This is a genomic window from Streptomyces sp. NPDC046712 (assembly GCF_040645695.1).
In the GTDB taxonomy this organism is placed as follows: domain Bacteria; phylum Actinomycetota; class Actinomycetes; order Streptomycetales; family Streptomycetaceae; genus Streptomyces.
Genome location: NZ_JBEYYW010000014.1, coordinates 1 through 55830, shown reverse-complemented (window position 1 = coordinate 55830; position 55830 = coordinate 1). Strand labels below are relative to the sequence as shown.

At 71.3% G+C, this 55830-nt stretch carries 52 protein-coding genes and 1 pseudogene (1 of these 53 only partly in view); 27 read left to right on the top strand and 26 right to left on the bottom strand.

The genetic code is table 11. The annotated features are described in order from the left end of the window. Positions 1–7993, bottom strand: the 5' portion of a protein-coding gene (locus ABZ939_RS19605; protein WP_361856340.1) for a SpvB/TcaC N-terminal domain-containing protein. Its footprint begins 653 nt before the window's first position; the window shows 7993 of its 8646 coding nt (coding positions 1–7993); its start codon is at positions 7991–7993; the stop codon falls past the left edge of the window. Positions 7994–8326: 333 nt separating this feature from the next. Here ABZ939_RS19605 and ABZ939_RS19600 point away from each other — a divergent pair, with 333 nt between their 5' ends. From ABZ939_RS19600 to ABZ939_RS19590, 3 genes are all read left to right on the top strand, one after another. Further along, on the top strand, positions 8327–8548 hold the full coding sequence (locus tag ABZ939_RS19600; RefSeq protein WP_361856337.1) for a hypothetical protein: 222 nt from the start codon (positions 8327–8329) through the stop codon (positions 8546–8548). A gap of 280 nt (positions 8549–8828) precedes the next feature. Beyond that, positions 8829–10106: an extracellular solute-binding protein gene (locus ABZ939_RS19595; RefSeq protein WP_361856334.1), complete on the top strand. Its 1278-nt coding sequence runs from the start codon at positions 8829–8831 to the stop codon at positions 10104–10106. Between the two features lie 316 nt (positions 10107–10422). Then, positions 10423–10641: a hypothetical protein gene (locus tag ABZ939_RS19590; RefSeq protein WP_361856331.1), complete on the top strand. Its 219-nt coding sequence runs from the start codon at positions 10423–10425 to the stop codon at positions 10639–10641. A gap of 22 nt (positions 10642–10663) precedes the next feature. Here ABZ939_RS19590 and ABZ939_RS19585 read toward each other — a convergent pair whose 3' ends face one another. Continuing rightward, positions 10664–11887, bottom strand: coding sequence for a PP2C family protein-serine/threonine phosphatase (locus ABZ939_RS19585; RefSeq protein WP_361856328.1), 1224 nt, complete (start codon positions 11885–11887; stop codon positions 10664–10666). Between the two features lie 285 nt (positions 11888–12172). Between ABZ939_RS19585 and ABZ939_RS19580 the strand changes: the two genes are divergently transcribed. The 10 genes from ABZ939_RS19580 to ABZ939_RS19535 all read left to right on the top strand — a co-directional run bounded on the left by ABZ939_RS19580 (position 12173) and on the right by ABZ939_RS19535 (position 16388). Then, complete coding sequence (locus ABZ939_RS19580; RefSeq protein WP_361856325.1) at positions 12173–12436, top strand: GlsB/YeaQ/YmgE family stress response membrane protein; 264 nt, start codon at positions 12173–12175, stop codon at positions 12434–12436. An 88-nt stretch (positions 12437–12524) separates the two neighbouring features. Next, on the top strand, positions 12525–12833 hold the full coding sequence (gene gvpO, locus ABZ939_RS19575; protein WP_361856322.1) for a gas vesicle protein GvpO: 309 nt from the start codon (positions 12525–12527) through the stop codon (positions 12831–12833). A gap of 51 nt (positions 12834–12884) precedes the next feature. Beyond that, the gene (locus tag ABZ939_RS19570) at positions 12885–13325 is read left to right on the top strand and encodes a gas vesicle structural protein GvpA (RefSeq protein ID WP_361856319.1); all 441 of its coding nucleotides are present in this window, start codon (positions 12885–12887) and stop codon (positions 13323–13325) included. Beyond that, positions 13322–14041 (top strand): GvpL/GvpF family gas vesicle protein, encoded by a 720-nt coding sequence (locus ABZ939_RS19565; protein WP_361856316.1) that lies wholly within the window; start codon positions 13322–13324, stop codon positions 14039–14041. Before ABZ939_RS19570 ends, ABZ939_RS19565 begins: the two co-directional genes overlap by 4 nt. Before the next feature lie 5 nt (positions 14042–14046). Next, positions 14047–14304: a gas vesicle protein GvpG gene (locus ABZ939_RS19560; protein WP_361856313.1), complete on the top strand. Its 258-nt coding sequence runs from the start codon at positions 14047–14049 to the stop codon at positions 14302–14304. Next, positions 14301–14615 (top strand): gas vesicle protein, encoded by a 315-nt coding sequence (locus ABZ939_RS19555; protein ID WP_361856310.1) that lies wholly within the window; start codon positions 14301–14303, stop codon positions 14613–14615. The genes ABZ939_RS19560 and ABZ939_RS19555 overlap by 4 nt, the downstream gene beginning before the upstream one ends. Further along, positions 14612–15478: a GvpL/GvpF family gas vesicle protein gene (locus tag ABZ939_RS19550; RefSeq protein WP_361856307.1), complete on the top strand. Its 867-nt coding sequence runs from the start codon at positions 14612–14614 to the stop codon at positions 15476–15478. Before ABZ939_RS19555 ends, ABZ939_RS19550 begins: the two co-directional genes overlap by 4 nt. Then, the gene (locus tag ABZ939_RS19545; protein ID WP_361856304.1) at positions 15475–15699 is read left to right on the top strand and encodes a gas vesicle protein; all 225 of its coding nucleotides are present in this window, start codon (positions 15475–15477) and stop codon (positions 15697–15699) included. The genes ABZ939_RS19550 and ABZ939_RS19545 overlap by 4 nt, the downstream gene beginning before the upstream one ends. Beyond that, the gene (locus ABZ939_RS19540; protein WP_361856301.1) at positions 15696–15974 is read left to right on the top strand and encodes a gas vesicle protein K; all 279 of its coding nucleotides are present in this window, start codon (positions 15696–15698) and stop codon (positions 15972–15974) included. The genes ABZ939_RS19545 and ABZ939_RS19540 overlap by 4 nt, the downstream gene beginning before the upstream one ends. Before the next feature lie 39 nt (positions 15975–16013). Beyond that, positions 16014–16388, top strand: coding sequence for a hypothetical protein (locus ABZ939_RS19535; protein ID WP_361856298.1), 375 nt, complete (start codon positions 16014–16016; stop codon positions 16386–16388). A gap of 158 nt (positions 16389–16546) precedes the next feature. Here ABZ939_RS19535 and ABZ939_RS19530 read toward each other — a convergent pair whose 3' ends face one another. After that, positions 16547–16915, bottom strand: coding sequence for a PRC-barrel domain-containing protein (locus tag ABZ939_RS19530; protein WP_361856296.1), 369 nt, complete (start codon positions 16913–16915; stop codon positions 16547–16549). A gap of 300 nt (positions 16916–17215) precedes the next feature. On the opposite strand from ABZ939_RS19530, the gene ABZ939_RS19525 reads away from it, so the two are divergent. Both ABZ939_RS19525 and ABZ939_RS19520 read left to right on the top strand, forming a co-directional pair. Continuing rightward, positions 17216–17671, top strand: a complete 456-nt coding sequence (locus ABZ939_RS19525; RefSeq protein WP_361856293.1) for an SsgA family sporulation/cell division regulator — start codon at positions 17216–17218, stop codon at positions 17669–17671. A gap of 54 nt (positions 17672–17725) precedes the next feature. Further along, positions 17726–17983, top strand: coding sequence for a WhiB family transcriptional regulator (locus tag ABZ939_RS19520; protein WP_361856645.1), 258 nt, complete (start codon positions 17726–17728; stop codon positions 17981–17983). Between the two features lie 116 nt (positions 17984–18099). Here ABZ939_RS19520 and ABZ939_RS19515 read toward each other — a convergent pair whose 3' ends face one another. The 4 genes from ABZ939_RS19515 to ABZ939_RS19500 form a co-directional block, all read right to left on the bottom strand. After that, positions 18100–18531 carry an ATP-binding protein gene (locus ABZ939_RS19515; protein ID WP_361856290.1) on the bottom strand — a complete coding sequence of 144 codons (432 nt, stop codon included), beginning with the start codon at positions 18529–18531 and terminating at the stop codon, positions 18100–18102. A 142-nt stretch (positions 18532–18673) separates the two neighbouring features. Next, positions 18674–19522 carry a SigB/SigF/SigG family RNA polymerase sigma factor gene (locus tag ABZ939_RS19510; RefSeq protein WP_361856288.1) on the bottom strand — a complete coding sequence of 283 codons (849 nt, stop codon included), beginning with the start codon at positions 19520–19522 and terminating at the stop codon, positions 18674–18676. A 152-nt stretch (positions 19523–19674) separates the two neighbouring features. Continuing rightward, on the bottom strand, positions 19675–20118 hold the full coding sequence (locus tag ABZ939_RS19505; RefSeq protein ID WP_361856285.1) for an ATP-binding protein: 444 nt from the start codon (positions 20116–20118) through the stop codon (positions 19675–19677). A 99-nt stretch (positions 20119–20217) separates the two neighbouring features. Beyond that, the gene (locus ABZ939_RS19500; RefSeq protein WP_361856282.1) at positions 20218–21417 is read right to left on the bottom strand and encodes a GAF domain-containing SpoIIE family protein phosphatase; all 1200 of its coding nucleotides are present in this window, start codon (positions 21415–21417) and stop codon (positions 20218–20220) included. Positions 21418–21509: 92 nt separating this feature from the next. On the opposite strand from ABZ939_RS19500, the gene ABZ939_RS19495 reads away from it, so the two are divergent. Further along, on the top strand, positions 21510–22016 hold the full coding sequence (locus tag ABZ939_RS19495) for a MarR family transcriptional regulator (protein WP_361856280.1): 507 nt from the start codon (positions 21510–21512) through the stop codon (positions 22014–22016). Between the two features lie 179 nt (positions 22017–22195). Here ABZ939_RS19495 and ABZ939_RS19490 read toward each other — a convergent pair whose 3' ends face one another. From ABZ939_RS19490 to ABZ939_RS19445, 10 genes are all read right to left on the bottom strand, one after another. Continuing rightward, a complete protein-coding gene (locus ABZ939_RS19490; protein WP_361856278.1) occupies positions 22196–23395 on the bottom strand; it encodes a PP2C family protein-serine/threonine phosphatase in 1200 nt (399 codons plus the stop codon). Between the two features lie 39 nt (positions 23396–23434). Beyond that, complete coding sequence (locus tag ABZ939_RS19485) at positions 23435–23803, bottom strand: STAS domain-containing protein (RefSeq protein ID WP_361856275.1); 369 nt, start codon at positions 23801–23803, stop codon at positions 23435–23437. Between the two features lie 57 nt (positions 23804–23860). Further along, positions 23861–26419, bottom strand: a complete 2559-nt coding sequence (locus ABZ939_RS19480; protein ID WP_361856272.1) for a SpoIIE family protein phosphatase — start codon at positions 26417–26419, stop codon at positions 23861–23863. A gap of 90 nt (positions 26420–26509) precedes the next feature. Further along, positions 26510–30256: a HAMP domain-containing protein gene (locus ABZ939_RS19475; RefSeq protein ID WP_361856270.1), complete on the bottom strand. Its 3747-nt coding sequence runs from the start codon at positions 30254–30256 to the stop codon at positions 26510–26512. Between the two features lie 357 nt (positions 30257–30613). Next, the gene (locus ABZ939_RS19470; protein ID WP_361856268.1) at positions 30614–31567 is read right to left on the bottom strand and encodes an aldo/keto reductase; all 954 of its coding nucleotides are present in this window, start codon (positions 31565–31567) and stop codon (positions 30614–30616) included. 79 nt (positions 31568–31646) lie between these two features. Beyond that, complete coding sequence (locus tag ABZ939_RS19465) at positions 31647–32207, bottom strand: DUF6328 family protein (RefSeq protein WP_361856265.1); 561 nt, start codon at positions 32205–32207, stop codon at positions 31647–31649. Between the two features lie 59 nt (positions 32208–32266). After that, the gene (locus tag ABZ939_RS19460) at positions 32267–32830 is read right to left on the bottom strand and encodes a VanZ family protein (RefSeq protein WP_361856262.1); all 564 of its coding nucleotides are present in this window, start codon (positions 32828–32830) and stop codon (positions 32267–32269) included. Between the two features lie 66 nt (positions 32831–32896). Continuing rightward, complete coding sequence (locus tag ABZ939_RS19455; RefSeq protein ID WP_361856259.1) at positions 32897–33580, bottom strand: DUF4230 domain-containing protein; 684 nt, start codon at positions 33578–33580, stop codon at positions 32897–32899. Between the two features lie 170 nt (positions 33581–33750). Continuing rightward, positions 33751–34203, bottom strand: coding sequence for a hypothetical protein (locus ABZ939_RS19450; RefSeq protein WP_361856256.1), 453 nt, complete (start codon positions 34201–34203; stop codon positions 33751–33753). A 185-nt stretch (positions 34204–34388) separates the two neighbouring features. Then, the gene (locus ABZ939_RS19445) at positions 34389–35018 is read right to left on the bottom strand and encodes a hypothetical protein (protein ID WP_361856254.1); all 630 of its coding nucleotides are present in this window, start codon (positions 35016–35018) and stop codon (positions 34389–34391) included. A 243-nt stretch (positions 35019–35261) separates the two neighbouring features. On the opposite strand from ABZ939_RS19445, the gene ABZ939_RS19440 reads away from it, so the two are divergent. From ABZ939_RS19440 to ABZ939_RS19430, 3 genes are all read left to right on the top strand, one after another. Beyond that, positions 35262–35615 carry a YkvA family protein gene (locus tag ABZ939_RS19440; RefSeq protein ID WP_361856251.1) on the top strand — a complete coding sequence of 118 codons (354 nt, stop codon included), beginning with the start codon at positions 35262–35264 and terminating at the stop codon, positions 35613–35615. Positions 35616–35709: 94 nt separating this feature from the next. Next, a complete protein-coding gene (locus ABZ939_RS19435; protein WP_361856249.1) occupies positions 35710–36633 on the top strand; it encodes a class I SAM-dependent methyltransferase in 924 nt (307 codons plus the stop codon). Then, the gene (locus ABZ939_RS19430; RefSeq protein ID WP_361856246.1) at positions 36630–37628 is read left to right on the top strand and encodes a polysaccharide deacetylase family protein; all 999 of its coding nucleotides are present in this window, start codon (positions 36630–36632) and stop codon (positions 37626–37628) included. The genes ABZ939_RS19435 and ABZ939_RS19430 overlap by 4 nt, the downstream gene beginning before the upstream one ends. Here ABZ939_RS19430 and ABZ939_RS19425 read toward each other — a convergent pair. After that, a complete protein-coding gene (locus ABZ939_RS19425) occupies positions 37594–38310 on the bottom strand; it encodes a low molecular weight phosphatase family protein (protein ID WP_361856243.1) in 717 nt (238 codons plus the stop codon). The two genes, ABZ939_RS19430 and ABZ939_RS19425, sit on opposite strands and share 35 nt — an antisense overlap. A gap of 34 nt (positions 38311–38344) precedes the next feature. Beyond that, positions 38345–39793, bottom strand: coding sequence for a polysaccharide biosynthesis tyrosine autokinase (locus ABZ939_RS19420; protein ID WP_361856240.1), 1449 nt, complete (start codon positions 39791–39793; stop codon positions 38345–38347). A 258-nt stretch (positions 39794–40051) separates the two neighbouring features. Here ABZ939_RS19420 and ABZ939_RS19415 point away from each other — a divergent pair, with 258 nt between their 5' ends. From ABZ939_RS19415 to ABZ939_RS19390, 6 genes are read left to right on the top strand one after another with little or no spacing between them, the layout of a single operon-like run. Beyond that, complete coding sequence (locus tag ABZ939_RS19415; RefSeq protein WP_361856237.1) at positions 40052–40909, top strand: glycosyltransferase; 858 nt, start codon at positions 40052–40054, stop codon at positions 40907–40909. Beyond that, positions 40906–42231, top strand: coding sequence for a hypothetical protein (locus ABZ939_RS19410; RefSeq protein ID WP_361856235.1), 1326 nt, complete (start codon positions 40906–40908; stop codon positions 42229–42231). The genes ABZ939_RS19415 and ABZ939_RS19410 overlap by 4 nt, the downstream gene beginning before the upstream one ends. A gap of 9 nt (positions 42232–42240) precedes the next feature. Further along, complete coding sequence (gene gmd / locus ABZ939_RS19405; RefSeq protein ID WP_361856232.1) at positions 42241–43296, top strand: GDP-mannose 4,6-dehydratase; 1056 nt, start codon at positions 42241–42243, stop codon at positions 43294–43296. After that, positions 43293–44360: a hypothetical protein gene (locus tag ABZ939_RS19400; RefSeq protein ID WP_361856229.1), complete on the top strand. Its 1068-nt coding sequence runs from the start codon at positions 43293–43295 to the stop codon at positions 44358–44360. Before gmd ends, ABZ939_RS19400 begins: the two co-directional genes overlap by 4 nt. Continuing rightward, on the top strand, positions 44357–45913 hold the full coding sequence (locus ABZ939_RS19395) for an oligosaccharide flippase family protein (RefSeq protein WP_361856226.1): 1557 nt from the start codon (positions 44357–44359) through the stop codon (positions 45911–45913). The genes ABZ939_RS19400 and ABZ939_RS19395 overlap by 4 nt, the downstream gene beginning before the upstream one ends. Next, the gene (locus ABZ939_RS19390) at positions 45876–46916 is read left to right on the top strand and encodes a hypothetical protein (protein ID WP_361856223.1); all 1041 of its coding nucleotides are present in this window, start codon (positions 45876–45878) and stop codon (positions 46914–46916) included. The genes ABZ939_RS19395 and ABZ939_RS19390 overlap by 38 nt, the downstream gene beginning before the upstream one ends. 44 nt (positions 46917–46960) lie before the next feature. Here ABZ939_RS19390 and ABZ939_RS19385 read toward each other — a convergent pair whose 3' ends face one another. The 6 genes from ABZ939_RS19385 to ABZ939_RS19360 all read right to left on the bottom strand — a co-directional run bounded on the left by ABZ939_RS19385 (position 46961) and on the right by ABZ939_RS19360 (position 53291). Then, a complete protein-coding gene (locus tag ABZ939_RS19385) occupies positions 46961–47917 on the bottom strand; it encodes an LCP family protein (protein ID WP_361856220.1) in 957 nt (318 codons plus the stop codon). Between the two features lie 91 nt (positions 47918–48008). Further along, positions 48009–49148 carry a glycosyltransferase family 4 protein gene (locus ABZ939_RS19380; RefSeq protein WP_361856217.1) on the bottom strand — a complete coding sequence of 380 codons (1140 nt, stop codon included), beginning with the start codon at positions 49146–49148 and terminating at the stop codon, positions 48009–48011. Beyond that, the gene (locus tag ABZ939_RS19375) at positions 49145–50290 is read right to left on the bottom strand and encodes a glycosyltransferase family 4 protein (RefSeq protein WP_361856214.1); all 1146 of its coding nucleotides are present in this window, start codon (positions 50288–50290) and stop codon (positions 49145–49147) included. The genes ABZ939_RS19380 and ABZ939_RS19375 overlap by 4 nt, the downstream gene beginning before the upstream one ends. Next, on the bottom strand, positions 50287–51051 hold the full coding sequence (locus ABZ939_RS19370) for a WecB/TagA/CpsF family glycosyltransferase (protein ID WP_361856211.1): 765 nt from the start codon (positions 51049–51051) through the stop codon (positions 50287–50289). Before ABZ939_RS19370 ends, ABZ939_RS19375 begins: the two co-directional genes overlap by 4 nt. Positions 51052–51053: 2 nt before the next feature. Next, on the bottom strand, positions 51054–52100 hold the full coding sequence (locus ABZ939_RS19365) for an MraY family glycosyltransferase (protein WP_361856209.1): 1047 nt from the start codon (positions 52098–52100) through the stop codon (positions 51054–51056). 12 nt (positions 52101–52112) lie between these two features. Further along, a complete protein-coding gene (locus tag ABZ939_RS19360; protein WP_361856206.1) occupies positions 52113–53291 on the bottom strand; it encodes an NAD-dependent epimerase/dehydratase family protein in 1179 nt (392 codons plus the stop codon). 167 nt (positions 53292–53458) lie between these two features. On the opposite strand from ABZ939_RS19360, the gene ABZ939_RS19355 reads away from it, so the two are divergent. Next, positions 53459–54721, top strand: a complete 1263-nt coding sequence (locus tag ABZ939_RS19355; protein WP_361856203.1) for a nucleotide sugar dehydrogenase — start codon at positions 53459–53461, stop codon at positions 54719–54721. A 110-nt stretch (positions 54722–54831) separates the two neighbouring features. Beyond that, on the top strand, positions 54832–55665 hold the full coding sequence (locus ABZ939_RS19350; protein ID WP_361856200.1) for a class I SAM-dependent methyltransferase: 834 nt from the start codon (positions 54832–54834) through the stop codon (positions 55663–55665). A 56-nt stretch (positions 55666–55721) separates the two neighbouring features. Here ABZ939_RS19350 and ABZ939_RS19345 read toward each other — a convergent pair. Beyond that, a pseudogene (locus tag ABZ939_RS19345) lies at positions 55722–55830 on the bottom strand (GDP-L-fucose synthase); the annotation flags it as partial.

The window sequence follows — 55830 nt, the reverse complement described above, 5'->3', positions numbered from 1 at the left end:
CGTGGTGGAGCGTGTACTTCTCCTGCAGGTGCCGGCCCAGGTTGAACGGCTCGCCCGGCTGGCGGCCGTCGTCATCGGTGAAGCGGAGAGGGTTCTGGTACGCGTAGCCGTACAGCTGCAGGTTCGACGGCTGGTGGACCCCGGCGTTCGCGCCGCCGTCCAGGTATGCGCCCAGCGCGGGGTCGGTGGACTCCCACATCCCGCCGCGCGGATCGTAGTAGCGCGCTCCGTGGTAGGTGTAACCGGTCTCCGGGTCGAGTTCCTTGCCGGTGAACCCGTACGGGTTCTTCTCGCCGGGGCGTTCGTCGACCCAGGTCTCACCGGACGGGAAGTAGTCCAGGTGCTCGGCGAGCCGGCCGGAGCCGTCCGTGCCGAAGGACGCCGACCCCAGGCGGTCGCCGTGGGAGAAGAACTGGTCCTTCTCGTAGGCGTTGCCGGGCTTCGAGGTCTTGGTGGCGATGCGCGTGCCGCCGGCGTACACGTGCTTGAACTCGGTCTGGTTGCGCGCCGTGTAGAACTGGTTCGGGTAGAGGGTGGTCTGGGCTCCGTCCTTGACCACCCGGTTGCCCTGGTCGTCGTAGGTGAAGCGGACCGACGGCGGCTTGCCGGGTTGGTTGCAGGAGGACGGGTCCTGTGCCTGGTCCTGGTTCTTGGCCGTGTCGTGGACGCAGGCCAGCCGGTTCTCCTCGTCCCAGATCTGCTGACGGCGCGGCTTGCCGGGCGCGGACGACACGCTGTCGGTCAGGTTGCCGTTGGCGTCGTAGGTGAGGCTCGCCCGGCCGATCACGGACGGGGCGTGCGGGCGGTCGGCCGCGTACGTGTAGGCCTGGGTGTACGTGGTGTTCTTCTGGACCTGCTCGTGGCCGTTGCCCACGCGGATGCCGTGGTGCTGGTCCTTGGCGGTGATGTTGCCGACCGTGTCGTACGAGGTGGAGTAGGTGTAGCGATCGGTCTTGTTCGCCATGAACTGAAAGGAGCCCGCGGCGCCGGTGAGCCGGTTCAGGTTGTCGTAGGTGTAGGTCTGCTCCGTGGGGCCGCCCAGCTTCGGGGTTTCGGCCGGGAGTTGGGTGACGTTCTTCTGACTGGTGAGGTTGCCGTTGGCGTCGTACTCGTAGGCGAGGTTCTGGAACGCGGACCCGGTCGGCAGGGTGGACGTGAGGGTGGCCATGCGGCGGTCCTCGGCACCGTAGGTGAAGGTGGTGCGGGTGCCGTTGCCCAGTTCCAGTGCCGCGCGGTCGCCGAACTTGTCGTACGCGAGCGAGCGGACGTACGTGTAGTCGAATCCATTCTTGGTTCCGACGGCGGCGCTGACCTGGCCGCCGCTGTCGTAGGTGTAGGACAGCCGCTCACCGTCGGGGTAGGTGAGGGACAGCATGCGGTTGAAGCTGTCGTAGTGGTAGCCGGTGGTGAAGGTACGGACGTGCGGGCCGGGGCCGGGCAGGGTGCGGGTCTCCTCGGTGACCTCGCCGAGCGGGCCGTACCTCCGCGTCACCTCGCCGCCCGCGTCCTCGATCCTGGTGACCCGGCCGGCGGCGTTGTGCTCCGCGCCCGGCGCGCCGTAGGTGTAGCGGACGTCGTTGCCGGTGAAGACCGGGTGGCGGATTTCGGTCACGCGGTCGAAGTCGTAGGTGTAGGTGATGGCCTGGTTCTTGGCCGTCAGGTTGGCGGTCTGCTGCCGGATCACGTTGCCGGCCGGGTCGTAGCCGGTGACGGTCCGGCCTGCGTCCGGTGAGTCGACGACGGTGCGGCGGCCCAGGTTGTCGTAGGCGGAGGTGGTGACGTTGTCGTGGTCGTCGGTGACCTTGACGATCTCGCCCAGCGGGTCGTAGGCGTAGCTGGTCCAGATCGGCGCGTCGCCGGTCTTGGCGCCGGGCTCGCGGACGGCGGTCTGCTGTTCCCGCACGTCGCTGTAGGCAGTGGTCCTGTTGCCCTTGGCGTCGGTGGACACGGTTTCGAACTGCACGGTGCCCGCGCGGTCCTTGCCGAAGCCGTACGCCACCGACGTGGAGGTCCCGTCCGGCAGCGTGGTGCGCAGCGTGCGGTCGAGGACGTCGTAGGTGAGGGTGGTGGGGCGGACGGTGTCGACGGCGGTGTTGAAGACGGTCCCGGCGTCACCCTTGGGTTCGGTGACGGGGTAGCGCTGCTCGACCGTGCGGCCCAGTGCGTCGAAGACGACACGGCCGGAGACCGTCATCACGTCCTCGCCGCCGACCGTCGCGTCCTTCTTCGTCTGGACCACGCGGCCGAGGCCGTCGGTGAAGGTGACGGTGTCGATCGTGTCGTCCTTCACCGTCCCCGCGGCGTCCCGGTCCAGATGGCGGGTCACCGCGTACGGGACCGGCGCGTCGGGGTGGTAGGTGAAGGCGATCGTCGGCCGCCCGGCGCCGTGGTCGTGCGGGCCGGTCACGGCGGTGAGGCGGCCCAGCGCGTCGTACTCCGACACCGTCCGCCGACCGTTGATGTCCGTTGACTCGGTCTGCTGACCGAAGCGCAGGTCGTACGCGGCGGTGGAGCGGTAGCCGAAGCTGTCCTCGATCGCCGTGGCCTGCGTGCCGGTCGGCACGTCGTACTCGTAGGTGCGCTGGTAGCGCTGGCCCCGGTGGTTCTCGGGCGAGGTGATCGACCTGAGTGTGCCGTCGGCGTTGTACGCGAGGTCGGTGACGGCTTCGGTGCCGCCCTCCAGGTGCGCGGTGTGCCGGGTCACGTCGCCCGTGGTGCAGTTCACCTCGGCGTCACGTGAGCGCATGAGCTTGCCGCCGCCGCGGACCTCCACCGACTGCCCGACGCCCACGATGTGGGTGTCGGTGCACGCGGTGTAGCTCGTCCTGGTCTCGACGTCGTCGGCGGCGCCGGGCTCGCCGTAGTCCACCTTGCGCACCAGGTTGCCGAGGGCGTCGTAGCTCATCTCGGTGGACGTGGTCTTGCCCGGTGTCGCCCCGCCCTCGCCGTCGTACCAGCGTGCCTCGGTCCGCTCCAGCTGCGGGAAGACCGATGCGGAGAACACCTCCCGCAGGGTGTACGTGTTGAGGGTCTCGGTGAACAGGGCCCCGGAGGCGTCGGTGACCGCCTCGCGCTTGAGCAGGCCGCGGGTCACGTGTCCGCGGGTGTCGAACTCGCGGACGGTGTTCCGGTACGGCTTGTCGGCCTCGCCCAGCTGGGTGCTGGTGACGGTGCCGTAGCCGAGGAACTCGCGCTCCAGGCGGTCGTACTTCCCGCCCTTGTACGAGAAGGAGAACGCCTGGGTGTCGGGGCCGTCGCCGGGCAGGTCGTCGTGGACCCGCGTGCCGGCCAGCAGCCAGCGGGAGCCGGGCTGGTCGTAGGTGTTGCCGTCGCGTGTGTAGCTGAGGTCGATGCGCGAACCCAGCGGCCGGGTCACGTTCTTGAGCAGGTTGGTGCGGCCGGTGCGGTTGGCGGCGACGACCAACTCGTCGTCCTTGTCGGAGGCGAGGTGGTCGGCCAGGCCGTCGCCGTCGATGTCGCGGATCATCTGCTCGGCGCGCGAGGCGCCGGTGGACACGTTGACGCCCGGGTTGATGATCAGGCAGCCGACCACGAAGCAGATGGGGACGGTGAAGTAGACGCCGCCGCCGAGCTGGGCGTTGGAGTCGGCGTTGATCCCGTCCAGGCTGCCGTGGAAGGGGACGGGCTCGGCGAAGCCGGAGCCGGTGTTGAGCGCGACCCGCACCGGGTTCCCGGCGAAGACCCGGTCGACGCGGCCGTCTCCGTTGACGTCCGCCAGCGAGCTCTTCGTCGAGGACGACTGCTGCTGGAAGGAGGCACCGCCGCCGAATCCGTAGAAGTCGGTGTTGAAGCCGATGTTCAGGCCGGCGGTGGAGCCGTGGCCCTCGTTGAGCTTGCCGCCGGGCCACGGTTCGGGCGCGGCGAAGCGGTAGCCCAGGTTGAGGGCGACGCGACCGTCCTCGTACGCCCGGTCCGGCAGGCTGTCGCCATTGATGTCGAGCAGGTCGTACGAGGCGTCGGCGCGGTTGGTGCCGAGGTTGCCGCCGATGCCGAGAGGGGGCATGTCGTTGCCGGCGGAGGAGGTGTCGGCCGTGACCCAGCCGGGCGGGGCGGCCTGGCCGCGGCCGGTGGCGATGGTGCGCGCCGCGCTGCCCGCGCTCGCGTTGCCACTGCGGGTGTCGGACGCGCGCACGGCTCCGCCGGGGACGGACCCGCGTGTGGTGCCGAGCACGCCGGTCGGGTCGGTGTACTGCACTCCGCCCGCGCCGACCACGTCGGGGAACCCGTCTCCGTTCATGTCGAGGTAGTCGAGCTCACCGCTGGAGGTGCCCAGGGCGACGCTGCCGCCCACGCTGCCGACGCCGCCGCCGAGCGAGCCGGTCAGCGAGATCTGCTTCGAGTGCGACATACGGGGAACGGCGTGCGCGGAGGCCAGGGACTCGGCGGTGGGCAGGCCGATGGTCCGGCCGCCGAACCGTGAGCTGGAGGCGGAGGAGGCCGCCGCCCAGGAGTGCTCGCCGGCTCCCCAGCGGCCGTGCTCGCCGTCCGGGGCGAAGGGCACGACGTCGGGCGCGGTGATCTTCGGGTTCTTCTCGAACGCCTCGCGGTCCCGGGCCGGGTCCACGTCGGAGGGCAGGTGTTCCTTGGCCTTCTCCGCGGTGAGGTCGTCCTGCTTGATCGGCTGTCCGGCGCGGTCCCTGTTGCCGTTGTAGCCGATGTACGACCAGCCGCGGTACAGGCGCCCGAAGACGTCTTCGACGGAGGGGGCGTGCACGGTGGCGGGCACGGGCGAGCCGCCGTCGATCGCGACCTCGGCGCTCTGGATCTTCGTGGCGAGGTCGGGCGTGGCCGCCGTGATGTCGACGTAGAGCGCTTCGCCCGCGGGGGCGGTCACCTCGACCGACGGCTTGTCGCCGACGTCGAAGACCTTCTTCGCGAGGAGCGCGCCGTGCTTCTTGACCGTGAGTACCAGCCGGCCCGTGGTGCCCTCGGCGGCCGTCACGTGGGCGGTGGCGGTGAAGGTGCCGCCGGGGGATGTGATCGGCTGCTGGACGCCGGCCGGCCCTGTGGGCACGTGGGTGTCGATGTCGTACGGGGGCCGGAACTGGAGCGGCTGGGCGTCGTCGCCGGCCGCCGGGGTCACCCCCTCGGCCTCGGTGTAGCGGGCGAGCGGCGCCCACTCCAGGGCGGTGACGTCGATCGGTGAGTCGGAGACGATCCGCCAGGACAGCTTCTGGCCCTTGGTGACGCGGATCGTGGCGTCGGCCGGGAAGGTTCCGGTCTCGGCGGCGCCGATGGTCTTCTCCACCACCGGTGTCCCCGCCTGGCTGATCCGGACGGTGACGTCGTCGGTGGTCGCCGCCTTCTTGCGCACGTCACCGGTCAGGTGCACCGTGCCGTCCACCGGCGCCTCGACGCTCCCGGCCCGGCCGGCGAGGGTGAAGTCCTTCGAAGCGGTGTAGGAGTGGAGCGGCAGGCCGTTGGCGTCGCTCGCCTCGAACCCGGTGTACGTGATCGACGGGTCCCAGGCGACCTTGTCGCCCGCGCCGTCGAAGACGGAACCGATACGGAAGTACAGCCGTTCGCCGCGCTTGACCTCGATGGCGTCCACGCCCTGCGGGGTGTACGCGGTGTCGTCTCCGGCCTGGATGCGCCGCGCCCACAGTTCGCCGTCCTCGTGCTGCACGGCGACGCGCACACCGTCCGGCTGGGAGAACTCCACCTGCTCGTCGGTCTTCTCGAGCGTCACTGTCCCGGTGACGCGCACCGTGCCGTCGTAGGGAGCGGTCCACCTGCGCACCGTGTCCACCAGCGGGGACGAGTCGATGCGCCGTTCACGCTCGGCCGTGTAGTCCGGCAGCAGCCGACCGGTGTCGACCTGGCCCGCCCCGATCGGCACGGGGGTCTGCGATGCCGGTCCGTACTCCACCGTGCCGTCCGTGCCGACGCGGCCGAAGCGCACGGACGAGCCGTCGACCAGGTCCACCACGCCGTCGGCGTTGACATCGCTGAAGTAGCGCCGGGTGGTGGAGACGGTGTCGACGTAGTCCAGCTGTGCCGCAACGCCCATGTACCCCTCCACACCCACGGTGAGGGAGTTGGCGGACTGGCTCATGATGCCCGGCAGGTTGCGCAGCGCGGTGGTGGTGTCGGCGAACCTGGGCTCGCCGCCCGGCCGGGAGAGGTTCTTGCGGAAGACGAAGCCGCCACCCTGTTTGAACACCTTGTCCGGCAGGGTGTCGCCGTCCACGTCCACCAGGGAGAGCAGCCCCTCGTCGCCGGACCTGCTGTAGCCCGCCTTGATGCCGACCGAGCCGTTCTTGGAGGGCTTCGCGCCGTAGCCGACGTACAGGTGGCCGCCGACGCTCTTCGAGGTGTTGCCGTTCAGTGCGCCGGCCTCGCCGGCCCCCCGCTTCACGCTGTCGACCGCGCCGTTGCGGACGTTGTCGTCCGGCGAGGTCCAGTTCACCTTGGCGAAGGCCTCGTAGGCGCCCTTCGCGTCGCGGATGTCGTCGAAGTACTCGAACGCGTGCCGGTTGAACTCCTTGCCGTCCGCGCCGAGCTGGGTGACCGACTTGAGCAGTGTCTTGCGGAACGCGCCTGTGGTGTAGGCGAGTTCGTAGGAACGGACCGGCTTGTCCTGGAAGCGCACCTCGATCCGGCGCAGCAGGTCGGCCGTCACCCGCTTGAACCCGCCTCGGGCGTCGATCGACACGTCGGGCCGCCGGGCCTCGCCCAGCTCCCTGTCCCGTACGAACGTCACCGTGTAGGGCCCGTCGGTGTCCCCGCGCCCGGTGTACGAGATCCGCTGCACGTACAGGGCACGCCCGGCGACGGTACCGCCCGCCACGCCCGCGTCCCGGACCAGCGCGTACTGGTAGCGCACCGTGTTGCCGTGCGGATCGCGCACCTCGCGCAGGGCCCAGGAGAAGACGTTGCCCGCGTCGTCGGCGAGCGTGGCGCCCTCGCCTCCGTACAGGTAGCGCACCCCGGACTTGTCGGTCACCTCCCAGCCGTAGGTCGCCGGAGAGTCTCCCGTGCGCACGATCCGGTCGAAGCCGCCCTCGATCCGTGCGTGGAAGACCTTCTCGCCGGTGCTCCGGGGTGCGGGCGTCCCGCGGTGGGCCATGGGCGTCAGCTGCTCGCCGCCCATCAGATAGGTCTCGGTCTCCCGGGCCGGGTCGTAGCGCGGCACACCCCAGCGGGTGTCGACGGAGATGGACGGGACGGAGAGGTCCCAGCCCGTGCCCAGCCAGCCCTCGGCGGCCGAGGAGGCGTACTCCACCGACAACGACGGTGCCAGGCCGGCGCGTCCGGGCGGCAGTTCGAGCGGGTACGAAAGCCGGGCGTCACCCTGGGAGTTGGCGCCCGGCGCCGCCATCTGGTTCACGCCGGTGACCGGGGAGGCGGCCTGGATGTTCTGGATCTGGTTCGGGTCCGACGAGACCTGGTCGGGGCCCTCGGGGGCGGTGACCACCGCGTTCACCATGTCGGTGAAGTGATCCGTGCGCGAGACGACGACCTGCTTGTCCTCGTCGACCGCGATCCGCTCCAGCGCCCGCCAGCAGGTGCCGGTCTCGTCGAAGTAGAAGGTCCGGATGTCGCCCGGGGTGTGCCCTGCCCGCTTCAGCGCCTCGGAGTCGTACGGCAGGGAGACGGTGATGCCGGTGTCGAAGGTGTGCGGGGTGGGGGTGAACCGGTAGCCCGCCGGCCCCTTGGTGACGTTCTCCATGCCCGCGCCGATGCCCGGCAGGGCGGTCTCGTCCAGCGGCTCGATCCCGACCTTGGTCGGTTCGGACACCGCATCGGGGGCGAGCGTCACCTCGGCGCCGTCCCGCGCGACGCTCTTGGTCACCCCCGTGTCCGGGTTGACCCACGCCGTCGACGGGCGCGCGGCCGGGTCCTTGGTACGGGCCGCCGTCCCCGGCACGCAGCCACCGAGCGCCGGCACGACCGCGGCCACCGGCACCGCGCGGGGCGAGGTCATCTCACTGGCCGAGACCAGCGACACCGGCAACGCGAGTGCCAGCACCAGCGCCGGCCCCCGCCTGCGGGCCCATGAGGCCCGCGGAATTCTCCACGCCCAGCGATGTCTCCGTACCCCACCGGTCATCGTTCCAGCCCCGACCCTTCACACGCCACGACACACGACACAGGACATGAACTGCGACAGCCCGCAGAGCAGCCACATCCTCCCCACGGAATGACCACGAAAACAGCCGCAAATCAGCCAGCACGTAAAGGAGTTATGGACCTCGCGCTTCCGTCGCTCGCATGGCGCGCCCGGGTCCCGCGGCCCACCCTCTTCCCCTGCGCGATCACACCGCGCTTCTTGACACCCCGGACTGCGCCCTGGGTTGCCTGCATGCTCCCGACAGCCATCGGGGCAGAGGCCGACAGCCTCCAGGAACAAGCGTGGTCCCCGATCGCCCAGACCGTGCACGCCACCGCCCTCACGGCCGTGGTGCTGGCCGCCCTTCCCTACCTCTCGGGAACGTTCTCCGGCGGCGCCGCCCCCCTGGGGCTGGTGGGCTTGGGTCTGCTGGTCCTCTACATCGTCATGCCGATCCGGGCGCTCGTCGCATGACGACGTGCGGAGCGGGTCGCGGCCTTCAGGATCAGGAACAGAGGGGCCTCCGAGTTCGCGAGGAAAGCACATCCATCCGTCAATGCTCCTCACCGGAGTCGCTCTGGACATCGTGGAGGGTTCTACGCGCGTCCGAATAAGCGCGGCTATATCGGAAGACACCATTCGGAATCTTCCCAGTTGGAGCTATGACCACAACCGTTCGACAGGGGGCGAAATACACCGCGGACCAGGAGAGAATTTCGGACGCACTGTCCAAAAGCAGCAAGAGGAAAGATCCATGCGACCAAGACCCTTCGGCATGACCGCCTCCGTGGCCGCGCTCGGACTGCTGGGCTCCCTCGTGACCGCCTGCGGCTCCTCCGGGAGCGACGGAACCACGTTGCGCCTGGTGGCCCCCGAGTACGGCACCAGCCCTGCGACCAGCTCCAGGGCGTACTGGGACAAGCTGACCGCCGCCTTCACCGCCGCCCATCCCGGCAAGAAGGTCGAAGTGACGCTCTACCCGTGGGCCGACGTCGACCGCGAGGTCACCCGCATGGTCCAGGATGACAACGCCCCGGACGTGGCTCTGATGGGCGCGTACTCCGACTTCGCCGCGCAGGGACGCCTTTACGCCGCCAGTGAGGTGATGTCGATCAGGGCGGAGGCGAACTTCCTGCCGCCACTCGCGGAGGCGGGCTCGGTCGACGGCACCCTCTACGGCTTGCCCTTCGTGGCCAGCAGCCGGCTGCTCTTCTACAACGAGGAGCTGTTCGACGAGGCCGGAGCGGAGCCGCCGAAGACCTGGTCGGAGCTGAAGGACGCGGCCGAGGCGCTGAAGAAGGAGGGCGTGCTCTACCCGTACGCCCTGCCGCTCGGCCCCGAGGAGGCGCACGCCGAAGCCTTGATCTGGGAACTGAGCAACGGCGGTGGGTACACCGACAGCACCGGCAGGTACAGCATCGCGTCCGAGAAGAACACACAGACGTTCCGCTGGATCAAGGACAACCTGGTCGTGCCGGCCCTGACCGGCCCGGTCCCGCCGGCCGAGCTCAATCGACAGGACGCGTTCGCCGCCTTCCTGCGCGGCGACGTCGGTATGGTCAACGGCTATCCCTCGCTCCTTCACGAGGCGAAGGCGAAGGGCATGAAGGTCGGCACGCTGCGCATGCCGGTGTCGGACACACTGGGCGACGCGGAGACCCCGCCGGCGGCGGGCGTCGCCGACTGGATGATGGCTTTCAAGCACGACGGCAATCGCGAACTGGTGGGCTCGTTCCTCAACTTCGTCTACGAGGACAAGAACCTCAGCGAGTTCGCCGGGCGCTACCATCTGCTGCCGTCGACGGTGTCCGCCACCCAGGCATCACAGGATGCGGCGGCGGACCCCAGCGCCGAGCAGTTCCTCGCCGCATTGCGCAGTGCCCAGCTCTACCCGGTCGACGAACCGTCCTGGCTGCAGGTGAGCAATACCATCAAGGAGAACATCGGCAAGGCCGTCGCTCCCTCCGCCGACCCGAAGACCGTACTGGACAGCATCGCCCAGCAGGCCCGGGACGAAGCGCAGCCGAGGTAGCGGTCTCCGGGGTCTGCGGGGACCATTTCCTCCCCCGCCGCCGGCTGTCCCCTCCGGCCCGTTCGAATTCACCACCTTCTTTCGCTGCCCGCCCGCGCCCCCCTTCCGGAAGCGGCAACCGGGCCGTACGGCGTCGACCGGACGCCTGTCTCGTCGCTCGCGAAGCACCCACAAGGTGCGCGGGGCGACGACCATTCCCATCCCGGCGCAATGGTGTCCTCTCCTCGCAGAATCTTCACGTCCGCGGCGCGCATCCCTCGACGTTCGGGGAAGCCGAACCGAAAGAGGATAACTGGGACACCGAGGAGGTAAGGCCGTGACCGCCGTCGCCATACTGTTGATGCCCACGCTGGCGCTGCTGCTCTACGCGATGGACCGGCTCGAGGACCGGCTGACGGGCGGGGGCCCGGCTCAGGTGCCGTCGAAGCAGGCCCGACACGCCCGGCCCCGGCATCTGCGTCTCGTGCCGGACTCTCCCCCGCCCGCAGAGCCTGCGCACGGCGACCGCCCGGACACGGCGGCGGACGCGGCCTGAGGCCTCACGTCCGGCCCGAGGCCTACCCGCGTGCGGAGCGGACGTCGTGGCCCGGCCTCGTGCCTCCCGTGCCACGGCTGCTCGGGTGCCATTCGACGAGCAGGATGGTGGCGTCGTCGCGCAGCTTGTGGTCCTGATGCTGCCGCAGGCCCTGGACCAGGCGCCGGAGGGCCTCGGGGGCGGGATCACCCGCCGCGGTGGCGCGGATGACGGTGTCGGCCAGGCGCTCCTCGCCGTACAGATCCCCCTCGGGCGAGCGGGCCTCGGTGACGCCGTCGCTGTAGAGGAGGATCCGGTCACCCGGCTGGAGGCGTTCGGAGTGTTCGGTGGGCGGTGATTCGATCACGAATCCCCACCCGAGCGGCAGGCCGGGCTCCCGGGCCAGTACCTGTGGGAGCACTCTTCCCTGGCGGATCAGCAAGGGCGGCGGATGACCGCAGTTGATCCAGGTCAACCGGCCGTCGGAGGTGTCCAGATGGGCGACGACGGCGGTCATGAGCCGGTCGGTGAACCACTCGTTCAGGATCCGGTCGATCGAGGTGACGATGTCGGTCAGCGATCCGCCGGAGCGGCGGGTCGCCCGGCAGGCGGCGAGCCCGGCGGCACTGGCTCCGCCCGAGGCGAGGTCGTGGCCCATGGAGTCGATGACGGTCAAGTGCAGGCCGCTGTCGTCCAGGGTGTGGTCGAAGGTGTCGCCGCCGATGTCGTACGCGGGCTCCAGCACCGCCGAGGAGGTCACCTCCGCCGTGCCGATGGTCCGCGGCGGCAGGAAGGCCCACAGCAGTTCGGCCTGCACCGTCATCGCCCGCATGCGCTCCGCCTCGACCAGCAGGTCGCTGTGGGAAGACTTCGACACCACGAGCAGAGCCGCCACTCCGGCGAGCGTCTCGCTGCGCCTGAGCAGAGCGCCGTCCAGCGAGGGCGCCGTCACCATCAGGACGCCGAGGCGCTCGATTCCGTCGATCATCGGCAGCCAGGCGGTGCTGCCGTCCCTCGACCGCTGTACCTGCTGCGTACGGTAGGCCAGGCCCGCCAGTGACGTGTCGACATCGAGCATGCCCTGCCGCGCGGCACCGGGCTGGGGCAGTGCGACAAGCCGCATCTGCTGCAGGTCCGCCACGTACATGGCTGTTCCCTGGAGCCCCATGCGCCGGCCCGCGTCGTCGACGAGGCTCGCGAGCTCCCGCCCGGACAGCAGGTGGGAGCGGGCCAGCAGATCGGCCAGGACATCCTCGTACGTCGACACTCGACCTCCGCGGCTCCTCAGGGCGTGTTACGGGGCGGCGGCAGGGACGGCCCGCGCCCCTGGAGTGGCTCCAGGCTACGCAGGCCCTCCGGTGATCGCCTCCTCACGGGGCCGGGCGCCACGCAGGGTGACTCCCAGGCGCGTTCCGAGTTGCGGGGACCGGAGTGCTGTGCTGACGCGGGCCCTGTTCCTGTGCACGGCGCGTGCGTCCCGCCGAAGCGGGCAGGCGAGGACCTACCCGTCCGGCACGGACGTACGGACGAAGGACAGAGGGAGAGTCTCACCGTGGAAATCTCCGGAATCATCAGCGCGTTGCTCATCGGAGTGATCATCGGGCTCCTGGGCCGACTCGTTCTGCCGGGGCGGCAGCACATCGGACTGCTGTGGACCATCGTCGTCGGCATCCTGGCGGCCTTCCTGGGGACGCTGATCGCCCGCGCGATGGGCCTCGCGGACACCGACGGCGTGGACTGGATCCAGTGGGCGGTGCAGATCGCCCTGGCGGCGCTCGGCGTGGCCGCGCTCTCCAGGGCGAAGGGTCTGCGCTGACGCGCCCGGTCGGTCCTCGCGCCGAATCAGGTTGTTCCGCAAGGAGTTTGAGGCCCCATCGGGCGGACATACGCCCCAGGAGGATGACATGACCGACACATCCGAGAACGGTACGGAGAGGACCGATCAGAGGCAGCCGCTCCACGCCGCCGGGGTGATCCGGGCGGCGAAGGAACAGCTGACGGAGTTGCTGTCGCAGCCGGCCGAGGCGGTCAGCGCCTGCGAGCGCCACGAGAACGGTGGCTGGCGGCTGTCGGTCGAGGTCCTCGAACTGCCCCGGGTCCCGGACACCATGAGCTTGCTGGCCTCGTACGAGGTGGAGGTCGACGACCACGGCGCGCTCATCGGCTACCGGCGCACCCGGCGTTACGAGAGGGGTCGTGTGGACCGCCGCTGACCGAGCGGTGTCCCGGCCTCCGTCCCCGAGACGAGAAGGAATCGGAAAACCATGACCGTCGTTCCTGCCCAACCCGCCCCCGCCGCCTCCGGAGGCGGCTCCAGCGGCCTGTACGACGTCCTCGAACTGGTACTGGACCGCGGCCTGGTGATCGACGCGTTCGTGCGGGTCTCCCTGGTCGGCATCGAGATCCTGAAGATCGACATACGTGTCGTCGTCGCCAGTGTGGACACCTACCTGAGGTTCGCCGAGGCCTGCAACCGACTCGACCTGGAAGCCGGACCGCGCAAGAACCCCGGCCTGCCCGAACTCCTCGACGAGGCAACCGAGTCCGGAGCACGCCGAAAGACGAAGGGCGCCCTGAGCGGCGCCGCCCAGAGCATCTCCGACGCCTTCCACCAGGTGCGCGGCGACGACGCCGAGGCGAAGGAGGAGCCGGCCCCGAGCAAGTCCCGGAGGCGTACCAGCACCCGCGGGGAGGAGAAGGAATGAGCACCTACGTGTACGGCATCACCCGCGCCGAACAGCAGCTGCCCGACGGCGCCGAGGGCATCGGCGAGCCACCGATGCCGGTGAGGACCGTCCGAAGCGGCGACCTGGTGGCGCTGGTGAGCGACGCACCGATGGAACTGAAGCCCAAGCGGCGTGACCTGCTGGCCCACCAGAGGGTGGTGATCGGCGCCGCGCACGGAGGGCCCGTGCTGCCGCTCCGGTTCGGCGGGGTCTCCCCCGACGACGACACCGTCGCGTCGATCCTCGAGGAGCACCACGACCTCTATCTGGAGCGCCTCGCCGCACTCGAGGGCAAGGACGAGTTCAACGTGAAGGCCTCCCACCACGAGGAGGCCGTGCTGTCCGCCGTATTGGCCGACGATCCCGCGCTGATGGCACGGCACGCCGCCAACCGCGCGGCGGGAGGCGGCGATCACGCGGCGAAGCTGGCGTTCGGCGAGCTGGTGGCCCGAGCGGTCGCCGAGCGGGAGAAGGTCGACGCGGCGCTCGTGAGGGAGACTCTCACCCCCCGCGCGGCCGGAACCCGACAGGGCCCGGAGGGCACCGGATGGCTGGCCAACCTGTCGTTCCTGGTGGAACGGGAGCGACGGGACGAGTTCCTGGAGGCCGTCCGGCGGCTGCACGAGGAGCACGAACACCTGCAGGTGCAGGTGACGGGCCCCCTGCCGGCGTACAGCTTCACCGTGACGGACTGAGCGCCATGGGTCTGCTCAAGGAGGTGCTGCTGCTGCCCGCCGCGCCGGTCCGGGGCACCGCATGGGTGCTCAGGCAGGTCGTCGCCGAGGCGGAGCGGCAGTACTACGACCCGGCCGTGATCCAGCGGGAGCTGGCGCGGCTGGTCGCCGTGTACGAGGCGGGCGGGATGGACGAGACGGAGTTCGACCGTCGGGAGGACGAACTGCTGGCCAGGCTGGAGAGCGCCGGCAGGGCCGGTGGTGGGCAGGGGGCGGGGTCATGACGGCGCCCTCCGGCCTCCCCCGCCCCTATGACGACCACTCTGGGGCCAACCTCGCCGACATCCTCGAACGCGTCCTCGACAAGGGCGTCGTCATCGCCGGGGACATCCGAGTCAACCTCCTCGACATCGAGCTGCTCACCATCAAGCTGCGCCTCGTCGTCGCCTCCGTCGAGCGGGCGAAGGAGATGGGGATCGACTGGTGGGAGCAGGATCCGGCGCTCTCCTCCCGGGCCCGGCAGGGTGAGCTGGGCCGCGAGAACGAGGAGCTGCGCCGCCGAGTAGCCGAGTTGGAAGCCAGGACGGAGACATGATCCCGGAACCCCTGCTGTACGTGTACGCCGTCGTCGCCTCCTCCCCCGCGCTGTCTCCGCTTCCCGTGCCGGACGAGCCACCCGACCCGCCGCTCGGCGCGAGGCTGACGCTGGTCGAGCACCGGGGGCTCACCGCCGTCGTCGAGCCCGTCGACGCGGGCGAGTTCGACGAGGGCCCACTGCGGGAGCACCTGGAGGATCTCGACTGGGTGGCGTCGGTCGCCCGCGCCCACCACCGCGTGGTGGGTGCGGTCGGGCGCCGCACCACGACCGTTCCGATGCGGCTCGCGACGGTCTGCCGTGGCGAGCCGGGGGTACGCCGACTGCTGGACACCGGTCACGACCCGCTCCGCGCGAGCCTCGACCGGATCGCCGGCATGGAGGAATGGGGCGTCAAGCTGTACGTGGACGACGACACGGACCCGTCGGGCCGGGGCGACGCGACAGGCCCGACCGACGGGGCCGACTCGGCGGGCTCAGCGGTCTCGTCGGAGTCATCGGGCTCGGTGCGTGCCGCCCGCTCGGCGGGGCGGGACTATCTGCGCCGACGCCTGGACGACCAACGGACCCGCCAGTACCGCGCCGCGCGCGTGTCCGACACCGCGGACCGCCTCCACGCTCTGCTCGCGTCCCGTGCGAGCGACGCCGTACTGCATCCGCCGCAACACGCGCGGCTCGCCCACGCACCCGGCCGGAACGTGCTCAATGCCGCGTATCTCGTCCCGGTCGAGGGAGGACAGGACTTCCTCGACGCCCTCCCGGCGCGTGACGTCCTTCCCGACGGCGTACGCGTGGACGTGACGGGGCCCTGGGTGCCGTACTCGTTCACCCAGAACGCCCCTGAACCGGGAACGACCCGATGACGGGCCTCGATCCGGCGACGGGCCTCGATCCGGTGGCGATCCGCGGCGAGGAGATCGCCCTCGTCGACGTCCTGGACCGGCTCCTGGCCGGCGGTGTGGTCCTGGCCGGAGACATCACCCTCCGCATCGCGGATGTCGATCTCGTACGCATCGACCTCAAGGCGCTCGTCAGCTCCGTCGGCGACGCCGTGCCGTCCCCGTGGGAGCAGGTGTCGCCGTGACCTCACCGCGCCCTCGGCGGGTCGAACTCGACCCCGACACGGTCGAACGCGACCTGGCACGCCTGGTGTTGACCGTCATCGAGCTGTTGCGCGAACTGATGGAGCGCCAGGCGCTGCGCCGGGTCGAGGTCGGCGACCTCACCGAGGAGCAGGAAGAGCGGCTGGGTCTGACCCTCATGCTCCTCGAAGACCGGATGGGCGTGCTCCGGGACCGGTTCGGCCTGGAACCAGAGGATCTCAACCTAGACCTGGGCCCTCTGGGCAAACTGCTGTGAACGGGGTTTGCCACGCCGGAACGGGAACAGACGAGAACCATGAGTGCTTCCGAGAAGACCAACAACAGCAATGCCCGTACCAGCGGCTCGAACACCTCCGGCAGCCGGGGGCGAACCACCCGTGGATCCGGCAACGCGGTGAAGGCCGTGTCGGACGCCAAGGACGAGACCACCGCCACGCTGACCGCGCTTCCGGCCCCGATGGCGGAGAAGACACTCGCCGCCGCCCAGGCGGTACGCGGGGTCGTGGGTCCCGGCGGCTGGCTCTGGACCACCCTGCGCGCCCGCAAGGGCGTCGCCGGCGGGACCGTGGCCAGTACGGCCGCGCTCGTCACCGGGGCGTACGCCCTGGGACGGCGAGCGGGCCTGCGCCGCCGTGGCCCGATCTCGCGGCTCACCGGCGGCAGGATCTGAGCAGCGGGACCCCGTGACCGTACGGGGGACGACACCGGCGGGCACCCTCCCCCAGCGGGGCGGGTGCCCGCCGTTCCGCGTGCCCCCACCCAGGTCCGGGTGCCCAACCGAAGGAGGGCCCGAACTCGTCGAGTTCGGGCCCTCCTTCGCACGAGGATTCAGACGATACGGCCTCCGAAGGGGCCACCCGGTCCGTAGTACGTGCCCAGCTCCTGGCGGTAGGCGGGGTCGTCGAGGTGCTTGTCGCGGTGGAACTCGGGAGCGCCCTTGATCTGCTCCTTGGTGCGGTCGACGAAGATCTTCTGCTCGTCCACGTCGATCCGAACCACGGTGCCGGCCGGAAGGAGGACCTCCTTGCCGAAGATCCAGACCCCGGTGTCCACGACCAGATAGGCGTCATCGACCTCGTCGGAGTGCTTGTCCACCTTCCCGATGCTGCCGTCGATCGCCTCGACCTTGTAGCCGGTCAATTCGGCGCCGGCCAGATGACCCGCGGTCGACTTGTAGCTCCACACGTGCTCAGTCACGCGAAAACAACTCCTCCGGTAGGCAAGGGCGGTCGGCGGATTACCGCCGCCCTCCTTTTCCGTGTGTCTTTCGCAGCGGGGTGCCTTCCCCGCCTGAACTCCGCCTGCCCCGACCCTGGCAAGGCATTCGCCCGATCTCACGGCGGGCATCCTGCTCGGGATGCACCCGAACCTTTCAGCCGAAGAGGAGCTTTCACGCCCCTCTCACAGAGAGAATGCGTGAAATCCATGTCCGGGGTTACGAGCGGGGAGTACGGCGCCGCTCGGGCAGCGGCGCGATTCCCGACGGAAATGGTGACGATGTCTGAATCCAGCCGGCACGAGACCACCCAGCCGCCCCCGGTACCTCCGGTGCGGTCGTGGCACACCACCGCCCGTCAGGCCCTTGGAGAGATCGGCCTGCCCGTCGAGGCCACGTTCCACTACGACCCCGACGACCCCTGGGCAGTACGCATCACCTTCCGGCTTCCGCTGAGCAGGGTCGTCGACTGGACCTTCTCCCGGGACCTGTTGCGCTCCGGGGCCCGTGTCCTGAGCGGCGAGGGCGACGTCCGGCTGTGGCCGCTGCGCTGCGGCGGCAGAGAAGGACGCGTCCGCATGCGGCTGGGCCCCGCCGAGGCGTTCGCCCTGGTCGACGTCGACCGCGCGGGTCTGCGGAGGTGGCTGGATGAGACGTATGGCGCCGTACCCGAGGGAGGGGAGGCCGCGCGGATCGACTGGGCGGCCGAGACCTCTCAGCTCTTCGCGCGGCCGTAGAGCCGGATTCCCGCGCGACGGACAGACGAACGCATGTGACTGGAGGAACTGATGCTGGACAGCTGGCGTGCACGAGCGGCCTGCCAGGATGTCGACCCGGACCTCTTCTTCCCGGTGGGGACAGGCGCACCGGCGCTGATACAGGCCGAGGAGGCCAAGGAGATCTGCCGGCGCTGCCCCGTGCGCGAGGAATGCCTGCGCTGGGCCATGGACGATTCCCGCCAGGTGACGGGCGTGTGGGGCGGCCTGCGCGAGGACGAGCGGCAGGCGCTGAAGCGAAGGTCGCGCCGCCGGGCGAACAAGGCGAAATGAGCCGCGCACGACGCGCGGTGGCACGGCACGCCGTGACGGGCGTCGCGCCGCGGGCAGGTCGGCCAAGTGGAAGACGCGCCGGTGGCACGCCGTGACGGGCATCGCGCCGGCGCAGGTCAGCCGAGTGGAAGACGCGCCCTGACCCATTTGCCCTCGGGCGGCACGACCTGGGTCTCAACCGCGGCGCAGAGCGCCAGCACGATCTCCATGCCGTGCTGCCCGAGCCGGTCGGGGTTGCGGGGGCGGGCGACCGGGACGACGGGATCGGTGTCGTACACCGATATCTCCAGCACCCCCTCGTGCAGGGCGAGCTCAAGGCGGCAGGGCCCGGGTGCGTACTTCACCACGTTGGTGACGAGTTCGCTGACGACGAGCCGGGCGGCTTCGACGCCCTCCTGCGGCCAGGGCCTGCAAGGTTGCATGTGACGCACGAGGAACGCGGTGGTGAAGTCCCGGGCCTCCCCGACAGCGCCCTGGGCGCTGCCGAGTTCCACGACGGCCCGCCGGGCCTCCACCTCGCACACCCCGGTCGGGCTGGCCTCTCTCACGTCGATTCCCCGTTCGCCTTCCTCGGCCTGGTCCGGATTCTCCCCTCGCTCCGCTTCTCGTCGCAGCACGGAACGGCCTCACCAGAAGGGGGTTGGTGAGGCCGTTCCGCTGGGTGGGCAACCCGTCCGCGTCGATCCCTTTCTACGTCTGGTCGAGCATGCCCTTGCGCAGGCGTGCCAGATTGCGGGAGAGCAGGCGCGAGACGTGCATCTGGGAGATGCCGAGCTCCTTGCCGATCTCCGACTGCGTCAGCTCCTCGACGAACCGCAGATGCAGGATCCGCCGGCTGCGGTCGTCGAGTTCGACGATCAGCGGCGCGAGTGTGTGGAAGTCCTCGAAGAGCTCGAGCGCCGGGTCCTCGATTCCGATGAAGTCGGCGAGCGCCGCGGCATCGTCGTCGCCGTCCGGCGCGACGGCGGCGTCGAGCGACGCGGAGTTGTACCCGTTGGAGGCGATCCGCGCCTCGATCACCTCGTCCTCGGAGAGGTTCATCAGCGTGGACAGTTCCGCCACGCTCGGGGCGCGTCCGAGGCGGGAGCTCAGCTCCTCGGTCGCCTTGGCCAGCTCCACCCGGGCTTCCTGCAACCGGCGCGGTACATGGACCGCCCAGGAGGTGTCACGGAAGAAGCGCTTGATCTCGCCGACGATGTAGGGGATGGCGAAGCTGGTGAACTCCACCTCGCGGGCGAGGTCGAACCGGTCGATGGCCTTGATCAGACCGATGGTGCCGACCTGGACGATGTCCTCCATCTCGTCGCCGCGAGTCACCCGGAACCGGCCGGCCGCGTAGCGGACGAGTGACATGTTCATCTCGATCAGCGTGTTACGCGCGTACTGGTACTCGTGTGTCCCCTCCTCCATCACCGCCAGCTTTTCGAAGAAGACCTTCGACAGCTCGCGCGCGTCCTTCGGAGCGACCTTGCGGGGAGATTCGAGTACGGGAAGGTCCTCCGTACCCGTCTCGGCACCAGCCCTCGTCTCCGTCGTCACCGCAGTCGGCACTCTGATGACCTTCTCTCGTCCGTCGGTAGCCGTTACCCCCGTGAGAACCTCGCTTACCCCCACATCCGCGGGGCATGTCAGGAAAAGCTCGGCGCAACGAAGAATCTCGGACCGAGCCGGTCCGGGACCGCCGAATCCGATCACGCGAGCGAAAGACGGGCCCGGACGCGTTTCCCTGACCTCTGCGGCTCCACACTCACGCTCTCGCAGACCGCCATCACGATCTCGAGACCGTGCTGTCCGATACGCAGGGGGTCGTGGGGCCGGGGTACTGGGGCGGCGTCGAGCCGGTCGACCACCGAGATGTCCAGCGCGTTCTCGAACCATTCGAGAAGCACCCGACAGGGGCCCGGCGCGTGCCGCACCGCGTTGGTCACCAGTTCGCTGACCACCAGGCGGGCCAGGTCGACGCGCTCCTGGGGCACCGGATCGCCTCCCGCGGCCGGCGCGGCGGTGAGGAAGTCGGCCGTGAAATCGCGGGCCGACGCGATCATCCTGTCCCCCATGTCGGCGCCGTCGTAGAACACGCTCGCCGACAGCGGCGGCCGACGCACCGCGCTTCTTCTGGTGATCACCTCACCCATCGCCCTTCCCTTCTCGCGTGACGGTCGCCCTTCCCGCCTATTCCGTCGGATTTCCCCCGTGCGCCCGTCCCACACCGCGCACAGCCGAGAAGTACGGTGCTATTCGTCCTCGTGCGCCGCGGCCGGCCGCGCGGCGGCCCGGCCTCCGTGCCAGTCCAGACAGAGGACCAGGAGGTCCTCCGGTGTCGGACCGCCGTAGGACCGCAGGGTACGGACGACCTCCCGGGGGGTGTCCGCGCCGGTCATGCCGCGTGTGCCCTCGATCGCCCGGCGCATCGCTCGGTCGAACGCGCGGTCGCCTCCGCCCTCGGTGGGCTCGGCGCGGTCACAGGCGACGAAGACGAGCCGGTCGCCCGGGAGGATCCGCAGCCGCTGGGCCGCGTAGACGGTGTCCTCGAACATGCCCAGCGGAAGCTGGCGCTCGAGGTCGAACCGCTCGGGGGCGGCGCCGCGGGTTCGCCATACGGTGGGCGAGCCCGCGTCGACGACCTGCATCGCGCCGGTGTGGCGGGCGAAGCTCATCAGCAGGGCGGAGAGGGTTCTCTCGCCTCCGTACTGGCCGTAGAGCGCCTGGTCCGTCAGGCTCGCCTGGCCGACGACGTCGAGTCCGGCCCTGCGGGCGTTGCGGATCGCGTTCAGGGCGAGGTTGCTGACGAGGACGGCCTGGGTGTCGGGGCCGGTGCCGTTGGCGACGACGAGGGTGAGTTCCTCCTCCGTCACGGACCAGTCGAGAACGTGTCCGCCGGAGGCGTAGGCAGGCTCCCAGTACGCGTGCAGGTCGAACTCCTCGCCCACGCAGGCGCGCCCGGGCAGCAGGTCCCACTGCATCTCACCGGGGACGCTGAGGGCGCGCGCCCTGCGCGTCCGCCGGTACACGTCGGTGAGACGGTCGGCCACGCGCAGCGCGTGTCCGAGCATCTCGGCTATGGCCGCGAGGTCCTCGGTCGTCTCCCGCGTGAGCCGGTCGGAGGGCAGGCCGACCACAAGAACGCCACAACGATCGCCGCGAACCGACACAGGAAGGAACGCGGTCGCCGTGGGGCCGTCTCCCCCGGAAAGATATGGTTGCTGTGTGGAGAAGGCGCGCCCCGCGGGACCGGATTCCACGCTCATGGGCTGCGGCCCCGCCGGAGCCTGCACGGGCTCGACCGGGCGGAGCTCCGTGAGTCCGTAGTCGACGAGCAGAAGGTCGGCGGAGAATGCGCCGAACTGCTGTGCCAGATCGATACGGAGGGAGTCCAGGAGGTGGTGCGCCGGCGCTTCACGCAGACCGCGTTCCACCGTCGAGCGTCGATCCACCGAACCGTACCGCCTTCTGGAGAGATGTGGACGACCGGCGCGTCGCGAGACCGACGCCCGCGGCCCCGGACGCCTGAGGAGTGTCAGTAGCCATGGACACGAACCCCGCCCCGTCTCAGCGGGAGCCGCAAGAGACGACGGAGGCAGCGCGGGAGCTCATCGAGCTCCTGGAGGTGATGTGGGAACGCGGCAGGGACATGGTGTCGTCGACGCCCGTGTCCGCCTCTCAGCTCCGCGTGCTGTACAGCCTCGACCGCGAGGAGGGCATCAACCTTCGCGCCCTGGGCGAGCTGCTCGGTTCGGCACCGCCTTCGGTGAGCCGCATGTGCGACCGGCTGGAGGCCCTGGGGTTCGTGCAGCGACTTCCCAGCCCGGTCAGCCGACGCCAGCTCGAACTGCACCTGACCGGCCGGGGCAAGGCGTACCTGCGGGACCTGCGGGACCAGCGTGAGAACGCCCTGCTGGCCGTCATCAACGCCATGACACCGACGACCCGGAAGGCACTGCTGCGCGGACTGACCGGATTCCAGGAGGCGTTGGAGAAGGAGAGTCCCTCGCAGCGCCGCGGCGGTCCGCTGGGGAACGCCCAGTCCGCTTGACCACCGCGCACCGCGGTCGTCGCCCGGTCACGTACCCCTTGTCCCACTTGTCCCCTTCTGGTCGCCGACAACGCGCTCACCCCCGAGCGCGAGCCAGGTGTGTTGCCTCAAGGATACATTTGTCATGCGGCAACTCTTGACCTGCCGGGGGCTGGGAACGCCGACGGGCGGAGGGCGCGTCAGGAGTGGGATCCTCCCGCCGTGGCGCCGTCCGGATCCTTCTCCGGCCCCCGCCAGTCGAGACAGACGACCAGCGCGTCGTCCTCCAGTGGCGCGCCCCCGTGGTACTCCGCGAGCTGACGCAGGACCGCGCCCGGGACCTGGGCGGGAGGCAGCAGCCTCGTCGAGGTGAGCGCCCGCGCGAGCGCCCGCTCGCCGTAGCTCTCCCCCTCGGGGGACGCCGCGTCGTACACCCCGTCGCTTCCGAACAGGAGCCGGTCCCCGGGACGGACCGTGAAGCGCTCCGTGACGTAGCTCGTGTCCTCGAACATCCCCAGGGGCAGCTGGGCGTCGAAGAAGAGCGACTCGACCGTGCGGTCGCGCAACCGCCACAGGCGGGGCGAACCGGCGTCCACGGCCTCCACCTCCCCGGTGGCGAGGTCGAAGCGCAGCAGGAGGACGGAGACATAGGCGTCGCCGCGGTACTGCGCGTACACGGCCTGATCCGCGAGAGTCGCCTGGTCGGCGAGGTCGAGACCGGCGCGACGGGCGTTGCGCAGTGCGTTGATGGCGAGATTGGTCAGCAGGGCGGCCTCGATGCCCTCGCCCATGCCGTTGGTGACCGTCAGGGTCAGATGGTCGGCCGAGGCCGACCAGTCGTAGTTGTCGCCGAAGATCGCGTAGGCGGGTTCCAGATGCGCGCCGAGCGAGAACTCGGGCCGGGCGCAGGAACGTCCCGGAAGAAGCTGCCACTGCATCTCGGCCGCCAACGTCAGCCGCGCGGCCCGCCGGGCGAGGACGTACAGGTCGGTGTCGCGCTCGGCCACCAGGATCTCGTGGCCGAGGGCCTCGCAGATGTGCTCCAGGTCGGGCAGCTGCGGCAGGAGGTCATGGCCCTTCGGCACCGTCATCGTCAGCACACCCATACGGTCTCCCCTGACGGTGACCGGCAGATGCGCCGCCACCGAGTCGGCCGTTCGCGTGATGTACGGCTCCTGGGAGCCGAACACCCGGCCTTGCGGGCTGCTGTGGATCGGCAGCGGCTGAACGGCGTGCGGGCTGCTCCCCACCAACTGGAGCGACCGCAGGCCGTAGTCGGCCAGCCTGAGTTCCACCTCCTGAGCGCCGTAGCTCTTCCGCAGCACCTCCTCGACGACGCTCATCAGCATGTGCGGCGCGGCCCGACGCAGCGCCTGCTCGACAACGGCGATCCCGTCCACGTGCTCCTGCTTCTCTTCTGTCCGCTCGGTCCGGTGGGTCTACCCGGCGTGGCCGGCGGCCGTCAGCGCCTCTGCCACATCGGCGTGCAAAGGCGTCGTCATCGTCAGACCGGTGATCTCCAGGATGCGCCGTACGGCCGGGGTCGGCGCTACGAGATGCAGGTCCCCCCGGGCCTCGCGCGCGTCCCGCGCCGCCCTGATCAGAACGTTCAGGCCGGACGAATCCATGAACGCCAGCCGTGAGAGGTCCATGACGAGGTGGCGGCGGCCGTGCAGGAACTGGTTGGCCAGGTGGTGGTGGAGCAGCGTGGCGGTCTCCATGTCGAGTTCGCCGCCCACGGACAGCACCGCCGTGGCGTCGTCGCGGATCTCCACCTCGACGTCCAGGTTCACATCTGACGGGGACATGGTCCTCATTTCAGGGTTGGGGGAAGCGTTTCCCTTGGGGCGCGGCGCGGGGTGTGATCAGGCGACCCGCACGCCGATCAGACAGGTGTCGTCGTCGGTGTCGGACTTGCTCTGCGTCAGCAGGGTGTCGAGCCGGCCTTCGAGGGTGGCGGCCGGGACCCGGGCCGTGGCGAGGAACTGGGCCAGCGAGTCGTGGACGGCCGTGTCCCGCCGCTCGACCAGGCCGTCGGTGTACATCAGGACCGTGTCCTGCCGCTCGAGCTGGACCTCCTCCTCCTCGTACTCGGCCTCGGAGAGGGCGCCGAGCAGCATCCCTCTGAGCAGAGGCAGCGTGGTGGCCTTCGTGCCTCGCACGAGGACCGGGGGAAGGTGCCCGGCCCGGGCCCAGCGCAGGGTGCGGCTCTCGGGGTCGAAGATGCCGCAGACGGCGGTGGCCGTGACGCGGTCGGTGAGGTGGTACGCCACGATGTTCAGCCAGGAGAGCAGCTGCGCGGGGCCCGCTCCGGTGACGGCGAGCCCGCGCATCGCGTTGCGCAGCACGACCATTCCGGTGGCGGCCTCGATGCCGTGACCCGCGACGTCCCCGACGCACAGCAGTATCTTCTTGGACGGCAGCACGACCGCGTCGTACCAGTCGCCGCCGACCAGGGATTCCGTCTCGGCGGGCCGGTAGCGCACCGCGATCTGCAGACCCGGTGCGTCGAGCGGGCCGCCGGCGGGGGGCATGATGGCGTGCTGCAGCTGGAGGGTCAGCCGGTTCCGCTCCGCCGACTCCTGTTCGGTGACGGCGAGTTGGTCGCGGGTGGCCGCCAGGGCGACCTCCGTCCAGTGCTGGGAGGAGATGTCCTGATAGGCGCCGCGTACGGCCAGGAGGCTGCCGTCGGCACCGAGGACGGGTTCGGCGATCACCCGCATGTGCCGGGTCACTCCGTTCGGGCGCAGCAGACGGAAGGCGGTGGAGGTCGCCCGCCGGTGGCCGAGGACGGCCTGCAGGAAGCGGCCGATGGCGACGGCGTCGTCCGGGTGGGCGTGGGCGGCCAGGTCCCGCACGGACACCGGGGCCTCGGCGGGTTCTCGGCCGTACAGGTCGAAGAGCTGCCCGTTCCAGGTGATCTCGCCCGTCAGGACGTTCTCCTCGAAGCCGCCGATACGGCCGAGGCGCTGAGCATGCTGCAGCAGGTTCGCGAGCCGGGCGGCCTCGTCCTCGATGCGCCAGATGAGCAGGATGCCGTCGCCGTGCCGGCTGATGCTGAGATCGGCGGTGGACGCGAGCGCCACCTGGTCCACCAGGGCGGTCAGCGGCGCGCGGCGAGCCCGGAAGGGCTCACCGGTGGCGTAGACACGCTCGATCCGGTCGAAGAGTTCACCCTCGGCGGCCGCCGTGGGGTACGCCTCCAGGAGCAGGGAGCCGTCCACGGCGCTCCGGGGCCGGCCCGCCGGGTCCTGGAAGTGGTCGTTGGCGTGACGGATACGGAAGTCACGGAGCCGGCCGTCTCCGTCGAGGTACGGGATGAGGACGAGCGCGGGGTCGTAGAGCCCGTCGGAGAGGTCCACCAGCTCGGCGACGCCGGGCGGCTCCCGCAGCGGCGTCGGCATCGGGTCGGCGACGAGGTGGTCGATGGTGTGGGCGCACAGCTCCGCCAGGGCTTCGATCTGGCGCTCCACCGCCTGGGGCTGCGGGTCCAGCGGCTGGGGCCAGCAGATCTCCAGGACCCCGTGGATCCGTCCGCCGGTTCCGGCGGGCACCGCCACTCTGCCGCCGTCAGGGTTACGGGCGTGCCCGATGGAGGGGATTCCGGTGGCCCCGAGCGAGGAGAACCACACGGTGCGGCGCTCGGTGAGAGCCTGACGGGCGACGGTGGCCACGCCGGGCGGTACGTAGCGCCAGCGTCCGGGCTCGTCGGTACCGAAGCCCGCGTGACCGCGGAGGGTGAGCGAGGCGTCGGCCCCCGCGGTCCAGACGGCCACGGCTGTGGCCCCCAGAGGCGCGAGGGCGTGCTCCAGGAGGGACTCGGCCACCGCCTGGGTGTCGCCGGCGTTCAGCGCGGCGCTCTCGGCCGTGCGCAGCCGCACGCCGACCGACGGTTCGTCCCCGTCCTCCGTGTCCGGCCCGCCCACCGCCCGTCGGACGAAATCTTCGGCGACCTCGGCGACCTGGTCGTGCGCCGCCTGGTTGATGATGTCGGCGGCCAACTCCAGCGGCGAGAGCCCTGCCTGGGCGCCGAGTTCGGCGAGCTGCCGAGCCGCCTGCGTCGGGCCGCACCGCAGCCGCTCGACCATGATGCCCTTGGCGAGTTCGATGAGCGCGCGACCGTCGGCCGCGGCGTGCGCGGCCCGTACCTCCCCGCGAAGCCGCTCCACCATCGCGGCCAGCCGGCCGACGGTCGAGTGGTCCGCGGACAGGAGGTCCTCGACGAGCCGGTCGGCGGAGGACTCGGCTGTCCCGGCGCCGACGCCGTAGGCGCCGTCGCCCTCGGCGCCCCGGGGCGTGGGGACCTTGCCCGGCCCTGCCGCGGGACGGGCCGTCGGGGGGACGGCATCCGACGAGGCCGACGACGTGCCGTCCCCGCGGAGACCTCCGACGGCGTCTCCACCACGGTCGGGGGGAGCAGTCATGGTGCGGACTCCTCGGATACGACGGCCTGGGGCCGCGGGACGGATGCGGGGCGGGTAGGAGGCGGGGCCGACGGCTGGGCCCGCGGCGGACTAGTCCTCGCGGAGCCACCGCCGGATGCAGGCGATGAGGTCATCGGCGTCGACGGGCTTGGTGACGTAATCGCTGGCCCCTGAGGCCAGACTCTTCTCCCGGTCCCCGGGCATGGCCTTGGCGGTCACCGCGACGATCGGCAGCTCGGCGTGGGCGGGCATCCGCCGGATGCTGGCGGTGGCGGCATAGCCGTCCATCTCGGGCATCATCACGTCCATCAGGATCAGATCGATCCCGGGGTGCGCGGCGAGCACCTCGATGCCCTTGCGGCCGTTCTCGGCATGCAGGACCTCGATGCCGTGCAGCTCCAGGATGCCGCTGAGGGCGTACAGGTTGCGGGCGTCGTCGTCGACGACGAGCACCGTACGGCCGTGCAGGGCGGCGTCGACGGTGTGCGGCGCCTGCTGCCGCTGCTCACCGCGGAGCAGGGGCACCACGTCGCCCGGCTGGTCGGCGAGCAGGTGGAGGGCGATCCGCTCACGGAGTTCGTCGAGGCTGGACAGCAGCTCCAGGGGCCGTTGCCTGGCGCGCGCCTGCAGGGTGCGCTCGTGTTCGGCGGCGAGCCGGCGGTTGTTGTGGGCGAGAACGGGGACGGTCCGCAGAGCGGCGTCCCCGTCCATGGCGTCGAGGAAGTGCAGGGCCTCGTCGTCCGCCATGTCGAGTTCGAGCACGACGCAGTGGAACGGCTGGGTGGCCAAGGCGGTCGCGGCCTCCTGCGCTCCCACGGCCGCGATGACCTCGATGTCCGCCCGGTCGGTGAGGTCCCGGCTCTGGGCCAGTTCCGCCACGGCGTTCTCGGCGACCAGCGAGAGCAGCCCGCCGAAGCGCTCCTCGATCACCAGCAGGCGCCTGGGCTGTCGTGCCTGCGGGGCGGCCGGCAGGGCGACACGGGGGGCGCCGGCACTCTCGGCAGTCTTCCCCGGCTCACCCTCCGCGGCCGGGGCCCCGGTCTCGGGCACGGTCTGCGCCTGGAAGTCGGCCCGGGCGACGGGCAGATACAGGGTGAAGGTGCTGCCCATGTCCGGCTCGCTGTGGGCCGTCAGAGCGCCGCCCAGCAGATAGGCGATCTCACGGCTGATGGACAGCCCCAGGCCGGTACCACCGTACTTGCGGTTGGTCGTCCCGTCCGCCTGCTGGAAGGCGCCGAAGATGGCCTCCAGGTGCTGAGGGACGATGCCGATGCCTGTGTCCTTGACGCGAAACGCGACCACGGCGCCGCCGCGGTGCACCGTGCCGGGCAGCTCGTCGTCCGCCGCCGGCTCGATGCTCAGCTCCACGCTGCCGCGGTCGGTGAACTTGACGGCGTTGGAGAGGAGGTTGCGCAGCACCTGCCGCAGTCGGGAGTCGTCGGTGACCAGGTCGACCGGCACACCGGGTGCGGTGGAGATGGAGAAGGCGAGGTTCTTCTGCGTGGTGAGCGGCCTGAACGTCGCTTCGACGTACTCGAGGAGCTGACGCAACTCGACCCGCTCGGGGTTGAGGTCCATCTTGCCGGCCTCCACCTTCGACAGGTCGAGGATGTCGTTGATCAGCTGGAGCAGGTCGGAACCGGCCGAGTGGATGATGCCCGCGTACTCGACCTGCTTCGCGGTGAGATTGCGGGTGGGGTTCTGGGCGAGCAACTGGGCCAGGATCAGCAGACTGTTGAGCGGGGTGCGCAGCTCATGGCTCATGTTGGCGAGGAACTCCGACTTGTACCTCGACGCGAGCGACAACTGCTGGGCACGTTCCTCCAGCTCCTGCCGCGCCTGCTCGATCTCCAGGTTCTTCGCCTCGATGTCGCGGTTCTGGGCCGCCAGCAGGGCGGCCTTGTCCTCCAGTTCGGCGTTGGAATGCTGGAGCTCCTCCTGCTGGACCTGCAGCTCCTCGGAGCGGGCACGCAGCTCGCCGGCCAGCCGCTGGGACTCGCCCAGCAGTTCGTCGGTCCGGGCGTTGGCGACGATCGTGCTGACGTTGACGCCCACCGTCTCCATGAGCTGCTCCAGGAAGTCCCGGTGCACGGAGGTGAACGGAGTGAAGGACAGGAGCTCGATTGCGCCGAGAACCTGGCCCTCGACCACGATGGGCAGCACGATCAGGCTGCCGCGCGCGGTGTGGCCGAGTCCGGAGGAGATGGAGACGTAGTCGCCGGGAACGTCGTCGGCGGCGATGACGCGGCGGCTGCGGGCGGCCTGTCCGACGAGGGACTCGCCGAGCCGGAACCGGCGGTCCTCCGGGCTGCCGGCGGGGCGGCCGTAGGAGCCGACGAGCCCCAGTTCGAGGCCGTCGGGGCCCTCTTCGGCCAGATAGAAGGCGCCGTACTGGGCACGGACGAGGGGGGTGAGCTCGTCCATGACGAGTTCGGCGACGACGGCCAGGTCGCGATGGCCCTGCATCAGCGCGGAGATCCGGGCGAGGCTGGACTTGAGCCAGTCCTGCTCCTGGTTGGCGCGCGTGGTCTCGCGCAGCGAGCCGACCATCGAGTTGATGTTGTCCTTGAGTTCGGCCACCTCGCCGGAGGCGTCGACGGTGATCGAGCGGGTGAGGTCGCCCTCCGCGACCGCGCTCGCGACCTCGGCGATGGCGCGGACCTGCCGGGTCAGGTTCCCCGCGAGTTCGTTGACGTTCTCCGTGAGCCGCTTCCAGGTCCCGGAGACTCCTTCGACCTCCGCCTGACCGCCGAGGCGGCCCTCGCTGCCGACCTCCCGGGCCACGCGGGTGACCTCGGCGGCGAACGAGGACAGTTGGTCGACCATCGTGTTGATGGTCGTCTTCAGCTCCAGGATCTCGCCCCGGGCGTCGACGTCGATCTTCTTGGACAGGTCGCCGTTGGCGACGGCGGTCGTGACCTGGGCGATGTTGCGGACCTGCCCGGTGAGGTTGTTCGCCATGGAGTTGACGTTGTCGGTGAGGTCCTTCCAGGTGCCGGCCACGTTCGGGACCCGCGCCTGGCCGCCGAGGCGGCCCTCGGTGCCGACCTCGCGGGCGACCCGGGTCACCTCGTCGGCGAAGGCCGACAGGGTGTCCACCATGGTGTTGATGGTGTCGGCGAGCGCGGCGACCTCGCCCTTCGCCTCAACGGTGATCCTGCGCGACAGATCGCCCCGGGCCACGGCGGTGGCCACCTGCGCGATCGAACGCACCTGCCCGGTGAGGTTGGACGCCATCACGTTGACGTTGTCCGTGAGGTCCTTCCAGGTGCCCGACGCTCCCCGCACGGTGGCCTGGCCGCCCAGGTTCCCCTCGGTGCCCACCTCGCGGGCCACCCGGGTCACCTCGTCGGCGAAGGCCGACAGCTGGTCGACCATCGTGTTGATGGTCTCCTTCAACTCCCGGATCTCGCCGCGCGCGTCCACATCGATCTTCCGCGAGAGGTCTCCCTCGGCCACGGCGGTGGCGACCTGCGCGATGTCACGGACCTGCGTGGTGAGGTTGCCGGCCATCGCGTTCACGGAGTCCGTCAGGTCCGCCCAGGTGCCCGAGACGCCGGGGACCACCGCCTGCCCGCCGAGGGTGCCCTCCGTGCCGACCTCGCGGGAGACGCGGGTGACCTCGGAGGTGAAGAGGGAGAGTTGGTCGACCATGCCGTTGAACACGGCGGAGATCTCGCCCATCAACCCGTTGGCGTCGTCCGGCAGCCGTGTGCCGAAGTCTCCGTCCCGTACCGCGGTGAGGCCTGCCAGCAGCTGTCGCAGCTCCGGCTCCCCCACGGCGGCCGGTCCGGGCCGCCGTGCCGCGGAGGAGCTGTCGATCGTCGTGTCGGACATGATCCATCCTCGTTGGCTTCACCCCCGACTGTCGCCGAGGGGCCTGCGCCCTGCGCCGTGCCCTTCGCGCAGACTCCGGCCCCGTACGACCCCGGCACGGGACCGTTGCCGTACGGCAATAAAGACGAGACTACCCTCCCGTGATCGACTGGAGGGAGACGGTGGAGAACAACGGGACCGGACCGACGTGATCCGGACCCTCGTTCCGGCTGGCCCGTATACGGATGAGGGGGGTTGCCCGCTGGATCAGGCCGGGCGGTCGGTGCCCTGACGACGGCGGCCTACCGTGTTGACGGCCCGCCGCGCGGTGCCGAGCGACTCGAACGGGCAGTGGGCGACCGGCGACGTTCGTCGCGGCTACGGCAGTGCGGCCCCGCGGGCGGAGATCCACAGGGCGTACCACTCGTCGTGGCTCAGGTCGGGCTCGCCCGTCGCGGCGTCCCGGCAGGCGCGGATGCGGTCCGGGTTCGACGTGCCGATGACGGGGGCGATACGGGCCGGGTGGCGCCGCAGCCACCAGAGCACGATCGTCTCCGGCGTGGTGCCCTTGGCCTCGGCGAGGGAGGTCACCAGCGCGGCGGTGGCCGTCTCCTGCGGGGTCCCGTGTGCCCCGGTGTAGCGCCCCTGGGCCAGCGCCCCCCACGCCTGGAGCGCGATGCCGTGGGTCAGGCAGTGCTCGACGGTACCGGCGGGGAACCCGTTGCCCGCGGACTCCGGGGTGTTGACGAGGATGCCGTCCTCCAGCCAGGCGCGCCGGTGCAGGCTCATCTCCAGCTGGTTGGCCACGAGCGGCAGGTCCATATGGGCCTGGAGCCGGGCGATCTGCGCGGAGTTCATGTTCGAGACACCGAAACGGCGGACGAGCCCCTGCCGGTGGAGCGAGGTCAGGGCATCGCCGATGTCGGCGGGGTCGGCCAGCGGGTCGGGGCGGTGGAGAAGCAGGACGTCGAGGACGTCGGTGCGCAGCCGCTCCAGACTCTCCTCGACCCTGCGGACGATGGAGGAGCCGCGCAGGTCGTACAGGCCGGGTCGGCCCCCTTCGGGCAGGCGGATGCCGCACTTGGTCTGCAGGGTGATCCGCTCACGCAGTCCCGCCGAGCGGGCCATGACCTCGCCGAAGACCGCTTCCGACTTGCCGCGCCGGTAGATGTCGGCATGGTCGAAGGCGGTGATGCCGCTGTCCAGCGCCGCTTCGACAGCGGTCTCCGCCGCGTCGATGTCGGCGGCCGTGTAAGGCCCCGCGTCCCAGCCTCCCCCCAGGCCCATGCAGCCGAAGAGGAGGCGGTGGTCGGTCTTCTCGGGCGTGGTCATCAGGTCACCTTGGCACACGTACTCGGCACGGGGCACAGTGCCCCAGGACCGCGTGCGAGGTCGGCCTCGACGTGCGAGGTCAGCCTCCGCTCGTGTAGCGCGTACGGACCCACAGGGGCAGGACGAACCAGCAGATCAGGTACCAGACCAGGACTCCGGAGACGAGCCAGGGCACGTAGGGGTCGTGGGTGGCCGCCCTCAGGATGAGGAACAGCGCCGACGTCAGCGTCGCGAGGAGCAGAAGGATGCCGGTGAAGGTGAGCCGTGAGGCCCAGACGACGGCCTGGGGTTTGATCCGTCGTCCGGCCACGATCCGGTGGAAGGAGACCGGACCGATCAGCGCACCTGTGGCGAGGGACCCGAGGACGACGGTGACGATGTAGATCGTCTTGTCCTTCTGCTCCAGATCCTGGAAGAGCGGGGTGAAGACCACCGTGAGGAGGAAGCCGAGGAGGATCTGCACGCCGGTCTGGGCGACCCGGATCTCCTGGATGAGCTCCTGCCAGCGCCGGTCGGCGCGCTCCTCCTCCGTCTCGACCCGCCCGTCCGGCCCCGCGTCCGACTGCCCGGCGCTCCCGCCGCCGCGCTGCCCGTCGTACTGCTCGCCCTTCGGCGTCGCACCGCCCTTTCGTCCGTCCATGGAAACGCCTTCCTGAGAAGAGAGTGCGGCAGGAGCGGTATCGCGTGCCCCGCCCTTGGTCAGGTGCGGCGCCGCGACCACCACCGGCGCCGGCGCCGCGGATACACCGCCCTGCCCAGGCGGCGGCCCACCAGGGCGTAGCCGAGCAGCGCGCCCGTGGTGTTGAGCAGGACGTCGTCGATGTCGAAGGCGCGCCCCCTGACCAGGGCGCCCTGGATCAGTTCGACCAGGAGCATCGTCGCCACCGTCAGGAGGGCGACCCGTACGAACCCACGGCTACGGGGCGACACGACCGGCAGCAGCAGGCCGAACGGCACGCCCAGAAGGATGTTGCCGCCGAGCTGCTTGACGGTGTCCCGGAAGGCGGGCTGCTCGAGGTAGGCGCGGATCGAGTCCCCCGGCCGGAGGTTGGCGTGGGTGAGCATCTCCGAGGCCGGCGACGGCTGGAGGGTCAGCCGGGTGAGGACGACGCCGAAGGCCACCATGGCGGCGAGGGCCAGCACGGTGACACCGACGCGGATCCAGGGCCCGGGACCCGCCCGCGGGGCCTTCCGCTGCTGCTTCTCCTTCACTTTCCGCTGCCGCTCGGTCGTGACGCGGCGCCATCCGATACGTAGTGCCATGGCCCCCAACTCCACAGTTCTTCGCGAAGGTTGCGGGTACCCCCGATGTGGGCCCGGACACTCGTGTCAGCTGTATGTGACGGTGATCTGTTCGAAACCGAGGGCGCGGAGCAGGCCTTGGAGCATCGACGTGGTGTTCTTCTCGGCACGCAGCGTCAGGTCGCTCTCCTTGGCGGCGTCGCCGATGCGTTCGGCGGCGAGGACGTGGACGGCGCGCTCGTCGGCCGGGTTGTCGGAGAACAGGTCGCCCAGTCGGTCGATCAGGCCACGCTGCTTCGAGACGGTGTAGGAGCGCTTGGGGTCCACGAACGGCTCGGCGAGCTGCGCGTGCGGCAGGCGGAGGGTGGCAGTGGTGCGCTTCTCGTCGACGGTCACGCTGCCCTGGCCGATGCTTCCGAAGTCGACGTACGCGGCCACGCTGCCGCTCGCGACGAAGAGCGTACGAGTCCCGCGGATCGAGTCGGGCAGCAGCCGCGCGTCCTTCTCCAGGTCGACCACGACCTGGTAGTTGCCGGCGGCGCCCTCGTACCGGTGCATGTCCTGGATGGATTTCAGCACCGCCGGGCCGGAGCGGTCCTGCGTGTCGACGCCGAACACGTCGTCCAGGCCCGGCACGTGGACGAACCGCCCCAGGAGGAAGAGGACCAGGGACAGCCCGAGGAGTACGAGGGCGACAGCCGGCCACCTGCGCGGGGCCCGTTCGCCTCTCGGCGTTCTGCGCGGAGGCTGGTCTTCTGCGTGTTCTCGCATGTGTTCCTGGTGCCCCGCGAGCGGGTGGTCACTCCCAACCGGCCTCGGTCCGGGGTTGGTTGGCGTCTCCGGGGCGGGTCGGCGCGTGTGCGCGGACCCCGGGGGCCCGGCATGGCAGAAGCCCCATGGGGTCCATGGGGCTTCTGCCTTCTACGGTGGGTGGCACCGGGTCATGCACGGAGCAGCCGTTCCGTCACCTCACGGTAGGTCCGCAGGGTGAGCCGGAGCTGCTCGGTGTCGGGGCCCGGGCCGTCCGGATCGCCGTTCTCCTGCCAGCCCGCCCGCAACGCGGCGCGGCGGTCCCTCAGGGAGGCGATGAGCTGTTGCTCCGCCTCGGCGAGGACCTCGGCCGCCTCGGCGACCGAGTCGTGGGGAGAGTCGACGAACCCTGCGAGCGCGTGGTGCAGGCGCTGCCCGAGACGGTCGCGTTCGCCGTCGCCGAGCAGCTGTCCCGCCGGACCGGCGCCGTCGGCGGCGGCGGGCCCGTGTCCCGTACCGGACGCGGGGTCGTCGCCCACGCCGCTGACGTCGTGCTCGCCACGGGTGCCGTGGCCCGGACCGCGGCCGTGGCCGTCGCCCGACCGGTCCGTCGTGTCCCGTCCGCGAGGCGCGGCGGAGGTCACGGCGGGAGCGTTGCTGCGGCTCCCGCCGCTCCGGCCCGTGGCACCGGGGTCCTCGGACGGGACGGCGGACTGTGGCGCCGGCGGCGGCGGCATCACCGCGTCCGGGGCACTCGGGGTCGCGGATCCGCGCCGCGCATTCCCATCGGCCCGGCCCGCCGCCCGCTGGTCCCGGTTTTCGTGTGGCATCACGCGCCGCTTCCCTTCGGCTTGAGGAGATGCCCGCGGTTACGCCCGGACTCCGGGCGCGTTCGGGCGGCCGCGGTGCCGGCCGGACTCCCGTGCGCCGTCAGGTCCTCGAACAGGGCACGTGCGTGGACCAGCGCCTCCCGCAACTCCTCGGTGGAGGCGGATGCGGAGTGCGCCGCACGGCGTACCGCGCGCAGGCCCTCCACATGGTGCGGATGGTGCACCGACAGGGCGGCGAGCTGCTCGTCGCGCCGGTCGGGATCCGGGAAGCCCCGGGTCGCGGCGATCCGCGTGAGGAGCTCGTCGGCGTCGGCCACGGCCTGCCGCGGCGCGTCGACGAAGCGCTCCTGGAGCATGGTCCACTGAGCGACGTAGTGCTCGCGGATCGCCGGCTCCAGCGGCAGCGGGCGGAAGCGTCCGTGCCGCTCGACCCGCTCGCGCAGGTCGTGGTGGGCGGACTCGCGGGCGCCGCCGTGCCGTTCGAGGGTGCGGTCGTACTCGGGGCCGAAGCGCCGCTTGAGGGAGCGCGTGCCGCTGCCCGTGCCCGTGCGGGCCCGGAGCAGGACACCGGCCGCCAGTAGCGCGGCGACCGTCGCCGCGAGGATGAGAACTGCGGTCAGGGTCGACATGGCTGCCTTCCTGTGATGGTGACTCCTGGCTGGCTGTTCATCACTGCTTGCTGGGCGCCTGTCGGTTCGGCTTGCCGCTTCTCGGGCGGTCAAACCCGAAGCACGCCGGTGTCACCGGCGGGGTGGACAGCCGGGCCGCGGACGGGCACGGTCGACGAGGCCGGGCAGCGGGCCAGGCGGCGTAGCCTGGTGACCGCCGCGGACGACCGGTGCGGCCGGGACGTCACGGGGTAGGAGAGCAGCATGGACGACAGCGCCCTCTGGCTCATCGTGGCCGTGGTTCTCGTGCTCGTGGTGGCGGGATTCGCGGCCGTTCTGCTCGTACGCGTCTTCCAGGCTCGCAGGCTGCTGGTGGACGCCGGTGTCCCGTTGCAGTCCAAGGCCCTCTTCTGGGCGGCGGTGGTCTACACGGTCTCGCCGATCGACCTGATCCCGGACCCGGTGTACCTGGACGACATCGGCGTACTCCTGGTGGCGCTGAGGGCGCTGCAATCGGCGGCCGCCAGAAGCGGGGTGGACCCCAAGGGGCCGAAGGGGCAACCGGCGGGTTCGGAGGCCTCGATCAGCGGTCCGGCCAGGGTGCCGCCGCCTCAGTGAAAGAGGGTTCCGGCGGAGGCCTGCACGAGTGACATACCGGGAATGCCGGGCATTTCCGTCGATGAAGAGGCTTCACCCCTTCTACGGTGGGCCGGTGCAACCCACTTCTCTGACACGGCGGCTGGCCGCCAGTCCGCTCGCGCCCATCGCGGCCTTCCCCCTCCGGTTCGCCACCGTCGCACGGCACAACGCGTCCGTCCTGCGCCGCTCCGGCAGTTGGCTGGTCCGGTCCCGTGAGAACGCCTGCTTCACCTACGACCTCACTCCGGTCAACCGTGAGCACCTCGCTTGGTTCACCGCCACGATCACCGGGCGGCCGGTCGGGGAGCTGCGCGGCTACCTCGACGAGGTCGAGGCCGACGTGGCGTTGCGGGCCCACATGCGAGAGGTGCTCGCCGCCGGAGCCCGGCGGCGCACCTGTGACCATCTGGTGCGCTACGCGCGGCGGGCCGCCGCCTACGCCGTGGTGCGCGCGCTGCGGCCCGAGCATGTGGTCGAGGCGGGGGTGCATCGGGGCATCACCAGTTGTCTGATCGCCGCCGCTCTGCTGCGCAACGGGCACGGGCGGCTGACCGCCGTGGACTTCGATCCGCAGTCCGGGGAGTTGCTCCAGAAGGGCCCGTACGCCGCTGTCGTCGACCGGGTCGTGGGCGATTCGGTCGCCGCGCTGGGCAGTGCCGAGGTGCAGGAACGCGGGATCGATCTGCTCGTGCTCGACACCTACGTCGACGCCCGGCACGAGACCGCGGAGCTCACGGCGGCGCTGCCCGCGCTCGGAGAGCGGGCCGTGGTGCTGTCGACGACGAGCCATTTCCTGGGCTCGCTGGCGGAGTGGTCCGAGCGCCACCACCGCGCCTTCCTGCATTTCCGCGAGGATCCGGCCGAACACTGGCATCCCGGCGAGGGGTACGGCGCGTCCTTCCCCGGCGCATCGTTCCCCGGCGCCCCACCCGGAGCGTCACCCGGCCTCTTCACCCGTGTCGCCACCGACGTCGCCGGTCCCGGGAGCCCCGGATGAGCCCCACCACGGACGCCGCCCGCCGCACGGCCTGGTACGAACGCTACGAACAGTGGCACGGCCTCGACCGGGCGCTGCTCCGCTCCCCCGCCCAGCTGTGGTTCCGTCACCGCGCCGCAGGCCGCCTCGCCGTGCTCGGCTATCACGGCGTCGAGGACTCCGCCGCCTTCGCCGCCCAGCTCGACCGGCTGGCCACGACCGCCCGTCCGGTCTCCCTCGGCCAGGTCGAGGCAGCGGTGCGCGACGGGGTCCCGCTGCCGCCCCGCAGTGTGCTGGTCACCTTCGACGACGGCGACCCGTCCGTACTCGAGCACGGGCTGCCGCTGCTGGTCGAGCGGGGCATCCCCGCCGTGTGCTTCGTCATCGCCGGTCTCGTCGGCACCGACGAACCCTTCTGGTGGGACGAGCTGGAGCATCTGCTCGCACACGGCGGAACGTGTCGCGGCCTGGCGCGGGACCTCCCCCCGCGCGCGGCGGCCTACGCCCTCAAGCAACTTCCCGAGACGCAACGCCGCGATGCGTTCCGGGAGTTGCGGAAGACCGCCTCCGTGCCCGCGCCCCGCGGGCGTCAGCTCACCGCCGCCGACCTGCGCACCCTCGAAGCGGGTGGCGTCGCGATCGGCAGTCATACCCTCACGCATCCGTGTCTCGACCGCTGCGACGAGACGACGATCCGCGATGAAGTGCACGAGGCACATCGGCTGTTGACGGACCATCTGGGGCACGCACCGACCGCCTTCGCCTACCCCAACGGTGACTTCGACGTCCGCGCCGACGCCGTGCTGCGCGAGCTGGGCTACCGCTCCGGCTTCCTCTACGACCACGCGCTGAGCGACCCGGCAGCCCAGCACCCGCTGCGGCTCAGCCGGCTGAGGGTGTCGACGCGCACCTCGCCGGCCCGGTTCGCGACGGTGCTGTCAGGTCTGCAGCCCGCCGTGTACCGGACCGGTCTCGGTGTCGTCAGAGCGGTACGGCAGTTCCGCGCTCGGCGCTGAGCAGGGCGGCGAGGCGGACGGCCAGCGCGTCGATGTCCTCGCCGCAGCGCCGCAGCACCTCGTAGGGCTCGCCCCACGGGTCGGCGATGTCGTCGTCCGCGGGGCGGGGCGCGCACACCGTGCCGCGGCGGGCGGCGGCTCGCGCGACGACGTCGAGCCCCTGCCCGGGTCCCTCGTCGCCCTCCGCGAGCCGGACGAACTCCTTGAGCGTGAAGCAGCGGCGCAGCGCCACCGGGACCAGCCGCACGGCGGCTTCCCGGTGTTCACGCTCCAGACCCAGCACCAGCGAGGCGCCCGCCACCAGCTCGGCCGTGAGAAGCCGGGGACGGAAGCCCTCGGCATCGCCGCCGAGACCCGTCAGCACGGCCCGGGTGGCCCGATCCATCCCCTCCCCCCAGGGCGCCTTGGTGCCCGCACTGCCGACCCGCACGCCCGTGCCCGGCCCGAGGCGGGCGGCGAGCAGCCGTTCGGCGAGCGGCGACCGGTAGGTGTTTCCCGTGCACACGAAGAGCACCGTGAAGGTCGCACGCGCCAGGCGGTCGGACGAACCCGCCGACGGGGACGGGCCAGGCTTTGTCACCGGGCCGGGCTCGGCCACCAGGCCGGGCTCGATCACCAGGCCGGGCTCTGTAACCGGACCGGCCGGCACAGAGCCTGCCACGGTCGCGGGTTCGGGAGTCATCGGCGTGCTCCTCGGCGGGCACGGTTCCGCCGCGTCATCCGCGCGCCCCGGTGTCCTGCGGGTCGCTCGCGGCCCGGTGTCGCACCGCGGGGCGGGGCGCGGGCAGTTCACCGTACGTGCCGTAGCTGCCGTACCCGCCCTTGGCGACCTCCGCCATGTTGAACACAGCGCCCAGCGGGCGGGCGCCCACGTTGCGCAGCGAGTCCACGGCTGTGCGGACCTGCTCGCGCGAGGTCTTCGAGGCGCGTACGACGAGGAGGGTGCCCTGGGTGAGCGGGGCGAGGCCGACGGTGTCCGCGACGGGGAGCAGCGGCGCGGTGTCGACGATGACGACCTCGTAGCAGGCGGCGAGCTCCTGCAGCACCTCGCCCATCCGGGCCGAGGAGAGCAGCTCGGTGGGGTTGGGCGGCATCGGCCCGCTGGTGAGGACGGCGAGTCCCGCGGTCGCCTCCTGCATCACGTCCTCGGCCGACGCCTGCCCGATCAGGACGTTCGTCAGTCCCGCGTCCTGGACGAGTCCGAAGGTGCGGGCCACACACGGCCGGCGCAGGTCGGCGTCGACGAGGCAGGTGGCGATGCCCGCCCGGGCCAGCGAGACCGCCAGGTTGGCCGCCGTGTTGGTCTTGCCCTCGCCGGGCAGGGAGCTGGTCACCGAGATGATCCGGGGCCGCTCGCCGACCTGCGCGAACTGCAGGTTGGTGCGCAGTCTGCGGAAGGCCTCGGCGCGCGGCGAGTGGGCCGCCTCGCCGACGGTGACCGGGTGGAGAGGGGCGTCGTTGTCGAACGGGATCGTGGCCAGCGGCGGCAGCGCGGTCAGCTCGCTCAGCGCCTCGGCGGTCTTGATGGTGGTGTCGAGAGTCTCCCGCAGGGCGGCGAACGCGACGCCGAGCAGGAGTCCGCCGAGCAGCCCGACCGCGAAGTTGAGCAGCGGCCTCGGTGAGACGGGGACACTCGGCACGGTGGCTCGCTGCGTCACCCCGAGGGTCACCGGGGAGACCGGCGCGGCGGCGGCCATCCCGGAGTCGTTGGCGGAGTGGGCGACGCGGGGTGTTTCGAGTCGTTCGATGACCTGGCTGAAGCGGACCGCGACGGCGTTGGCGGTGCGGGCGGCGCGCCGCCGGTCGGTGTCGGAGACCAGGATGTCGATGAGGACGGTGTTGACGGGCGCCTCGGCCCGGATGCGTCCGGCGAGCTCGTCCGGCGTGGTGGGCAGCCGCAGTTCCTTGACCACCGGTTCGGTCACCTGACGGGTGTTCACGATGTTGGCGTACGAGAGGACTCGGGCCTGCGAGAAGCTCTGCCCCTGGTTGAGCTGCATGGTGTCGGAGCCGGCGTGGGTGGCGACGAACAGCTGTGTGCGGGCCTCGTACACGGGAGTGGTCAGCGTGTTCACCGCCCAGGCCGCGAGGGCTCCGAGCAGCAGGCACGCGGCGCAGGACGGCCAGCGTCTGACGACGATGCTCAGGAAACCGCGGAGATCCAAGGAATACCCCTCAGTGAGATCAGGACCAGAAGCCCGACTTTTCCGATTTATCCATACGTGCGTGCTGAGCATAGGCATTCGCTCCACGGCATCACACGAAACCGAGCCGTACGTTCAGCCATGCGTGGATCGATCCCCGGGGCTGTACGGCCAAGCGGGCGGTCGACGGCGCCTTCTTGAGTGTGGTCCGGCGATTCTCCCGAGCCCGTGTTCAAGACTTGTGCGGCACCTATCTGCGAGACGCAACCCGAGGGCCGTATGCCGCCAGCTCCCCACGTAGCCGTTCTGATGACCAGTCACAACCGGTGCGCCAAGACCCTGTCGGCGCTGGCCGCGCTGGACCGGCAGTGCGGGCTGCCCGCCGGGACCGTGGTGCGCACCCATCTGGTCGACGCGGGCAGCACGGACGGTACGCCGGAAGCCGTGCGGCGCCTCCACCCCGGGGTGCGGGTGCGGAGTGTCGGCACGGACGTCTTCTGGGGTGAGGGCATGCGCATCGCCGGCCGTGAGAGCTGTGCCGACGGCGCCGCCGCCCCCTGGACGCACCAGCTGTGGCTCAACGACGACGTCGAACTCGCCGACGACGCCTTGGCGGTGCTCCTCGCCACCGCGCGAGAGATCGGCGAGGACGCGGTGGTGGTCGGCGCCGTGCGCTCCCGCGAGAGCTTCGGCGCGGGCACCGGCACCACGTACTCCGGCCGCCGGGGCCGCGCCCTGGACCTGGTCGAGCCGACCGGGCGCCCCGAGCCCTGCGACACGTACAACGGCAATGTCGTCCTGTTGCCGCGCGCCGTACGCGAGCGCGTGGGGGACATCGACCGGCCCTTCAAGCACGGCATGGGCGACTACGACCACGGGTTCCGGGCGCGGAAAGCGGGCTTCCGACTCTATGTGGCACCGCACCATGTGGGCGTGTGCGAGGCCAATCCACCACTCGCCGGCTCCCGCGAACCCGGCATCGGCGTACGCGCGGCGCTGCGCCGGGTCACCTCGCAGCGCGAACTGCCGCCCCGCCAGTGGTGGATCTACTGCCTGCGGCACAACTGGCCCTGGGCGCCACTGCTGATGGTCTCGCCCTATGTGCGGACCGTGCTGCGGGCGGCGGCCGCCCGGTGACCCCCACGCTCCTGCTGTTCGCCCTGACCGGCCTGCTCACCCTCGGCGTGCTGACCGTTCTCTACGTACGAGCGCCCGTCGTCGGAGTCGGGCTGCTGCTGACCGCCGGGCTGTGGCCCGCGGCGCGCTCCGAGACCGTCGTCCACCTGGGCGTGAGCCTGACGACACAGGACCTCCTCGTGTCCTGCGCGCTGGCGGCGGCCGCCGTTAACCTGGTGCGGCGCCCGCCCCGCGCGCAGCGTGCACTGCTGCTCCTGGGGGTCATCCTGCTGCTGACGGCGGGCTCGTTCCTCGTCGGGGCGGCCGCATTCGGGCTTCAGGCCGCGGGCAACGACATGCGGATGCCGTTCCTGTACGTCTTCGGGCTCGCCCTGTACGGCCTCACGCTGCCGTACACCGAACGGCTGGTGCACCGCCTGGCCGCGGTCTGGGTGGCGGCGGCCTGCGTCGAGACCCTGCGGGCCGTGTTGTGGTGGATGGAGCACGGCATCGGCTCGGCCATCGGACAGGTGATGATCGACGGTTTGGCGACCGAGTCCCGTGCGCTGTCGGCCCCCGAGGCGCTGCTGATCGCCCAGGGCGCGGTGATCCTGCTGTACGCCACCCCACTCGGCGCCCACCGTCATCTGCTCGCCGCGCCCCTGCTGCTCACCGTGGTCCTGCTGCAGCACCGCACGGTGTGGCTGGTGGCCGCCGCGATGCTGGCCGGCTGGCTGCTCACCGGAACCGGCGTCGAGGCCATCACGGCCCGCGGCCGACGCGCACTGCGGATCGGACTCACGGCGGCCGGCCTGTGCCTCGGCGTGTTCGCCGTGTCGACCGGACTGCTGGGCCGCTTCGGCACCGGCCTGACCGTCTCCGCCTCCGACAGCGGCACGCTCGCCTGGCGCGCGACGGGCTGGTACGAACTGCTCGGCACGCTGAACGGCGCCGTGGAGTGGCTGACCGGCCGGCCCTTCGGTTCGGGGTTCGACCGGCTGGTCGGCGGCCGGGTCGTCGGCGTCTCGCCGCACAACTACTTCCTCCATCTGCTGCTGCGCATCGGTCTGTTGGGCCTGCTCGCCTTCCTCGCGCTGTACGCGACGGCGCTGGCGCCCGCCCTGCGGCGCGGCGCCGACCTCACCTTCCGGGCCCTGGGCATGCTCGCCTGCGGCCAGCTCGTCTTCGCGCTGACCTATCAGGTCCACCCCGAACAAGGCCTTGTCCTCGGGGTGCTCTGCGCCCTCGCCGTCGGCGTCGCACCACACGCCGCGCAGACCGGGTCGGCTCCTCCGGCCGCCCCTCGAAAGATCCGCCCCGCGCTCCCCGTACCGCACAGTTGAGGTGACCTCATGCCGCCGAAGGTTGCACTGATCACAGGAATCACCGGACAGGACGGCTCGTACCTCGCCGAACTGCTCCTCTCCAAGGGCTATCTGGTGCATGGCCTAATCCGCCGCTCGTCGTCCTTCTCCACCGGCCGGATCGACCACCTCTACCAGGATCCGCACGAGCCCGACGCGCGGCTGCGGCTGCACTACGGCGATCTCGCGGACGGCTCCCGCGTCAGCACCCTGCTCGAGGCGATCCAGCCCGACGAGGTCTACCACCTGGCCGCCCAGTCCCATGTCCGGGTCTCCTTCGACGAGCCCGAGTTCACCGGCTCCACGACGGGCCTCGGCACCACCCGCCTCCTCGAGGCGATCCGGATGACCGGCCTGCCCTGCCGCTTCTACCAGGCGTCCAGCTCGGAGATGTACGGCATCTCGCCCGCGCCGCAGTCGGAGACCACCCCGTTCCACCCGCGCTCGCCCTATGCCTGCGCCAAGGTGTACGCGTACTGGATCACCCGCAACTACCGTGAGGCGTACGGCATTCACGCCGTCAACGGCATCCTCTTCAACCACGAGTCCCCGCGCCGCGGCGAGACCTTCGTCACCCGCAAGATCGCCATTGCCGCGGCCCGCATCGCCCGGGGCGAGCAGAAGGAACTGCACCTCGGCAATCTGGAGGCGCGCCGCGACTGGGGGTACGCACCCGAGTACGTGGAGGCCATGTGGCGGATGCTCCAGCGCGACGAGCCGGACGACTACGTGGTGGCCACCGGCACGAGCTACAGCGTGCACGACTTCCTCACGCTGTGCTTCGAGCAAGCAGGGCTCGACTGGGAGCGGTACGTCCGCTTCGACGAAAGGTACCTGCGGCCCGCGGAGGTGCCGGACCTGATCGGCGACGCCTCGAAGGCGGAGCGGCTCCTCGGCTGGCGGGCCTCGGTCCGTACGCCGGAGCTCGCCCGCATCATGGTCGACGCGGAGCTCGGCAGGAACACCTCCACGGTGCCCGGCCCGGCGGCGCCCACGGCCGCCGGTCTGCCGTCCGCCGCCGCCCTCCCCGTACCGCCGCAATGACGCCACCTCTGGTCCTGCAGATCGCCAACGAGAGGGTCCTGGAGCCCGGTTCGCGATTCGTGCGGGCCTTCGGCCGGCTCGCCTCGGACGGACTGCTGCGGCACGCCGTCGTCTCCCCGCTCGCCCTGCTCGGGGGCGGGCGGGACGTGGCGCTGGAAGAACTCCGTTGTCAGGTGGGTGAGTTGCGGCCCGACGTGGTGTTCGTGCAGTCGCCGGGCGCCTTCCCCTGGACCGGCGACGACGTCCGGGCCCTGCTCGCCCCGCTCGGAGACCCGCCCGTGGTGTTCTGGGAGGGCGACGCCTGGGGAGGCCGCAAGCAACTGACACCGGGGTCGGTGGCCTGGCTCGGAGCCGCCGCCCGTGTGTACTCCGTGGCACTCGGACCCCAGGCTGCCCTGCTGCGACGGCAGTCCCCCGCGCCCGTGCGCTATGTCCCCCATGTGCTGCCGCTGTCGTTCGACGACACCCCCGTGCCGCCGCTCGGCGAGGCCTGCGACGATGTCGTCACCGTGGGCAACTGCTATGTGCGCTTCGGCCTTTGGGGCGGGCTGGAGGGCAGTCTCGACCGTGTCCGCCTGGTCCGCGGGCTACGCCGGCTACCCAGCTGCCGGCTGGCGGTGTACGGCGCACGCTGGCGTGGCCGCGGCGCGCGAGGTCCGGCCCCCTTCCACCGTCAGGTCGAGGTCCTGCGTCAGGGGCGGGTCACGGCGGGCTGGGACCACTTCACCGGATACCCGGGCTACTTCTCCGACCGGCTGCCCATCGCGCTGTCCGCGGGGCGCCCCCATGTCACCTCCCGGCAGCCGGGCCTGGAGTGGCTGCCCGGCCCGGACACCGGCCTGCACCTCGTCGCGACACCCGCCGAGGCGGTGAGCACCGTGCGCGGGCTCCTCGCCGCAGACGACGACGAGCTGCACACCGCCGGTCTGCGCGGCCATGCCTGGGTGCGCGAGCGGCTCACCGACCGGGAGGCGCTGCTGCACATGCTGGGCGGCCTGGTGACACTGCCGTCGCCGCCCGCGGATCCGTGGCAGGCCTTCGCCCAGCCCCTCGTACCCGCATGACGCGCACGCCCGACGACTCGTCCGCCTCCGTGGAACACCCCGCTGCGCAACACCCGTCCCCGGACCGTCCGTCGGGGAGCCGCGCCCGCCGCGCTCTCCACGGGCTGCTGTGGAACTACGCGGGCTCCGCCGCCACCATCGTGCTGCAGCTCGTGTACACCGCGTGCACATCGCGCATGGTGTCGCCCGCCGCGTTCGGCGCCTTCGCCACAGCGTCGGCCGTGGCCGGGGTGCTCGGGTTCTTCTCCAACAGCGGCGTCGCCACCTGTCTGCTGACCGCCGAGCGGCTCACCCGGCCCCTGACCGCGATGGCACTGCGCATCGGCGCGGTGAGCGGCGTCCTCTGCTTCCTGGCGGCGCAGGCGGTCACCTTCGCGGTGACCGCCCTGTGGGACATGCCCGAGGCGGGCCCGATGCTGCGGCTGGTCAGCTGCCAGTTCCTGACGCTGCCCGCGGGGCTCGCCGCGGCGGCGGCGCTGCGGCGTTGTGGACTCACACCACAGGCCGTACGGCTCGAACTGGTGGGACACACCGTCGGGGCCGCCGCCTCGCTCGGGTTGCTCGCCGCCGGATGGGGCCCGATGGCCCTGGCGGTCTCCGCCCCGGTGAGCTCGGCCGTCCTGCTGGCGGGTGCTCTGTGGCTGCTGCGCGGACAGGACCTGCCCGACGGCCCCCGGCCCAAGGGCCGTGAGCTCGTGGACGCCTCCGGCTTCTTCAGCGGATTCAGCCTCGCGCAGTACGTGTTCAACAGCGCGCCCCTCTGGCTCGCCGGCCGGCTCGGCGCGAGCGCGGCCGGGCACTATTCACGCGCGAGCCTGTTCACCGGCCTGCCGCTGACGGTGCTCGCGCGAGGCATCAGCCTCACCAGCACCCCGGCGCTCGCCGCCGACCGGGGCCGGTCCCGGCAGGCGGTGTCCGACGTGCTGTGCCTGACGTCCGCGATCGCCTTCATCGGGTTCGGCGCCGTCGCCGGTCTTGGGCCCTCCGCGTTGAACCTGCTGCTCGGGCCGGGCTGGGTCACGGCGGCCTCGCTGGTCCCGCTCCTGGCCGTCGCCTCGGCCCTGACGCTGCTGACCTCGGTCGGCGACAGCGTCAATCAGGCGCGGGACGACCGGCGCTCGCTCGTTGTCACCCAGTCCTGGGCGGCCTCCGCGATCGCCGTCACGCTGGCGGCGGTCGTGGCCCGGCATTCGCTCACGCTGCTCGCCACGGCCACCGTCACCGGCCCGCTCGTCGGCCATGTGGTTCAACTGCTGCGTTGGCGCGCCCACGGCGTCATCGCCCTGGCTCCGCTGCTGCGCGTCCACGCAGCGCACCTCGCGGCTGGTGCGGCACTGGCGCTGGCCGCGTATGCGGCCGCGGCGGCCGGTGACACCCCCTTCCACGGGCTGCTGCTCGGCACCGCGGCGGCGCTCGCCGTCCTCGTGTGCGCGCTGCCGCTGCGCGCCAGGCTTCCGCTGTACGCCGTGGCCGAGCGCCACGGTCTGCTCCCCCGTCCGTCCCTCTGGAGTGTCCGTGGCCAGTCCGCCGCTCGTCCTGCACGTCAGCAATGAGCACCCTCCCGTCAGTCCCGACTACGGCTTCCTGCGCGCCTTTCGCGAGCTGTCGGCCGGTGGCGTGCTCCGGCACGAGTGGATCGCTCCGGCCGCCGCTCCGGAGCGGATCGCCGGGCTCACGGCCGGCGCCCGGCCCGACCTCGTCTTCGTCCAGTCGCCGCAGCCGCACCGCTGGACGGAGCGCGAGGTCGCCGGGCTGCTGCGGGGGCTCGGCTCCCCGCCGGTCGTCGTCTGGGAGGGCGATGCCTGGGGCGGGCGGAAGCGGCTGCGGGCACAGAACGTGGCATGGTTCCGGCACGCCGACACGGTGTACAGCGTGGCCCTCGGCGCGCAGGCCGAGCTGCTGCGGCGGGCCGGCAGGCGTCCGGTGAGATACGTCCCGAACGTGGCACCGCTGTGCTTCGCCGAGGCGCCCGAGGAGCCGGGGCTCCCGCGCGGGGTGGCCCTGGTGGGCTCCAGGCTCACGTACTTCGGCATCGAACTGATCGCGGACGACCGTGAACGCACCAGGCTGGCAGCGAAGTTGTCGCGGCTCCCGAGCTGTGAGCTGTCCGTCTACGGCCGGGGCTGGCGCGGCCCCCACGCCCGGGGACCGGTCCCGTACGACGATCAGTTGGGGGCGATGCGGCGGGCGCTGATCACCGTCGGCTGGGACCGCTTCCGCGGCTACTCCGGGTACTACTCCGACCGGCTTCCCATCGCGCTGTGCGCCGGCCGGGTCCATGTGGCCTCCCGCCAGCCGGACCTGGACTGGCTGGCGGCAGGGCCGAAGGACGGGCTGCATCTCATGGACTCACCGCGCGAGGCCGCCGAGCGGGTGCGGGACCTGATCGCCGCCGGACCCGAGCGCCTGCTCGCCGACGGCGCCGGCGGCCGGGCGTGGGTCCGCACCCATCTGACCGAGCTGCACGCACTGCGCCACATGCTCGCGCACCACCTGCCGGTGCCCGCGCCCCGGTCGGGCCCCTGGCCGGCGATCGCCGCGCTCGGTGCCGTCTAGGAGCGAGCCTGGCATGATCGACGAGACACCTTCCAGGGGCTGTCTCAGTACTTGGGGCGGCCGTCCGGCCGGTAGGCGTTGTAGAGGTGGTCCGGCAGCGGCCTGTCCTCGCGCAGCGCCCGGAACACCGCCCTCCCCTGGCCTTCGACCATCTGGTAGTTGCTGGGGCGCTCGGGGTCCTCCACACACGGCAACGTGATGATCCGCACCCGGTCGGAGGGGATCGCGCGGGCGCTGCTCGCCAGCTTGTACAGCTCGCCCGGCGATTCGAGACCGGGGTCGGCGGTCAGGGCCGAGGTGACGGCGTCGAGGACGGGCCACAGCCGCGTGGGGTTGCTCAGCGTGCCGGCCTCACGGAGCTTGTCGTACAGGTTGCGGACGAACTGCTTCTGCCGCTCGATGCGCTGGAGGTCGCTGCCGTCACTGACGCCGACCCGGGTCCGTACGAAGGTCAGTGCCTCCTTGCCTTTCACGAGCTGGTGCCCCGGCTGCAGCGTCACCCCGTACTCCGGTTCGCTCACCGGTTCCGTCACCTCGACCTCGACCCCGCCGACGGCATCGATGACCTCCTCGAACCCCGTGAAGCTGACGACCAGATGGTGGTCGACCCGGATGCCGGTCAGTTTCTCGAAGGTGCGGATGGCGCACGCGGCGCCGCCGAACTGGAAGGCCCAGTTGAACTGGGCGTACTGGGCCCGGCTGCGGCCGCCGTCCGGTCGCAAGCAGCTGGGGATGTTCACCATGAGGTCGCGCGGCACGCTCACGGCGGCGGCGCTCTTCCGATCCGCGGCCAGGTGCAGCAGGATCGTGGTGTCGCTGCGCTCGCTGTCCTTGACCGTCTCCAGGTCGGAGCCCAGCAGCAGGATGTTCTGTGCCTGCGGCGCCAGCGCCTTGGGGCGGGAGGCGTGGTCGGCGGCGAGGGCACGGGCGGCCGCCTCGTCGGTGCGGATGTTCCCGTCGAGGCGCGCGTACAGCAGTGAGGCCGCGGCTGCCGTCGTCATCAGGAGCAGCGACAGTCCGAGTCCGGTCAGGATGAGGATCCGCCGGGTTCGGGTTCGAGTGCGAAGTCCCGGGCGCCGTGCGTCCGGCTGGTCAGGGTCTGCCTTGCGTCGTGCCATGGATGAGACCTTCCACGCCACGCGCGAACCTGGCGGCCATTCCCTCGACCGTGTAGCGCGTCGCGTCCGCCTGGCAGGCACGGCGGAGCCGGGAGAGCTCGCCCGGCTCGGTGAGGAGTCCGACGACGGCCTCCGCGTACGCCCCCGGGTCGTCGGGTGCGACCAGCGCGTTGCGTCCACTGGCCAGGTACTCGAACTCCGGTCCGTGGTACGGCCACGGACAGGTGATCACGGGGGTGCGCAGTGCGAAGGAGTCGACGGCGCACAGTCCGACGGCGCCGGGCACCAGGAGGACGTCCGAGGCGGCGCCGAGCAGCGCCTTGTCGCGGTCGCCTACGGTCCCGACGTAGACGAGGGGACCGCCGGAGGCCTGGGCGGCCTGGACGAGCGGCCGGTGGGCGCCGTTGCCTGCGACGACCAGCCGGAAGCCGGGCAGTTGCCGGGCAATGCGCTCGGCGGCCTCGATCATGAACGGAGTTCGCTTGAGCTCGTCGAGTCCGCCGATGTAGAGCGCGGTGCGGCCGGCGGTGAGGCTGTACCGCTCGCGCAGGGCCGCCACGTCGGCGTCGGTGACGGCGTCGCGGGCTGCGGCGAGCGCCGTCGTGTCCAGGGAGTTGTGTACCACCGTGACGCGGTGGCGGGGCAGCCCGGTCTGTACGGCGTAGGCCTCGCCCGCCTCGGTGTAGGCGAAGAACCAGTCGGCCCGGCGGGTCAGTGCCGCCTTGGCGCGTCGGGCCACCGACCCGTGGGCCGACACATGGGTTCTGCCGTGGCCCCAGAGTCCGATGCGGGGGTGACGCCGGGCCAGGAGCGGATAGGTGTGCAGATGGTGCATGGACTGCGGCAGGACCAGGGCGTCGCAGGTACGGGCGAGTTCGCCGAGGCCGAGCCAGATCAGCTCGCGGCCCGCGACGTTCCACACCCGCTGGCGCAGCGCGACGGAGCCGGGCAGTTCGACGGTGTCACGCCGCGCCGCGGACAGTCCGGTCGGCAGGCCGTGGGCCACGACCAGGTCGATGTTCCGTGCGTCGAGTTCGCCGCGGAGCCGCGCGAAGAAGGGCAGCCGGTAGGCGGTGAGGTACGGCACGACCAGGCCCACCCGGGCCGCGGTCACGCCGTCACCTGCTGGTAGAGCCCGACCATGCGTTCCGTCCAGGCCCGCTCGCCGTACTGCCGCGCGTACACCTCTCGGCAGTGCTCCCGCAGTGCGGGGAAGATCCGGTCGGCAGCGTGCAGGGCGTCCGCGAGCGGGGCGTCCCACGAGGTGACCGCGCCGGTGCCTTCGGCTCTGATCGCGAGCGGCACCGACGAGCCTTCGAAGGCGAGGACCGGCAGGCCGGCCGCGAGGGCCTCGACGTAGACGAGCGGCACGGCACCCTCGTAGCAGCGGCTGGTGAAGACCGCTCCGTGGTATCCGGGGAGCAGCTCGCGCAACGCGGCGCGGTCCAGGGCTCCGAGGAAGCGCACGGAGTCGGGCGCGGCGGCGCGGCAGTCCTCCTCCAGCGCTCCGTTGCCGATGACGTCGAGCCGTACGCCGGCGGGCCAGCGGCGCAGCAGCTCGAGGATGCCCTTCTCCTCGCTGAGCCGGCCGACATAGACCCAGGCGGGGACCCGGGGGGCCGTCGCGGTGTCCGGCGCGGGCACGAAGTTGGGGATCAGCGCCATGCGACGGGGCGGGAGCCCGGCTCGCTCGTACGTCGCGCGGCTCAGATCCGACAGCACGACGACGCGGTCGGCGCGGCGCAGCAGCGGATCTCCGGACACCCCGTCGCGGGACGCCCAGGCCAACGGGAGCGTGGCGAGCCGGGAACCGCGGTAGCAGCCGTTACGCAGCCCCGCCCAGCGGTCTCCGTCCGGGCAGCGGGTGCAGGGCGCGCCGTCCCGATAGAGGACGGCGGAGGCGCACAGAGGGCGGTAGTTGTGCAGGGTGGCGACGAGGGGGCCGGGCCACCGGGCCGCCCAGGCACGGCCGAAATTGGGGAAGAGGTTGTGGACATGGACCACGTCGGGGGCGATCGCCCGCAGTTCGGGGAGCGGGGTCCGGCCCCGGCCGCTCGCGACGGTCACGGCGCAGCGCAGCGGGTGCAGCGGGCGGGTGGCCAGTTCGTCGGTGCGGGCGGCGACGAGGTGGACCTCGTGGCCGGCCCGGCGCAGCGCCTCCGCCTGGTCGAGCGGCACCATGTTCTCGCCGCCGGGTACCGAGCCTCCGTAGAAGCTGTGGACGAGGGCGATGCGCAGTCTCCGCGGAGGGGTCATGCGCGGGCCCCCTTCCACGCCGCCCAGATGAACCGCGGATGCCCCCACAGCACCCTGCGGGCCAGCCGGCGCGGTTCGCTGCACAGCCGGAACAGCCATTCCAGGCCGTGGCGCTGCATCCACAGCGGGGCCTGCGGCTTGTTGCCCGAGACGAAGTCGAAGGCGGCGCCCACGGCGACGTACACGGCGGGGTGGAGGGCCGCGAGGCGCGCCGCCTCGTGGTCCTGTTTCGGCGTGCCGAGGCCCACCCAGACGATCTGGGCGCCGCTCGCGGCGATCCGGTCGGCCTGGGCCCGGCGCTGCTCGTCGGTGACGTCGCAGAAGGGCGGGGCCTCCGAGCCGACGATACGGGCACGGGGGAAGCGGGCGATGAGTTCGGCGGTCAGGCGGTCGAGCACCTCGCGCGTGGAGCCCAGGAGGTAGTGGGTGAGGTTCTCCTCCTGCCCGGTGCGGACGACGTCGAGGAAGAGGTCGGGGCCGTAGACGCGGACGCGCGGCACCTCGCGGCCCCGGTGCGCGAGCCGGTTGGCCCACACGACGCCCTGCCCGTCGGGCAGGTTGAGCCGGGCCTCGCACAGGACGCGCCGCAGGTCCGGGTCGATGTCGGCCAGGGCCAAGGTGTAGGCGTTGCAGAGGTGGACGTCGGCCGGTACGCGGGCGCGGGCGAGGTCGACGACGAACGAGGAGGCGTTCGCGGGGGTCGTGGCCGCGACCGGCACCCCGGCACAGAGGAGCGTGGGCAGAGCGGGCGCTGTGGTCATCGTCATCCCCTGGCAACGTCGACGGTCGTGCCCGTGGCGGCCGGGCGGCCGGGCAGTCGCTGCGTGCGCACCTGCCGGGTGTAGACGGGAACCTTCAGCAGGCCGAGGACCGCGGCGAGGACGCCGCCCGCCACCCAGAGGGCCGCCGAGGGACCCAGGACGCCGCGGTGCAGCAGCAGCCCGACGAGCACGCCGACGCAGGACGCGGCGCCGAGGACCGCCGCGGCGCCCGGCGTGGTGAGGCCGAGCCGGCGCAGCCGGTGGGCGATGTGGTCGGTGCCCCCCATGAGAATGGAACGGCCGGCCCGGCGCCGGGACACCACGACGAGGAGGCTGTCGGCGGCGACCACGGCGGACAGGGCGAAGACGGCCCCCGCGGTCGGGAGCGGTTCGTGGCCGGCGTGCACCAGCACGGCGGCCGAGGCCAGGACGAAGCCGGTGAACAGGGAACCGCAGTCGCCGAGGAAGATCTGGGCCGGGTACCAGTTGTGCACGAGGAAGCCGGTGAGCGCGGCGGCCAGGGCGCACAGGACGAGGGCGAGTCCGTACAGGGACTCCGCCGCCGCGCAGATGCTCAGGCCGAACGCGGTGACCGCGCCGACCGTGCCCATCGCGCCGTCCGAGTTGTCGAGCAGGTTGAAGGCGTTGGTGACGAAGGTGATCCAGAGGACCGCCAGCGCGCCCAGGAGGAGCCCGAATCCGGCATGGTGCACCACCAGGGCGGCCGCGCATGCCTCCACGACGAGCCGGGAGCGCGCGCTCATCGGCCGCAGGTCGTCGAGGAGTCCGAGGAAGGCGACGGCGCCGGCGGCCAGCAGCAGCGCTCCGGTGGCCGACCCGAGCGGCGTGTCGCCCCACCAGGCGAGCGGGCTGACCGCGACCGTACCGACGGCCACGGCCACACCGCCGAGGTGGGGGGTGGGCCGGGCGTGAGCCTTGCGACCGGCGGGGCGGTCGACGAGTCCGAGGCGCAGCGCCCAGGCCCGCAGCAGCCCGACGAGCACCGCGGTGAGCAGGAGTGCGGCGACGGCCGCGATTCCGTAGATCACGGTGATGTCCCGTCAGGAATGGGGCTGGGAGGTGGTGGTGCGATCGGCCACCGGGGGCGACTCGACCCTTCGGGTGTTGGGCACCGGGAGGGGCGCCCGGCCGTCCGGAATCGCGGGAGTGCAGGAAGGGGAAGGGTCGTCCGCGGCAGTGAGGTCGGCGACGGGGCCGCCGGTGGGAGCGTCGTCCGCCGGAGCGCTGTCCTCGGGGGAGGCGCAGGCGCGTCTCGCATCGGCGATCGCCCCGTCCAGGATGTCGTCGAGCGTGCGCCGCGGGCGCCAGCCCGTCAGTTCGCGCAGACGGGTCGTGTCCGGGACGCGGCGCTCCATGTCCTCGAAGCCGTAGCCGGTCCCGTAGGCCTCTTCGTAGGAGACGAGCCGCACGGGCGAGCCGCTGCCCACCCGGTGGACGATGCGTGCGGCGAGTTCACCGACCGAGGTCTCCTCGGAGGTGCCGACGTTGAACACCTTGCCGACCGCGCCGGGGTGCGTCAGGAGCCGCATCAACGCGTCCACCACGTCGGCGACATGCGCGAAGCAGCGCCGCTGCCGCCCGTCGCCGTAGACCGTCAGCGGCTCGCCGGTGACCGCCTGACGGACCAGGCGGGGCACGACCATGCCGTACGCCGGGGACTGTCTCGGCCCCACGGTGTTGAACAGGCGCACCACGGTGACGGGAAGCCCGTGCTCCCGGTGATACGCGAAGGCGAGGATCTCGTCGACCGCCTTCGCCGTCGAGTACGACCAGCGGGCGACGGTCGTAGCGCCGAGCACGCGGTCCGCGGTCTCGGTCAGCGGCCCCGAGGCGTTCTTGCCGTAGATCTCGGAGGTGGAGGCGAGGAGCAGCGGGCGCCCGTGGCGGTGCGCGGCCTCGATGACGTGCTCGGCGCCCCGCACATTCGTCGTGAACGACCTCAGCGGCTGCTCGACGATCTGGCGCACGCCCACCGCCGCAGCCAGGTGGACGACGGCGTCACAGCGGCCGGTCACCTCGTCGACCAGGCGTTCGTCCAGGACGGAGCCGCTCTCGAAGTGAAATCGGGGATGCGACCTGACCTCCGCGAGGTTCGCCAGGTCGCCGGTGGACAGGTCGTCGAGGACGACGACGGAGTGACCCGCGTGGAGCAGGGCCTCCGTCAGATGGGAACCGATGAAGCCGGCACCACCGGTGACCAAGTACGTGAGGGATTCCATGCGCAGCCCGATCCGTAGTTTCTCCCGGCCGACGCGGGACCACGTTGCGGTATCGGGGTGATACCGAGGAAGCGCCCGGCCGCCTTCGGTAAGTTAGTCCCTTTTCATCGGATATCTGGTGATAAACACGATCCGTTTCTTTCGCTCTTCGATCGGAGATTGCCCCCATGGGACCAACCGAGGCGCCCTGCCGCGTCACTGTGATCGGGCTCGGATACGTAGGACTGCCGCTGGCGGTTGCCGCGGCGGAAGCCGGCTTCCTGGTGACCGGGCTCGACACGGACGAGCTGCGGATCAAGCAGCTGGCAGCGGGCGACTCCTACGTCGAGGACATCCCCGCCGAGCGACTGCTCGGCGCGTTCGACAACGGACTGAAGGTCAGTCACGACTACGCCGACACCGAGAACTTCGACGTCTGCGTGATCGCGGTGCCGACCCCCCTGCGGGACGGGGCGCCCGACCTCTCGTACATCGAGAGCGCCGCGTCGTCCGTCACGCCCCATCTACGTCCGGGCGCGACAGTCGTCCTGGAGTCGACGTCCTATCCGGGCACCACCGAGCAGGTCCTGCGACCCATCCTCGAACACGGCAGCGGGCTGCGCGCGGGCAGGGACTTCCATCTCGGCTACAGCCCCGAGCGCATCGACCCCGGCAACACGCGGTGGCGGCTGGAGAACACACCGAAGGTCGTGTCCGGGGTCGACGAGGACTCCCTCGGCGCGATCGACTCCTTCTACCGCCGGATCGTGACCCGCACCGTGCCGGTCTCGTCCCCACGCACAGCCGAGCTGACCAAGCTCCTGGAGAACACCTTCCGTCAGGTCAACATCGCGCTCGTCAACGAGCTCGCGATGTGCGCGCGCCCGCTCGACGTGGACATCTGGGAAGCGATCGGGGCCGCCGCCACCAAGCCCTTCGGCTTCATGCCCTTCCAGCCGGGTCCGGGGGTGGGCGGACACTGCCTGCCCGTCGACCCGACCTACCTCGCCTGGCAGGTGCGCCGCCAGCTCAGTCACGACGTCCGGTTCATCTCACTCGCCAACGAGATCAACGCGCACATGCCGCGCCATGTCGTCCAGCGCGTGGCCACCGGACTCGGACGGGAGCTGACCGGCGCCCATGTCCTGTTGCTGGGCCTCGCCTACAAGAAGAACACCGGCGACGTACGCGAGTCCCCGGCCGTCGAGGTGGCACGGCTGCTGCACGAGGCTGGCGCCCATGTGCGGGCCGTCGAACCGTACGCGAACCCGGCCCATCTCCCGCCCCACGTGCTGCGCGTGGAACTGACTGAGGAGGAGCTGCGCGCCGCGGACGCCGTCGTCGTGACCACGGACCACGACGACTTCGACTACGCGCTCGTCGAACGACACGCCCGCTATGTCTTCGACACCCGCAACCGCTGCCGTGGGGAGGGTGTCGACCGGCTCTGAACGGCGCAGCCGCCGTCGACCGGCTGAATGTACTGAGCCACATCGGCGACGTGGGGCGACATGGGCGGGTTCTTCATGGATCGCGAAGTCCTCGCCCCTAGCCTCCCCTCATGCAGAACCTCACCCGGAAGATCGCCGCAACGCCGTTCGCGCGGGCAGCCGCTCTGCCCCTGCGGCTGGCCACCGTCGCCCGCTACGACGCCCGAGTGCTCCAGCGCTCGGGCGCCTGGCTCGTCCGTTCCCGTGAGCACTCCTGTTTCACCTACGACCTGGAGCCCTCGAACCAAGAGCACCTCTGCTGGTTCGTGAGCGAGGTGACCGGCACGCCGGTGAAGGCGGTGCGCGCCCACATCCAGGAGGCGGAGGAGGACGCCGAACTCCGCAGGACCCTGAACGAGGGACTGGCCGGCAGCGTCCGCTCCGGGACCTGCGACCGCGAGGTGCGCTACGGCCGGCGCGTCGCGTACTACGCCCTCGTGCGCACGCTGGCCCCCGCGCATGTGGTCGAGGCCGGCCCCCACCGTGGCATCACCAGCAGCCTGATCGCCGCCGCTCTGCTCCGCAACGGCAGCGGCCGGCTCACCACCGTCGACATCGACCCCCGGGCCGGCGAACTGATCCGGGGGCCGTACCGGGCCGTCGTGGACCAGGTCATCGGCGACTCCGTGAAGGTCCTGAGCAGCCCTCAGGTCCAGGAGCGCGGTGTCGACATGGTCCTGCTGGACACCTCGGTGGGGCCGGACCACGAGGACGCCGAACTCGCGGCCGTGACCCCGGCGCTCTCGGAGCGCGCCCTGGTCCTGTCCAGCAGGAGCCACGCCTGGCCGTGCCTGGCGCGCTGGTCCGAAGAGCGTCAGCGTCGCTTCCTGCACTTCGACGACAGGCCGCGCGACCACTGGCACCCGGGCAACGGCTTCGGCATCTCGTTCCCCGACCGCGTGTGACGGGAGGGAAGCGCCCGCGAGCTTCTCGGCCTCGTACGACCGGCACGGGATCGGTGTCAGTGCTGCGCCTGCCACCAGGCGTAGGTGGCGGCGATGCCGTCGGACAGCGCGACGGCCGGCTTCCAGCCGAGTCCGGTCAGTCGGGACACGTCGAGGAGCTTGCGC

What these genes read in the sequence shown, in the direction of transcription:
- ABZ939_RS19600 (WP_361856337.1), top strand. Translation starts at nt 8,327, where the DNA reads ATGCTCCCGACAGCCATCGGGGCAGAGGCCGACAGCCTCCAGGAACAA.
- ABZ939_RS19595 (WP_361856334.1), top strand. Translation starts at nt 8,829, where the DNA reads ATGCGACCAAGACCCTTCGGCATGACCGCCTCCGTGGCCGCGCTCGGA.
- gvpO (WP_361856322.1), top strand. Translation starts at nt 12,525, where the DNA reads ATGACCGACACATCCGAGAACGGTACGGAGAGGACCGATCAGAGGCAG.
- ABZ939_RS19570 (WP_361856319.1), top strand. Translation starts at nt 12,885, where the DNA reads ATGACCGTCGTTCCTGCCCAACCCGCCCCCGCCGCCTCCGGAGGCGGC.
- ABZ939_RS19565 (WP_361856316.1), top strand. Translation starts at nt 13,322, where the DNA reads ATGAGCACCTACGTGTACGGCATCACCCGCGCCGAACAGCAGCTGCCC.
- ABZ939_RS19560 (WP_361856313.1), top strand. Translation starts at nt 14,047, where the DNA reads ATGGGTCTGCTCAAGGAGGTGCTGCTGCTGCCCGCCGCGCCGGTCCGG.
- ABZ939_RS19555 (WP_361856310.1), top strand. Translation starts at nt 14,301, where the DNA reads ATGACGGCGCCCTCCGGCCTCCCCCGCCCCTATGACGACCACTCTGGG.
- ABZ939_RS19550 (WP_361856307.1), top strand. Translation starts at nt 14,612, where the DNA reads ATGATCCCGGAACCCCTGCTGTACGTGTACGCCGTCGTCGCCTCCTCC.
- ABZ939_RS19545 (WP_361856304.1), top strand. Translation starts at nt 15,475, where the DNA reads ATGACGGGCCTCGATCCGGCGACGGGCCTCGATCCGGTGGCGATCCGC.
- ABZ939_RS19535 (WP_361856298.1), top strand. Translation starts at nt 16,014, where the DNA reads ATGAGTGCTTCCGAGAAGACCAACAACAGCAATGCCCGTACCAGCGGC.
- ABZ939_RS19525 (WP_361856293.1), top strand. Translation starts at nt 17,216, where the DNA reads ATGTCTGAATCCAGCCGGCACGAGACCACCCAGCCGCCCCCGGTACCT.
- ABZ939_RS19505 (WP_361856285.1), bottom strand. Translation starts at nt 20,118, where the DNA reads ATGGGTGAGGTGATCACCAGAAGAAGCGCGGTGCGTCGGCCGCCGCTG.
- ABZ939_RS19495 (WP_361856280.1), top strand. Translation starts at nt 21,510, where the DNA reads ATGGACACGAACCCCGCCCCGTCTCAGCGGGAGCCGCAAGAGACGACG.
- ABZ939_RS19485 (WP_361856275.1), bottom strand. Translation starts at nt 23,803, where the DNA reads ATGTCCCCGTCAGATGTGAACCTGGACGTCGAGGTGGAGATCCGCGAC.
- ABZ939_RS19480 (WP_361856272.1), bottom strand. Translation starts at nt 26,419, where the DNA reads ATGACTGCTCCCCCCGACCGTGGTGGAGACGCCGTCGGAGGTCTCCGC.
- ABZ939_RS19475 (WP_361856270.1), bottom strand. Translation starts at nt 30,256, where the DNA reads ATGTCCGACACGACGATCGACAGCTCCTCCGCGGCACGGCGGCCCGGA.
- ABZ939_RS19470 (WP_361856268.1), bottom strand. Translation starts at nt 31,567, where the DNA reads ATGACCACGCCCGAGAAGACCGACCACCGCCTCCTCTTCGGCTGCATG.
- ABZ939_RS19465 (WP_361856265.1), bottom strand. Translation starts at nt 32,207, where the DNA reads ATGGACGGACGAAAGGGCGGTGCGACGCCGAAGGGCGAGCAGTACGAC.
- ABZ939_RS19460 (WP_361856262.1), bottom strand. Translation starts at nt 32,830, where the DNA reads ATGGCACTACGTATCGGATGGCGCCGCGTCACGACCGAGCGGCAGCGG.
- ABZ939_RS19455 (WP_361856259.1), bottom strand. Translation starts at nt 33,580, where the DNA reads ATGCGAGAACACGCAGAAGACCAGCCTCCGCGCAGAACGCCGAGAGGC.
- ABZ939_RS19445 (WP_361856254.1), bottom strand. Translation starts at nt 35,018, where the DNA reads ATGTCGACCCTGACCGCAGTTCTCATCCTCGCGGCGACGGTCGCCGCG.
- ABZ939_RS19440 (WP_361856251.1), top strand. Translation starts at nt 35,262, where the DNA reads ATGGACGACAGCGCCCTCTGGCTCATCGTGGCCGTGGTTCTCGTGCTC.
- ABZ939_RS19430 (WP_361856246.1), top strand. Translation starts at nt 36,630, where the DNA reads ATGAGCCCCACCACGGACGCCGCCCGCCGCACGGCCTGGTACGAACGC.
- ABZ939_RS19425 (WP_361856243.1), bottom strand. Translation starts at nt 38,310, where the DNA reads ATGACTCCCGAACCCGCGACCGTGGCAGGCTCTGTGCCGGCCGGTCCG.
- ABZ939_RS19415 (WP_361856237.1), top strand. Translation starts at nt 40,052, where the DNA reads ATGCCGCCAGCTCCCCACGTAGCCGTTCTGATGACCAGTCACAACCGG.
- gmd (WP_361856232.1), top strand. Translation starts at nt 42,241, where the DNA reads ATGCCGCCGAAGGTTGCACTGATCACAGGAATCACCGGACAGGACGGC.
- ABZ939_RS19400 (WP_361856229.1), top strand. Translation starts at nt 43,293, where the DNA reads ATGACGCCACCTCTGGTCCTGCAGATCGCCAACGAGAGGGTCCTGGAG.
- ABZ939_RS19395 (WP_361856226.1), top strand. Translation starts at nt 44,357, where the DNA reads ATGACGCGCACGCCCGACGACTCGTCCGCCTCCGTGGAACACCCCGCT.
- ABZ939_RS19385 (WP_361856220.1), bottom strand. Translation starts at nt 47,917, where the DNA reads ATGACGACGGCAGCCGCGGCCTCACTGCTGTACGCGCGCCTCGACGGG.
- ABZ939_RS19375 (WP_361856214.1), bottom strand. Translation starts at nt 50,290, where the DNA reads ATGACCCCTCCGCGGAGACTGCGCATCGCCCTCGTCCACAGCTTCTAC.
- ABZ939_RS19370 (WP_361856211.1), bottom strand. Translation starts at nt 51,051, where the DNA reads ATGACCACAGCGCCCGCTCTGCCCACGCTCCTCTGTGCCGGGGTGCCG.
- ABZ939_RS19360 (WP_361856206.1), bottom strand. Translation starts at nt 53,291, where the DNA reads ATGGAATCCCTCACGTACTTGGTCACCGGTGGTGCCGGCTTCATCGGT.
- ABZ939_RS19355 (WP_361856203.1), top strand. Translation starts at nt 53,459, where the DNA reads ATGGGACCAACCGAGGCGCCCTGCCGCGTCACTGTGATCGGGCTCGGA.
- ABZ939_RS19350 (WP_361856200.1), top strand. Translation starts at nt 54,832, where the DNA reads ATGCAGAACCTCACCCGGAAGATCGCCGCAACGCCGTTCGCGCGGGCA.